Raw genomic sequence first — 57,671 nt, forward strand, 5'->3', positions numbered from 1 at the left:
TCCTGAGCGCCGCGTCAAAAACGATTGAGCACGCTACCGATGATCGTGGCGCGAGTGGACTCCAATCGGCGAATCATGTCCCGTGCTTGCGCGATCATCGTGTGGTTCAGTCTGGACACGATCAGCACACGCTGTGCGTGCGTGGCCACTGCCAGGGCATCCGAATAAAGCGATACGGCCGGCGTATCAAGAATGAGATGGCGGTAACGCCGCTTCCACCCGGACAGCATTTCGCCGAACGTGGGATCGGACAGCAGTTCCAGCGGCGTCGACGGGCGCCGGCCCGCCGTCAGCAACGAAAGGCTCGCCAGCCCCAGGACACCCTGCACTTTCGGCGCCCGCCCCTCCATCAGGGCCTGCGACAAGCCCTCATCGTGATCTGCCGAGAAAAGATCATGCAGCGTGGAGCGGCGAAGATCGGCATCGACGAGCAACGTCGCCTGGCCCAATTGAGCAAAGGAAATCGCAAGCTCCGATGCCAATCGCGATCGCCCTTCACCTCTGCCAGGACTCACGATCACGATGACATTTGCATCGTCGGCCGGCGCACGCATCAAGAGCTCGGTGCGCAGCGCCCGGACATTTTCACTGAACGGGTCGAAGGGATCGTGCGCACTGATCAGATGAGAAGATGGGCGTGCGACGGCCTTTGGATGTTCGGCTTCCGCACGCTCTCCGGCGAGCACCTCGTCCAGATCGGACTGCGTGACCAGACCCAGTCGCATCGCAGCCTCGATAAATCCCAGGCCGAGCTGTTCCTGGACAGCACTCACACGATGAAGATCACTTTCGCTCAGGCCGCTTCGACGGGCCAAAGCCTGCGAAAGCCGCTGAGACCCCACGAGATCAGGCTCGCGTCGGACGCGTGATTCCGAATCGGCGTTGAGCTGAGTCAAATTCGATTTCTCTCGTTGTGAAAACAGGTCTTCCGTTTCAGCGAAAAGCTCATGACGCAGACCGCAGCTCGACAAGAACCGGCGTACGCAGATCGTTCTCAAGATCTTCGCGGCAGCGCACGCGCCGATTCAGCAATTCGTACATCAATGAGCCGCCGGCACCGATGATGAAACCCAGGCCGACAATCAGGATGAACTTCTTCTTGCGTCCCGCCTTGGGCAGGGACGGAGGCGCCGCACGATTGGCGATGCTGACGGCACTGGCGGCGGTCTGCGTGCCGAGTTGCGCGCTCTCCAACGCGTCCAGCGCTCCCTGGTAGACCTTGGTGGCCGACTCCAGCTCCTGAAGAAGACTGGCCCCCTCGTCCTGCTGTGTACGGGTGGACATCACCTTTGCACGTTGCTGACTGACTTCCTGGCGTAGCCGTTCTTCGACGGTGCGGGCGGCGGCCAGCTCGGCCCGGGCACTTTCGGTATGAATGCCGATCTCTCGCTTGAGCTGGCTGTCCAACTGCGCCAGCTCGCCTTGCAGCGAAACGATCTGCGGATGCCGCGCACCGAGCGAGCCGCGCAAGTCCGACAGCAGCGCCTCCTTCTGCTGAAGCTGGGCCTTGAGCGTCTGCACCAGCGGAGAGCTGAGCACTTCGGAATCGCCCTGTCCGGCGCGTGCCAGGCGCATTTCGGCCTGCTGGCGTGCGGCCGATGCTTCCGTCGCGCGACTGTCGAGATCCGTCAGCCGCGTCGAATCCTGGTCGGTCTTGCCGGTCAGGTCGATCAACCCGGTCTTGCGCCGGAATGCAGAGACCTTGGCCTGTGCGTCATCCACGTTCTTGCGCAGATTCTCGAGCTGCTTGCCGTAGCGCTGAATGCGGTCCTTCGCCGGTTCGATGAACTGGCGCATCTGTTCTTCGAGATAGACGTCGGCAACGGTGTTGGCCAGCTTGGCCGCCATGACCGGATCCGGGTCATCGGCCGAAACGTAGATGAATCGGCTGGCCTGCCCGGGAGTGATGGTCAGCCGTTTGAACAGGATGGTCATCGCGTACTGGCGCACGCTCTCCTTGGTTCCGTCGCCGACATAGCCTGCGATGTATTCCTTCTTCTCGATCAGGCCCAGCTGATCGATCACCGGCAACAGGGTGGACTCGCTCTTCAGCAATTCGAGCTGCGTGCCGAGATAGCTGTAATTGTTCAACTCGGAGTAATTGCCGCCCGACATCGGGTCGTCGGCCTTGTAGGCGACCAGCAATGTCGCCGTCGCCTGATACACGCGCGGAAGCAGATACTTCAGTGTGAGGGCACCTGCGATACCGAACAGGATCGGCACGATGATGATGACGTAGCGGTAGGCCCACGCGATTGCCCACAGCTGTTTCAGGCCAAGCGCCGGCCCACCCATGTCATAGGTCGTCGATCCGAACGAATCGCTGTCGCTGGTACGCGCCATCAGAACAAGCGTTCCTTCACGTTGATGACGTCTTCGGCCATCACCTCGTCGTCGATCTCGGCGTCGGAGCGCTGGCTCTTGCCGTCCTTGAGCCGGCGCTTGATCTCGATGCGACGGCTGGAGCCGCGCGGCGTCAGGCCACCGGCGATGGAGATGGCCTCGATGACCGTGATCTTCGAACGCAGCGGGAAAGCGCCGGGCCGGGAGACCTCACCGTAGATATAGAAAAGCGGCGCCTTGGGTATCACGATCGTGTCCCCGGCGCGGATCTGCACCACCTGCCCGGAGCCGGCGGACAGCAGGTCCTGCAGGTCCACTTCGAAGCGCTCGACCCCGTCCATCGATCTACGCAGGATGAAGGCCCGTTCGGCGCCCAGCGGCGAAATACCGCCAGCCTGTGCCAGCGCATCCAGAATCGTGGTTCGCGTATCCATCGGAAAACGGCCCGGCCGCACCACCTCGCCCACCACGCTGATCTGCTGGCTGCGAATGGCAGCGAGCACGATGTTGACCTGCGGATCGATCAGGTACTCGCCTTCGCGATATGCCGTGGCAACGCGCTCTGCGGCCTGTGTAGGCGACAGCCCCGCCACCGGGATGCTGCCCGCGAGCGGCACATCGATCGTTCCCGAATCCGAGACGTAACCGGTCAGCGTCAGTTCCGGACGGCCGAACACCGTCATCGTCACCGAGTCGCCCGGAGCGAGCGTCACCGTTGCCTGATCGAGAATGGCCGGTGGCGTGACCGACAGCGCATTCGGCGGCGTTGCATTCGGAACCAGCGGATCCACGGGATAGCCAACCGGTGCGACCGATGGTTCTGCGGCAACGACTCCGCACGTCAACGCGAAGACCGCCGCGACAAATGTCCGCGCGAGTCGGGGGCTGAACCGGCCAGCTGCTCGTACTCGCATGACTTCCATCGAAAATATGCTCCTGAACCTGCAGGCTTGGCAGAATATCAGAAGCTCACCGTCGGCTTTGACCGCACCCTGCGTCCGGCGCGACTCACGACTCGCAGCGTCGTCGCATCTTGAACCGATTTCCATGGCCTCCATGTTTCCCGCAAGAAAACAGGAGGTTTGAAATGCGAGCCGACAAGTTGACCAGCCGCTTCCAGGAAGCCCTGGCCACCGCCCAAAGCCTGGCCCTGGGCCGGGATCACGCGGCCCTCGAGCCGGTCCACGTGCTGTCCGCGCTGCTCGGTCAGGACGGTGGAACCCTCGCCCCGTTGTTCCAGGCCGCCGGGGTCAATCCGGACCTGCTGCGCAGCCGCGTGACCCAGGCCTTGGAGAAGCTGCCCCGCCTGGGCAAGACCACCGGCGACCTGCAGGTGTCGTCCGACCTGACCCGCCTGCTGAACCTGACGGACAAGCTCGCGCAGCAGCGCGGCGACCAGTTCATCTCGTCGGAGCTGTTCGCGCTGGCGCTGGCCGATGACAAGGGCCCTGCTGGCGAGGCGCTGCGTGCCGCTGGCGGCCGCAAGGAGATGCTCGAGCAGGCCATCGAGCGCGTGCGCGGTGGCCAGAAGATGGATTCGGCCGGCGCCGAAGACCAGCGCCAGTCGCTCGAGAAGTACACCATCGACCTGACCGAGCGCGCCCGCAAGAGCAAGCTCGATCCGGTGATCGGCCGCGACGAGGAGATCCGCCGCGTCATCCAGGTACTGTCGCGCCGTACGAAGAACAACCCGGCGCTGATCGGCGAACCCGGCGTCGGCAAGACCGCGATCGCCGAAGGTCTTGCCCAGCGCATCGTCAACGGCGAAGTGCCCGAGTCGCTGAAGAACAAGCGCCTGCTGACGCTGGATCTCGGCTCCCTGATCGCCGGCGCCAAGTACCGCGGTGAATTCGAGGAGCGCCTGAAGGGCGTGCTCAACGACCTGGCCAAGTGCGAAGGCCAAGTGATCCTGTTCATCGACGAGATCCACACGCTGGTCGGCGCCGGCAAGGCCGAGGGCGCGATGGACGCCGGCAACATGCTCAAGCCGGCGCTCGCGCGCGGAGAGCTGCACTGCATCGGCGCCACGACGCTCGACGAGTACCGCAAGTACATCGAGAAGGACGCTGCGCTCGAACGCCGCTTCCAGAAGGTGTTCGTCGGCGAACCGAGCGTCGAGGACACCATCGCGATCCTGCGCGGCCTGAAGGAGCGCTACGAGGTTCACCACGGCGTCGACATCACGGACGGCGCGCTGATCGCGGCTGCCAAGCTCAGCCACCGCTACATCACCGACCGCAACCTGCCGGACAAGGCCATCGACCTGATGGACGAGGCGGCATCGCGCATCCGCATCGAGATCGACTCGAAGCCGGAGGCGCTCGATCGCCTCGATCGCCGGCTGATCCAGCTCAAGATCCAGCGCGAGGCGCTGAAGAAGGAGGAGGACGACGGCGCCAAGCGCTCGCTCGCCGAACTCGAGAAGGACATCGCCAAGCTCGAGCGCGAGTCCAGCGATCTCGAAGAGCGCTGGAAGGCCGAGAAGGCCAGCGTCGCCGGCTCGGCGTCCGTGAAGGAAGAACTGGAGCGCGCACGCGCGGACATGGAAGCGGCGCGCCGCGCCGGCGATCTGTCGCGCATGGCCGAGCTGCAGTACGGAAGGATTCCCGAACTCGAGCGTCGTCTCGCTGCGACGCCGGCGGATGCGCCGAAGACCGAAACCCCGGTCGGGCAGCAGAAGCTGCTGCGCACCAGCGTCAGCGAAGAAGAGATCGCCGAGATCGTGGCGCGCTGGACCGGCATCCCGGTCGACAAGCTGATGGAAGGCGAGCGCGACAAGCTGCTGCGCATGGAAGAAGCGCTGCACCAGCGCGTGGTCGGGCAGGACGAGGCGGTGTCTGCCGTCTCCAACGCGATCCGCCGTTCGCGTGCCGGCCTGTCCGATCCCAATCGCCCGATCGGCTCGTTCCTGTTCCTGGGCCCGACCGGCGTGGGCAAGACCGAACTGTGCAAGGCGCTCGCGGCGTTCCTGTTCGACACCGACGAAGCGATGGTGCGGATCGACATGTCCGAGTACGGCGAACGACACAGCGTCGCGCGACTGATCGGCGCGCCGCCGGGATACGTCGGCTACGAAGAAGGTGGACAGCTCACCGAAGCCGTGCGACGCCGGCCCTACTCCGTCGTGCTGCTCGACGAGGTCGAGAAGGCGCATCCCGAGGTGTTCAACGTGCTGCTGCAGGTGCTGGATGACGGTCGCCTCACGGATGGCCAGGGCCGCACCGTGGACTTTCGCAACGTCGTCATCGTCATGACGTCGAACCTCGGCTCGCAGCTGCTGCAGGACATGCTCGGCAAGGACAAGGCGAAGATCGACTACGCGGCGATCAAGGAAGGCGTGATGGCCGTGGTCGGGACGCACTTCCGGCCGGAGTTCATCAACCGCATCGACGAGGCTGTCGTGTTCAGCCCGCTGGGTTCGACGCAGATCCGCAGCATCGCGCGCGTGCAGGCCGACCGCGTCGTGCGCCGGCTCGCCGATCGCAACATCACGCTGTCGTTCTCCGACGGGGCGCTCGACCTGCTGGCGCAGGCCGGCTACGACCCGGTGTACGGCGCGCGACCGCTCAAGCGCGCTATCCAGTCGCTGGTGGAGAACCCGCTTGCGCGCTCGGTGCTCGACGGCCGCTTCGCCGGAGGCGATCGCGTCGACGTGCAGGAGAAGAACGGCGCGCTGACGTTCGAGCGCGCCTGATTCATCGCCTACGCTGCGCCAGGCCGGTATTCCTGGTGCACGCGCACAACGCGGGCGGCCGTGATGCAGACCATCAGCCATGTGCCGCCCGACACCAGCGCTGCGAGCACGTCGCTGAGGTAGTGCACCTGCAGCACGATGCGGCTGTAGCCCACGAGCAGCACCACCAGCAGCGCCGATAGCGTGATCGGCAGGTGCCAGGCGGGCGGCGCGGCCCGCATGCCCAGGTACGCCAGCATTCCGTAGATCACGACCGCGCCCGAGGTGTGTCCGCTGGGAAAACTCCAGCCGTGCTCCAGGGTCAGGCCGTGCTCGTGCAGCGGACGCGTACGCTCGAACAAGGCCTTGAGCACGCGGTTCATCACGCCGTTTCCGGCAACCGCCACGAGCCAGCTCGCAGCGAGCAGCCGGCGCCCGCGTACGATCAGCACCAGCGCGACGACCACGCCCAGCCCCCACTGCACGATGGCGTCGCCGAGGTGGGTCACCGTGGCGAAGAACGTCAGCGTCTGGCGAGACAAGGCGCGTGACAGTTCCGCGGCCAGCGCCACGTCGAAACGGCCCAGGCCTTCGTCGAGCCCGATCTCGTCGGCGATCCCGAAAAACAGTGCCACCGCCGCCAGCACGACGACGAAACCGAGCAGCAGATCCAGCAGCAAGGGCCCGCCCTGCCAAGCAGCCGGCGTGCGCAGACGCGACAGCGGCACCCATCGCCCCGTCGCGCGTTGCCAGGTCGTCCGAAGAACGTTCCACAGCGGTTCGCGCAGACGGCGCAGCAGCAGCCAGACCGAGACCGCCGTCGTCACCGCCACCAGAGCGAAGACGAGGAAGACCTCGACGGGGTGCAGCGCGATCAGGCGCGGAAGCGAATCCATCCGCGGATCGTGCGCAGCAGCGGGTTCGGGTTCAAGCGCGGGGCCTCGAGTTCCTCACAGTGACGCATCGCGCTGCAGGTCGAGCTCCCACACCTCGGCCAGTTCGAAGCGGCCGCCGCTCGCCACGAAATCCCAGCGCTCCACCGTGCAGCGAAGCGCGCGCCCGGGCAGGCCGTAGCGCATCAGGTTCACCGAATTCGGCGCATCCGGTCGAACGCGCCATGACGTCGCCGTGCCGGCCTGGACGCACCAGGAACGCCGCTGCAGATCGGGAAAACGCATCGTCAGCGGGCGCACGTACGGCAGGTGGATGTGCCCGCCCATGAACACGTCGGCGCCCGCATCGGTCCACGCGCGAGCGGCACGCGCGTGTCCATGCAGCAGGTCGTGCTCGTCGCGACGATGCGGCACGTCGACCGGCTGATGCGTGACGACGACGCGCAACTGATCCGGCGCCGCGGCGCGCAGGCGCGCGCTCACCCGTTCGATCTGCGCGCGAGAGACCTGGCCGTCGATGTGACGCCAGCGCCGCGTCGTGTTCACGCACATGACGAGCAGGCCGGGGATATCGAGCATCGGCTCGAGATCGTCACCGAACACGCGCCGGTGCCGTGCGTACGGCTGGAACGCGCGGGTGAAGAAATCCATCAGCGGGATGTCGTGATTGCCGGGCGTCACCAAGGTCTGCGCGATGCCGAGCCGATCGAGGAAGCGCTTGGCCGCCGTGAACTGCCAGGGACGCGCGCGCTGCGTGATGTCGCCGGAGAGCACCAGCACGTCCGGCTTCTGCGCGGCCGAAAGTGCCGCGAGCGCCTCGACCACCCGCGGCAGCGTCGCGCCGAAATGTGGATCCGATATCTGGAGCAGAACGCTCACTTCACTTCGACCCGGTCTTCGGGCGCCGGCACCATCAGCAACAGGGGTTCGGGTGCGACACGGAACACCAGCGGTGCCCGCAGGTGATTCACCTCGCCGTCGGTTGCGACCTTGATCATCCGGTGACGATGGGGGTGCACCGTCAGCCGGTGCATCGGGAAGCGGATGAGGTTGTCCGCGTCACCGAGGCGGCCCAGCGCGCCGCGTAGCGCCAGACCCAGCATGGCCAGCGCACGCGTCGGCTTGACGACGATGGCCGCCAACTGGCCATGCTCCAGCGCCTCGCCTTCCGGAAGGCCCAGGCGATCGAACTGAAGGCGGTTGTTGCCGACGAAGACGCTCGGCGTGCGAATGCTGCGGCTCTGGCCGCGCGCCTCCAGCGTCAGGCGCAACTGCCGACGCTCGCGCATCAGCGTCATCAGACCTGCGCCCATCGCGACCAGCCGGCTGCGACCGAGCTGCGCCTTGGCGGTTTCGCGATCCTCCAGCAGCTTCGTGTACAGCCCGAGACTGGCGTTCACGAGAAACACCTTCTCGTTGACCAGTCCGACCTGCACCGGCGTCGGGATCGCACGCAGCAGGGCCTTGGCCGCGACCTCCGTCTCCTGCGAGATGCCGTGCACGCGACCGAAGTAGTTGAAGGTGCCCTGCGGCAGCACGCCGAAAGCGCAGGGATGGCCGAGCACGTGCTGGGCGACGCCATTGATGGTGCCGTCGCCGCCGGCCGCGACGACGATGCCGCCCTGCTCGCAGGCGAGCCGTACCGCCTGCTTCGCCCTGGACTCGATGTCGGTGGCGCTGTCGAGCAGCAGGAACTCGTGACGTCGACCCGCTGCGTCGAATATCCCGGCCAGCGTCTGTTGCGTATCGCCCGCGTCGTGCTTCCCCGAACCTGCATTCAGCACGATGAAGAGCGGAGCATCGGCCTTCATCGCCAGCTGCGCGGAAGAAGAGACGGCGGAGAGATCATTCATCGGACGAAGGATAAGGGGAGGCAAGCGTCATCTGCGCTTAACGAAACCGTCACGGGTGGGTCAATCCGGCGCTTCATGCTTCGGTCACACATGGAAAACAAGACAGGGGCCTAGACCGTGGCCAGGAAAGACGAAACCAAGACCGCCAGGTACCGCACGCTGTGGATCTCCGACGTGCATCTCGGCACGCCGGGATGCAAGGCGGAGCATCTCGTGGACTTCCTCAAGCACACCGAGTGCGAGAACCTCTACCTGGTCGGCGACATCATCGACGGCTGGAAGCTGCGCAGCTCGTGGTTCTGGCCACAGGAACACACCAACGTCGTCCGCAAGATCCTGACCAAGTCCAAGCGCGGGACCAAGGTGTACTACGTCACCGGCAACCACGACGAATTCCTGCGCAAGTTCGTCGGCTTCGGTCTTGCCATCGGCAACATCCGCATCGTCAACGAGCACGTGCACACCACGGCCGACGGACGCCGCCTGCTGATCACCCACGGCGACGCCTTCGACGTGATCACGCGCTATCACCGCTGGATCGCCCTGGTCGGCGACTTCGCGTACGAACTCACGATGCAGGCCAACGATCATCTGAATCGCCTGCGCCGCGTGTTCGGCATGCGCTACTGGTCGTTGTCGGCGTTCGCGAAGAAGAGCGTGAAGAACGCGGTCAACATCGTTTCCGAGTTCGAGCAGAGCGTGGCGCACGAGTGCCGCCGCCGGGGCCTGGATGGCGTGGTCTGCGGCCACATCCACCACGCCGAGATCCGCGACATCGACGGCGTGCAGTACCTCAACAGCGGCGACTGGGTCGAGAGCTGCACCGCGCTGGCGGAAGACTTCAACGGCCGCATCGAGGTGCTGCGCTGGGTGCAGATCGATCACCTGCACGAATCGCCGAAGGTCACGCCGCTGAAACGGCCTGCCGCCAAGAAGGCCGCGTAGCCCGGGTGCAACCCGGGATCTTTCTCTTGGGCTCGCAAGAGTCCCGGGTTTCACCCGGACAACAAAAAAGGCGGCCCGAAGGCCGCCTTTTTCGTTACGCGACGAGGCTTACTTCGCGACGTTCACGACTTGGCTCTGCGTGAACTCGGACAGGCCTTCTTCCGAGAACTCCACACCCATGCCGGACTGCTTGGCGCCACCGAACGGGATACCGGGCGCAAGGTCGAGATGCTTGTTGACCCAGGCCGTGCCGCTCTCGAGGCGTGCCGCGATGCCCGAGGCGCGCTTGGTGTCCTTGCCCCAGACCGAACCACCCAGGCCGAACGGCGAGGCGTTGGCGCGCTTGAGCGCATCTTCCGAGTCCGAGAACTTGATGATCGGCAGGACCGGCCCGAACTGCTCTTCGTCGACGATGCGATCGCCGTCGGTCACGTCGCGCACGATCGTCGGGCGGATGAAGTAACCGCCGCCGTCGTCGGACTGCCCGCCGGTCACGACCTTGCCGTTCTTCTTGGCTTCGGCGATCAGATCCTTGACCTTCTCGAACTGCATCTTGTTCTGCAGGGGGCCGAGCGTCGTTCCCTTCTCGAGGCCGTCACCGACCACGGCTGCGTTGGCGAGCTTGGCCAGCTCGTCGACCATGCCGTCGTAGATCTTCTCGTGCACGTAGAGGCGCTTGATCGCGACGCAGACCTGGCCGTTGTTGGCGAAGGCGGCGCCGAAGATCTTGGCAGCCGCTTCCTTCGGGTCGACGTCGTCGAGCACGATGGCCGCATCGTTGCCGCCCAGTTCGAGCGTGACGCGCTTGACCGTGTCGGCGGCGCTGGCCATGACCTTCTTGCCGGTCGCGGTGGAACCCGTGAACGACACCTTGCGCACGTCGGGGTGCTGGGTCAGCACGTGGCCCAGATCGTTGGCGTCGGTGACGACGTTGAACACGCCGGCCGGGAAGATCTTGGAGGCGACTTCACCGAGCAGCAGCGTGGTCAGCGGCGTGGTCGGCGCAGGCTTGGCCACCAGCGTGTTGCCGGACAGCAGCGCCGGCGACAGCTTGCCGATCAGCAGCAGCACCGGGAAGTTCCAGGGAATGATCGCGGCGACGACGCCCAGCGGCTTGCGATGCTGTTCGACGCGACGGATCTCGCTGTCTTCGATGACCTTCGGCTCGACCTTGAGGCCGGCGAAGTAGCGGATGAAGGCGAGCGTGCCGCCGATCTCCCACTGCGCGTCGGCGGTCGGCTTGCCCTGTTCCTGCGTCAGCAGCGTGGTGAATTCCTCGAAGCGGGCTTCGATGGCGTCGGCGAACTTGGCGAGCACGGCGCTGCGCTCGGGATAGCTCAGCGCAGCCCAGGCCGGGAAGGCCTTGTTGGCGGCCGCAACAGCCTGGTTGGCCTGGTCGACCGACGCGCGCGGACTCTTGGTCAGCAGCTTGCCGGTGGCGGGATTGATGACGTCCATCGTCGAATCGCCATCGACGAGTTTGCCACCGATGAGAAGCTTGAATTCCTGCATGGGACTTCCTCCTGATGAATGCGGGGTCACGCCGCGGCACTGGGGCGGGACGAGACCGAACGGTACCACCGCTGTACGTTCGGGTGTGAATCCGTCGGGGTCACTTTGAGCCAGCCCATGAAATCCACGACGCACAGGGCGGTGATGTCGGCCAAGCTGAAGCTGGTACCTGCGACGAATTCCGACTTGCCGAGCATGCCGTCGAGCGTGTCGATGAAGCGCCGGCTGCCGGCCATGCCGCGCTCGGCGAGCGCGGGAATCGCGGTGATTCCGCCCAATCCGGGAATACCCCGGTCGCCGAATCCCGGTGCCGAATTGCGGAAGGCCTCGGAGGCTCGCAGGAAGCCGTCCCATTCCATCGCCAGCGTCCTGGACGTGATCACGGCGCGGCTTTTTGCGTCGGTGCCGAGCATCGGCTTCTCCGGATGGAGTGCCTCGAGGTACTGGCAGATCGCCAGGGTCTCGTCGATGAGCGTGCCGTCGTCGAGCTGCAGCGCCGGCACGATGCCACGCGGATTGATCTTCAGGTACGCCGGCTGGATGTTCTCAGCGGTCATCAGGTCGACCTGCACGGTGTCGATCTTGATGCCCTTCTCGGCCAGAAAGATGCGGACGCGGCGGGGGCTGGGCGCCATGGCGCAGTCGTAGAACTTCATTTTTATGTTCTCCTCGGTGGTCAGCGCGCTGCCTCAGTGGACAGGGCGTCTCGACCCTCAGTTTGCCATGCAGTGCCCGCCGGTTCAGCCTATTAGGCGCCCAAAACAGGACGCCTGCCCCCACCAGAAGTTGGGGCCGTCAGCCCACTCGCAGGGCTCAGTCTTCGGCTTCGGCCGCTTCCTCGCGACCGCGCTGCCTGCGTTCGGCCTCGCGGCGCGCTTCCTCGATCTGCAGCATCACGTCGTCGACGTCGACCGACGTTCCGTCGTCGACCCAGACTCCCGTCAGCACGGTGTCCGGCTTGAGTTCGGCGTGCTGGTAGAGCTGCCAGATCTCGCGCGCGTACTGGGTTTCCAGCAGTTCGGGAGCGTACTGACCGAAGTAGGCCGCCATGTTGCCGACGTCGCGCGCGAGCATCGCGAACGCGCTGTTGTTCACCGAAGCTTCCACCGCCTGCGGAAGATCGATGACCACCGGGCCACCGGTATCGAGCAGCACGTTGTACTCGGAAAGATCGCCGTGGATCAGGCCGGCGCAGAGCATCAGCACGATCTGCCGGATCATGAATTCATGGTACTGGCGCGCCAATTCCGGGCTCAGCGACACTTCGTTCAGGCGTGGCGCCGGGTTGCCGTTCTCGTCGGCGATCATTTCCATCACCAGCACGCCGACGAAATAGCCGTAGGGGCGTGGGACTCGCACGCCGGCGGCGGCCAGGCGATACAGGGCATCGACCTCGGCGTTCTTCCACTCCTCTTCCTGCTGCTTGCGGCCGTGCCGCGAGCGCTTGCCCATCGCCCGCTCGTCACGGCTACCGCGCGCCTTGCGGCCTTCCTGGTACTGCGCAAGCTTCTGGAACCCGCGGTGGTTGGCGTCCTTGTAGACCTTCGCGCACCGCAGCGAGTCGCCACTGGCCACCAGGAAAACCGCGGCTTCCTTGCCGCTCTTCAGGGGGCGTACGACCTCGTCGATGATGCCGTCGTCGATCAGCGGCTGGAGGCCGCGGGGAATTTTCATGGAGTCTGCGCGCACCGCGAGTCAGGCCGCGCGGGAGGCCCGACGCCGGCAACGAATGTTGTCGCACGCCCCGAAGCGCGTGCGGTAACGAGCAGTCTAACGGGCGGCCGACCTATCCACCCGCTGCGTGCCAGTGTATGAAGGCGCAGCGTCGCTCATCGTCCGACGTGGAAGACCCATCCGGCGATGCTCACGCAGGAGAAATTCGTATGGCCAAGGGAATGAACGCGAAGAAGAACGAGAAGAAGAAGCCGCAGAAGACGCCGGCTGAAAAGAAGGCGGCGAAGGCAGAGAAGAAGAAGGGCCGGTAGTCGCGCGATTCGATCTTCAAGAGCGAACGCTGTGCTCCCTCTCCCCACGCGGCTTCATCGCATGGGGAGAGGGTTGGGATGAGGGGCGGTTCGGGAGTTCTCGAATGGCGACTTGCATCGGGCCTTTTGAAAAAGCGGCCCCTCACCCCGGTTCAGGAACTGGAGCGACTCAATGCACTCCAGTTCCTGAGGGCGCATCACGCCAAGCGCTATTCCTTCCCGGCCAGCTGCGCCACGATCCCGGGATTCTCCAAGGTCGAGATGTCCTGCGTGATCTCTTCGCCCTTGGCGATGGACCGCAGCAGGCGGCGCATGATCTTGCCGCTGCGCGTCTTCGGAAGATTGTCGGCGAAGCGGATGTCGTCGGGCTTGGCCAGCGCGCCGATCTCCTTGCCGACGTGCTCGCGCAGTTCCTTGATCAGCTTGGCGGCCTCGTCCCCGTGCGGACGGGCGCCTTTGCAGGTCACGAACGCGAACACGCTCTCGCCCTTGACCTCGTGCGGACGCCCGACGACGGCGGCCTCCGCCACGCGCGTATGCGACACCAGGGCGCTCTCGATCTCCATCGTGCCCAGGCGATGTCCCGAGACGTTCAGCACGTCGTCGATGCGGCCCATGATCCAGTAGTAGCCGTCCTTGTCGCGGTGCGTCGAGTCGCCGGCGACGTAGAGGTTCTTGCCCGGGAACTGCCCGTAGTAGGTCTTGACGTAGCGCTCGTTGTCGCCCCAGATCGTGCTGAGCATCGAGGGCCAGGGCTTGGTGATGACGAGATATCCGCCGGCTTCGAGCCCCTTCACCGGCTCGCCGGCCTCGTCCACCACGTCGGCGAAGATGCCGGGCAGCGGCTGCGTGCAGGAGCCGGGCTTGGTCGCCGTCGCGCCGGGAATCGGGCTCATCATGATGGCGCCCGTTTCGGTCTGCCACCACGTATCCACGATCGGCAGCTTCTCCTTGCCGATCACGCGGTGGTACCACATCCAGGCCTCGGGATTGATCGGCTCGCCGACCGAACCCAGCAGACGCAGCTTCGACAGGTCGTACTTGTTGGGCCATTCCTCGCCGAGCTTCATCAGCGCGCGGATAGCGGTGGGCGCCGTGTAGAAGATCGTGACGCCGTGGTCCTGCGCGATCTTCCAGAAGCGGCCTGCGTCCGGGAACGTCGGCACACCCTCGTACATCAGGATCGTCGCGCCGTTGCTCAGCGGTCCGTAGCAGACATAGCTGTGGCCGGTGATCCAGCCCACGTCCGCGGTGCACCAGAACACGTCCGATTCCTTGAGATCGAACACCCACTGGCTGGTCATGTGCGCACCCACCATGTACCCGCCGGTGCTGTGCTGGATGCCCTTGGGCTTGCCGGTGGAGCCGGAGGTGTAGAGCAGGAACAGCGGATGGTCGGCCTCGACCCACTCGGGGTCGCAGCTTGCCGACTGCTGCGCGACGAGGTCGTGCCACCACACGTCGCGCGGCGCGTCGAACCCGACGTCGTGACCGGTGCGCTTGAGCACGATCACCTTCTCGATGGTCTTGCAGCCGGACGACAGCGCCTCGTTGACCGCCTTCTTGAGCTCGATCAGATTTCCGCCGCGCGTGTTGCCGTCGGCCGTGATGACGACCTTGGCGCCTGCGTCCTCGATGCGGTCACGCAGCGAGCCCGACGAGAAGCCGCCGAAGACGATCGAGTGGATCGCACCGATGCGGGCACAGGCCTGCATCGCGATCACCGCTTCCGGCGTGTGCGGCATGTACAGCACCACGCGGTCGCCCTTGGTCACGCCCAGCGACTTGAGGCCGTTGGCGAGCTTGCTGACGTCCGCGTGGAGCTGGCGGTAGGTCCAGTTCTTCGTGTCGCCCTTGTCGCCCTCGAACCGGATCGCGATCTTGTCGGCCTTGGTCGCGAGGTGGCGATCCAGGCAGTTGGCCGAGGCGTTGGTCTTGCCCCCGACGAACCAGCGGTAATTCGGCGCCTTCGAGTCGTCGAGGGCCTTCGTGAAGGGCGTCTGCCACGCGATGTTCTTGCGTGCGAGCTCGGCCCAGAATTCCACCGGATCCTTCTCGGCCTCGGCGCACAGGGCGGCGAGCTTCTCCTTGTTCAGGCGCGCCGCGGCTGCGAAGGCCGCTGACGGCGGAAACAGGCGCGCTTCGGTGAGCACCGACTGGATGTCGCTCATCTCTTCTCTCTCCTGATTCGCTCTCTATAAGTCGACGATCATAGGCCGCGCGAAAATCGGGGCAAACCGTCCCGATGGGTAGGTCGTCGGGGGGTGGTCGCCGCGGCGGCGGCCCGGCGCGTGCGCAAGGGCCGGCCGCAGCGGCGCCCGCTCAGCTGTCCAGCGAGCGGCGGTCCTTTCCGCGAAGAAACAGCACGCCCACGACCACGCTCATCAGCGCCACGCCGATCGGGTACCACAGGCCGTAGTAGATGTTGCCGGACGCGGCGACCATCGCCGTGGCCAGCAGCGGCAGCATGCCGCCGAACCAGCCGTTCCCGATGTGGTACGGCAGGCTCATCGAGGTGTACCGGATCCGGGTCGGGAACAGTTCCACGAGCCATGCCGCGATCGGTCCATACACCATCGTCACGTAGATCATCAGGATGAAGAGCAGCAGCAGGGTCAGCGGGTAGTTGACCTGCGCGGTATCGGCCTCGGTCGGATACCCGGCCGTCGCCAGTGCCGCCTTGTAGGCGGCCTCGTCCCAGCCCGTCAGCACGACATCGCCGATCCGCGTGGTCACGCTGGCGCCGCCCTCGACCGGCAGCGACTCGAACGACAGCCCCGACTTGGTCAGGAAATCCTTCGCCTTGTCGCAGTCGGTGAAGTTCGTGCCGGGCAGCACGAAGATGTGGAAGTTGCAGTCGGTCGCCGCCACGCTCAGCGTCGTGCGCTGCTGGAATGCCTCGAGCGCGGGGTTCACCGCATGCGTGAGCCCCTTGAAGATCGGCACGAACGTGAGCGCACCGAGCAGGCAGCCCGCGAGGATGATCTTCAGGCGGCCGATGCGATCCGACAGCGCCCCGAAGACCACGAAGAACGGCGTGCCGACCAGCAGCGCCACGGCGAGCAGCGAATAGGCCGTGAAGTAGTCGAGCTTGAGCGTGATCGTCAGGAAGAACAGCGCGTAGAACTGGCCCGTGTACCAGACCACGCCCTGCCCCGCGACCGCGCCGAACAGCGCGAGCGCGACGTACTTGTTGTTGGGGTAGCGCAGGAAGCTGTCCGTCAGCGGCGACTTCGAGGTCTTGCCCTCGGCCTTCATCTTCTGGAACAGCGGCGACTCGTTGAGCTTGAGACGGATGTAGATCGAGAAGAGCAGCAGGACGATCGACACCAGGAACGGCACGCGCCAGCCCCACTCGGCGAACGCGGCCTTGTCCATCGACACGCGGCAGCAGCCGATGATCAGCAGCGACAGGAAGAACCCGATCGTCGCCGTCGCCTGGATCCAGCTCGTCGCGTAGCCGCGCCGGTTGTCGGGCGCGTGCTCCGCCACGTAGGTCGCAGCGCCGCCGTACTCACCGCCCAGCGCCAGGCCCTGCAGCAGTCGCAGCATCACGAGGATGATCGGCGCCGCGACGCCGATGGTCTCGTAGGTCGGCAGGAAGCCGACGGCGGCCGTCGCGCTGCCCATGACCACGATCGTGACCAGGAAGGTGTACTTGCGCCCCACGATATCGCCGAGCCGTCCGAACACCAGCGCGCCGAACGGACGCACCAGAAAACCCGCGGCGTAAGTGGCAAAGGCCGACAGCAGCGCGGCGGTCTCGTTGCCCTTGGGGAAGAACAGGGCAGCGAAGAACGGCGCCAGGGTCGCGTAGAGGAAGAAGTCGTACCACTCGAACACCGTGCCCAGGGACGACGCGAAGATCACGCGCCGCTGTTCGGCGGGACTCACCTTCGTGTCGGCCGCACCCGTATTCACCGCTGCACCCATCCCCACATCTCCCGTTTCCAACTCGGCGCGAGCATTGCTCACGTTCGTTTCCCCCGGCATTGCGCGCGACGGGAACGCCGCGCACGCCACCAGCGCCATTTTTCCCAAGGCTACGCGTGCGACCGGTGCTTGCCCACTTCGGGCGGCCCCGGTTGGCGAGAGAAGAGGTCGGGGCTGACGCCCCTCCTACAAAAGCACGCGACTGTAGGAGGGGCGTCAGCCCCGACAACCTTCCGAAGCGCGTTCGCCACGCAGAACGAATGATCCGCCTCGAATGGACCGTTGCGCTCGGCAGTCGCGTTGACCCCACCCCGGCCGCCCCCGATAATCCTCGGCCACCCGGATTCCGGTGGCTCGTGTCGGGGTATAGCGCAGTCTGGTAGCGCGCCTGCTTTGGGTGCAGGATGTCGGGAGTTCGAATCTCTCTACCCCGACCATTAATTCCGCGGTCGCGGAGGCGTCTCCTTCCTTCGCAAATGCCCGGGCGCAAACGCACGGCCTCTGCACATGCCGGCGCCTTCGGATGCAGCGAAGCTAGAAATTCGGGCCTGCCATCTGGAATGACTCGCGTCGAGCCGGTAGACTCCGCCGCCCAATGGTGGCCGTAGCTCAGTTGGTAGAGTCCCAGGTTGTGATCCTGGTTGTCGCGGGTTCGAGCCCCGTCGGTCACCCCATTTTTTAATGCGTCGCTCCGTGTGGATTTCGCGGATGGAGCGGCTACAATGCGCGCCCCTCACGGGGCGCATCAGATTTTCGGAACGGGTTGCTAGCTCAATGGTAGAGCAGCTGACTCTTAATCAGTAGGTTCGGGGTTCGAGTCCCTGGCAGCCCACCACTCCTTCCGATCACGCGCTGAAAACAGCGCTGCCGTTCCTTCGGGGACGCGCCTCACACGTCGTTACTCCTACCGTATTGCCCAACCGGGACACCAGACCTCGGCACCTCGCCGCGCGCGCGGGACTCGGGATCGTGACTCGACGACCGGCCGCGCTGACCGGTCGCTGAACTTGCCGGACCTTCACCGCGCCGTCCCCGCCGTTCAGCTTTTTTTCATGCCGCAGCTGCAGCATTTCTCACAGGACGACATCGAACGGAGCGCGGGCCATCCGGCCCTCCCGTATCGAATGCCGTGACGGAAGGTGACTCATTCCGAGAGGCCGCGCATTTTTTGGGGTGCTGCATCCCGTTGCCGGCCAAAACCCATGATCAGACTCGGGAGGTATGCCCATGAAGCTCTGCGATCCATGCGCCCGGCTGCTCCTGGCGCCGACCCGGAACGACATTCCGACGCATCTCCACCTGTTTGATCCATCCACCGGGAAAATGGCGGCCGCGCCGAAGGCGCGCCTGTTCGACTGCGAGACTTGCGATTCGCGCTGGGGATGGAAGGAGGTGACCGGTTGGCATCTGAAAACGCCCAACCGCTCGGCACGGGACGCCGAGGATGCTGCCGCGCCGTCCTGATATGGGACGGCGCGGCCATACAGCGGATCAACCGATCCAGCCCCACTTGGCGAGCTGCATCTTGATCATCACGACGATGAAGTGGAATGCGGTCTTGACCTGTTCCCAGGTGCTCGGCTCGTAGCGCGCACGTTCGCGCAGGTAATGGCGCACCGCCTCGAGATCTTCGTCCTTGAGTTCGGCGAACGGCGGCATGCCGCGACTCTGCAGCGCGCCGTCGCGAACGATGGCCGCGAACGGCTCGGCCGTGAGGGGCACCGGCGACGCGCGCAGGTCCGGGGCATAGCCGCCAGCGACCGCGGCCACGCCATGGCAGATCGTGCAGTTCTGCCCGTAGACGCGGCGGCCGTACTCGACCTTCTGCGGGTCCACGATGAAGGCCGGATCGTCGACGATCTTCGCCTCGCCGGAGGGCGCCGCGGAGGGCGGCAGAGCAGTCTTGCCGTCGAGTGCGAACACCAGCAGGCGGCGCGAATGTTCGCGCCCGACCCAGCCGTGCTGCGCCGACAGCGTGCCCATCAGCATCTGGCCGCCGGCCCACCCGGCAAGGACCGCGACGTACTGCTTGCCGTCGAGCTCGTACGTGATCGGCGGCGCCTGCGTGCCGACGCCGAGGTCATGGCTCCAGAGTTCGGCGCCGGTGCTGGCGTCGTGCGCCACGAAGCGGCCATCGGCCTGCCCCTGGAACACCAGTCCCCCATGCGTCGAGAGCACACCGCCGCCGGTCGCACCCGGCGTGGGTACTCGCCAGATTTCCTTCTGCGTCGCCGGATTCCAGGCCAGCAGCGAACTGCTGCCAGCACTCTTCGGGATGTCGTCGAAGAACGCATGCACGCCCAGCGGACCCTCGCGCAGCGGGTCCCACGTGGCGGGCGTGATGCCGCGCGCGTCGTAGTAGCCGGCCATCTCGCGCGCCGGGATGTACGCCAGGCCGGTATCCGGGCTGTACGACATCGGCTGCCAGTTGTGTGCGCCGCCCGGCCCCGGCCAGATCATCGATTCGGTGCCGTCGTAGCGCGCGCCCTTCACTTCGACCGGCCGCCCGGTCGTCAGGTCCACCTTCTCGGCCCAGGTGACCTTCGCGATCTTCTCGGCCGAGATCAGCTTCCCGTTCTCGCGGTCGATGACGTAGAAGAACCCGTTCTTCGGGGCGTGCAGCACGACCTTGCGCGGCTCGCCCTCGACCTCGACGTCCGCGAGCACCATGTCCATCGAGGAATTGAAGTCCCAGGTCTCGCCGGGCGTGGTCTGGTAGTGCCAGACGTATTCGCCGGTGTCGGCGTCGAGCGCGACCACCGAGCACAGGAACAGGTTGTCGCCGCCACCGGGACTGCGCAGCGACTGGTTCCACGGCGAGCCATTGCCGGTGCCCAGGTAGATGCGGTTGAAGACCGGGTCGTAGGTCATCGCATTCCAGACCGTGCCGCCACCACCCTGCTTCCACAGCTCGCCGTTCCAGGTCTTGGCCGCCATCTCCATCGCCGGATTCTCGAAGCCCTTCGCCGGGTCGCCGGGCACCGTGTACCAGCGCCATGCCTGCGCGCCGGTCTCGGCGTCGTAGGCTGTGACATAGCCGCGCACGCGCCCGAAGTCGGCGCCGCCATGGCCGATCAGCACCTTGCCGTTGAACACGCGCGGGGCGCCGGTGATGTAGCGGTTGTCGCCCGGCTCGCCGGTCTGCGTCTCCCAGGCGAGTTGGCCGGTCTTGGCATCGACGGCCACCAGTCGTCCGTCCTGCACGCCGACGTACACCTTGCCCTTCCAGAACGCGATGCCGCGGCTGCCCCAGGCCATGCGCATCTTCTTCGGGTCGCACTTCGGGTCGTACTTCCACAGCAACTGGCCGGTGCGCGCGTCGACCGCGTGCACGACGCTGTAGCCCGCCGCGAAATAGATGACGCCGTCGACCGCCACTGGCGCCGTCGAGACGTTCCACATGTCCGGGAGTTCGAGCGTCCACGCCAGGCCCAGGCGCTTCACCGATTCGCGATCGATCTGGGCCAGCGGGCTGAAACGCTGCTCGCTGAAGGTGCGGCCCCAGGCCAGCCAGTTGCGCCCGTCGGCTTCGTCGGCGAGCGCGGCCTGGTCGACCTCGGCATGCGCGGTGGCAGCCGAGAGCAGCGAAGCACCGAGCGCGACTGCGGCGGCAAACACGCGCAGGCTCGCGGAACGGACGAAGGAAAACATCATCGGCACACCCCAGGACGGCGACTCCGCAAAACGGGAGTCTTGGTGTCGTCCAGTATTGCGCCGGGCTTCCGCGCCGCCCTACCCCGTTCGGCTGAACGGACCGGCAACCGGGATTTCCCGTCCATTCCGTAGCCCGGGTGAAACCCGGGGCTGTTGCTCTTGATCCGGGGAAAGCTCCCGGCGATTGCGCCCGGGCTACCGCAAGCGCGAAAGACAACGGCTAACGCGAAGGCGCAAAGGAATAAAGCAAGGACGCGAAGAAAACATCCTTTGCATCCGTGCTCCGCTTTTCTCTGCGCCTCCGCGTTCGCCCTTCCAAACCGCCCGTAGGCCCCGGTACTTGCAGGTTGCGCGGATACCGCCCGCCCACGTCGAACCGCGTCTGCGTGATCGGTCCGAGCGAGCAGCAGCGATGTCGCCCGGGTGAAACGCGAGGGCCTCCTTGAGGACGAAGCGCAACCCCGGGTTTCACCCAGGCTACGGATCAGCCGGGCTGGATGTTCTCGGCCACCATGCGCTGCGCGCCGGCGACGATCATGCGCAGCATCACGACGGTCTGCTCGAGGATCGCCGCGTGGTGTTCTCGCGGCAGATCGATCGCCGCGGCGCCCATCGCGAACACCAGCCGCGTGATCGCCTTGGCGGCGAGCGCCGGCTCCGCGATCGGGGCGTTGTTGACCTTCGCCAGGCGGATCAGGTCGACGCACAACTCGTCTTCGAAGAAGCGCAGTTCGCGCTCCACCGCGCGCTTGAAGGCCTCCGAACCGGTGTTGCCTTCGCGCAGCAGGATGTGCAGGAATTTTTCTTCCGCGCCGAGCTGCTCCATGAAGGCCTCGACCGAACTGCGGATCACGCTGCGGTCGACGGAGGCGCGGTGGCGGGCCTCGCCGATGATCTTGCGCAGCGCGCGGCCGGCGAGGTCGATCAGCGCAATGGCCAGCTCGTCGGTATCGCGAAAGTGCCGGTAGAAGCTGTTTGGCGCGATGGCCGCTTCGCGCGCGATCTCGCGCAGGCTCAAGGTCGAGATGCTGCGGTTGGGACCCACCAGGCCCAGCGCCGCGGCGATCAGGTCGTCCCGCGAGATCGAGGGCCTGCGACCGGCTGCGCCCGCGGCGGGCGGACGCGCATCCCGGGCTGAAGAAACACGTTTTCGGACAGGGGACTTCGTGGCCATGGGGCCATGATAGTGCGGCCAATAATATACATCTGTATAGACAAATGTACTCACGCCCGTATACTGGCGCTGTCCACTCCCGGACGGCCGTAGGCGTTCTTCGTCCCATGACCTCGTTGCGGCGCTATCTCCAGCCGCTGGTGTCTCCGCCGGTGTTCGACTTCTGGGCCAGCCGCTTCAGCCCGGCAGCGTCCTGGGATCGCGTGCTCGCCAAGGTCGTGGCCCGGCGCGTCGAATCGCGCGACGCGGTCACGCTCGAACTGCGCGCCAACCGCCACTTCAAGGGTCTGCGTCCGGGTCAGCACGTCAATGTCACGGCCGAAGTCGGGGGCGCCCGCCTCACGCGCAGCTACAGCCCTTCGCTGCTCAGTGCCGACGGACGTCGCCTCTCGATCACCGTCCGCCAGGTCGACGGCGGCAAGCTGAGCACGCAGCTCTGCCAGAACGCGCAGGTCGGTGATGTCGTCGAACTCGGCGCCGCTTTCGGCGACATGACGTGGACGGACACGGCGCCGGGCTCGCGTCTTTTGCTCGCGGCCGGTTCCGGCATCACGCCGATGATCAGCCTGATCCGCAGCGCGGTGACCACCGGCACCGCACTGGATGTCGATCTCGTCTACTGGGCGCGGCGTCGTGACGAACTGTGCTTCGTCGACGAACTGCGCGATCTGGCGACCCGCATGCCGGGCCTGCGCTGCCACTTCGTGCTGACGCGCGAAACCGAATTGCGCGACGGCGAACACGCAGGCCGCCCGAACCAGGAGTTGCTGCTGCGCCTCGTGCCGGACCTCGCACACCGACAGGTATTCGCCTGCGGCCCCGACGGCTTCGTCGAGACCGTGCGCGAGCTGCTGGCGACGCGCGTCGCGCAGTTCCACAGCGAGTCCTTCACGCCCAGGACCGTGCTTGCCGCGGCCACCGGAACCGTGCGCGTGGAACTGACGCGCTCGCGCCGGACATTTGAAATCCCCGCCGGCATGCCACTGCTGGCCGCACTCGAATCGCAGGGCCTGCGCCCGGCGTACGGCTGCCGCATGGGCCTGTGCAACACCTGCGCCTGCGGAAAATCCGCGGGCAGCACGCAGAACGTCGTCGATGGCTCCACCGACGCCGAACCCACTTCCGCGCTGCGCATCTGCGTGAACCGCGCCGCGTCCGATCTGATTCTCGATCTCTGAACGAAGACCACCTCAATGGCCTGCGCAACGAAATCCCTGTCTCCCGCCACGCTCGAAGCCTTCGGCGCCGAACTCGACGCACTGCGCGCGCGCACCGTCGCCAAGATCGGCTCCGAGGACGCGCGCTACATCCGGCGCGTCGTGAAAGTGCAGCGCTACTTCGAAGTGGCCGGTCGCGTGCTGCTGTTCGCCAGCATCTTTCCGCCGGCGTGGTTGCTCGGCACCTTGCTGCTGGGCCTGGCCAAGATCCTCGACAACATGGAGATCGGCCACAACGTCATGCACGGCCAGTACGACTGGATGCGTGACCCCCACCTCAACGGCAAGACCTACGAGTGGGACATCGCCGGCACCGGCGACAACTGGCGCAAGACGCACAACTTCAAGCACCACACGTACACCAACGTGCGCGGCATGGACGACGACATCGGCTACGGCCTGCTGCGCCTGTTCCCGGAGCAGCGCTGGCGTCCGTTCTATCTCGCCCAGCCGCTGGTCGCGATCATCTTCGCGCTGGCGTTCGAGTGGGGCGTGGCGATCCAGGACCTGGAGTTGGGCAAGTACTTCGCGGGCCGCAAGTCCAAGGCGCAGATGCGCGCCGAATGGCAGCCGGTGGCGCGCAAGATGCGCCGCCAGATCGTCAAGGACTACGTGATCTTTCCGCTGCTGGCCGGCCCGTTCTTCCTGCCGGTGCTGGCGGGCAACTTCGTCGCCAACATCATCCGGAATCTCTGGACGTACACGGTGATCTTCTGCGGCCACTTCACCGCCGACGTGCACCTGTTCCCCAAGAGCGTCGTCGACAACGAATCGCGCGGGCACTGGTACTGGCGGCAGATCCTGGGCTCGTCGAACCTGCGCGGCGGCAAGTTGTTCCACGTGATGACCGGCAACCTGAGCCACCAGATCGAACACCATCTGTTCCCGGACATCCCGGCGTGGCGCTACGAGGCCATCGCGCGCGAGGTTCGAGAGATCTGCGGCCGTTACGGCATCCCGTACAACACCGGCCGCATGTCGGTGCAGTTCAGCCAGGTGGTGTGGCGCATCCTGCGGCACTCGCTGCCGAGCCGCCCGGCACGACTGCCGTCAGTGACGCCCCTCGCAGCCTGAAGCCCCGTAGCCCGGACGCAGTCCGGGATCCCGCTCCGTCGATCGGCAAAAACCCCGGACTGCGTCCGGGCTACGGTGGACGTGGCGGCCTCCCCGTCCCCGGCGTATAACTCTCCCAGCCGCATCGACGGCAGGTCCACGCAGACCCTGGAGAGAGAACACGATGAGCGCCACGAACATCGCCACGGTGGAAGCCCCGCCCAAGGCACCCTGGATCCAGCTCGCGCTGGCCTTGTTCGTCATCGGATCGGTGTTCGCGATCTATCGCGTCTACCAGCACAGCACGGCCTTCACGCTGGGCCTCGACTACTTCTCCGAGGACTTCCAGACCTACTGGATGACGCTGCTCTACGCGCAGCTCCCTATCCTGACGCTGCTCGGCGCCGGCATCGTCGGCCGCCTGTGGTTCACGCGCGAACGTTATCCGGCCCAGGTCAGCGCGCGCGAGGAACTGCGCCGTCATTACGTGGTGCTGTCGCAGATCCTCGTGTTCGCGATCGTCGCGTATCTCACCGCTTCGATCTTCACCGAGGCCGACGCGGCCTGGCACCAGGTCACCGTGCGCGACACCGATTTCACGCCGACGCACATCGGGCTGTTCTACTTAGGCATCCCCTGTTTCATCATGGCCGGCATCGTGGCCTTCACGTATGCGCACACGCGGCTGCCGAAGTTCATCGAGCGCGTGTCGCTGCCGTTCGCGCTGGTCGTCGCCGGCCCGATCATGATCATGCCCAACCTCGGCCTCAACGAATGGGGCCACACGTTCTTCTACGCCGAGGAACTGTTCGCCGCGCCGATCCACTGGGGCTTCGTGCTGCTGGGCTGGGCGACGTTCGCGGCCGGTGGGCTGGTCGTGCAGCTGTTGACGCGCATCGTCGAACTGACGCGCGTGATGGACAAACCCGCGGGCTGAGCGGCGGGTCACTCGCGGACTTTCGCCACTCCACGAGCGAAGGCCGCACAGGGAGAAGCACCATATGGCGCAAGACGCCCCCGCAGCACCGGCGCCCACGCGAACCGCGGTGGCGACGAGCGCCGAACAGCGCCGCGCCTACATCCAGTTCGACCTGCTGATCATTCCGCTGATCGTGCTGCTGTTCATGGGCATCTTCAGCTTCCACTTCGCGCTGCTCGTCGGCGACTGGGATTACTGGGTCGACTGGCGTGATCGCCGCTGGTGGCCCCTGGTCACGCCGCTGGCGCTGTCCGTGCTGCCCGGCGTATTCGGTTACCTGCTGTGGGACCGCCTGCGACTGCCGGTGGCGGGCACCCTGACCATCCTGTGCCTGACGTTCGCGTCCTGGGTCAGCCGCTACCTGAACTTCCACCTGTTCGCGGATTTCCCGATGAACATGGTGTGGCCCTCCACCTACATCGCGCTGGGCCTGATCTTCGACTGCATCCTGCTGCTGTCGCGCAGCTTCTTCGTCACCGGGCTCTTCGGCGGCTTCCTGTTCGGGCTGCTGGTGTACCCGCTGAACTGGCCGCTGCTCGCACCGTTCCAGGTGCCGGTCGAACTGCACGGCACGATGCTCACCGTGGCCGACCTGCTCGGCTACGAGTACGTGCGCACGGCGATTCCGGAATACGTGCGCAAGATCGAGCAGTCCACGTTGCGCACTTTCGGCGAGGCGGTGACGCCGCTCACCGCGGTCTTCGCCGGGTTTCTGAACATCCTGAACACCTGGTTCTGGATGTGGATCGGATACCTCGGCGCCAAGTCCGTGTGGCTGAGGAAGATCACGTGATCGACGCCGCCGGAACACCCACCGCGGCGAAGCTGCGTTCGCGACGCGAGCGCCTGCGCCGCCGCACGCTGCGGATGCTCGCGCTCTTCTACGTGCTGATGCTGCTGCCGCTGGTGGCGGACGCGCACGGCGAACGCGCGCAGATGCCGCAGCTGCGCATGAGCACCGTGCACTGGTTCGACATCGAAGTGTCGACGACCAGGCTCGACGTCAACGACGAGATCGTCGTGAAGGGCAGCTTCATGCCCTCGCGCTTCTGGCCGGAGCACGTGGAATCCATCGAGGGAACGGCGTTCCTCAACATCGGCGTGCCGGGCCCATCGTTCGTGCGTCTCGACTCGCGGGTCAACGGCGTGCCGATGATCCGCTCCACGCGCTTCATGCGTGGCGAGCTCTACCACTTCGAGATGCGCCTGAAGGCACGCAAGCCCGGCCGCTACCACGTGCACCCGCTGATCAACGTCAAGGGCACCGGCCCGATCATCGGGCCCGGGCGCTGGGTCGAAGTCGGCGGCAACGCAGCGGACTTCCGGCTCGAGGCCACCACCCTGCTCGGCCAGAAGATCGATCTCGAACACTACGGGTTCGCCAATGCGGCCTGGTGGTCGCTGTTCTGGTTCGTCTTCGGGCTGTCGTGGTTCGTCTACTGGCTGCTCGAGTGCCCGATCGTGATTCCGCGCTTCAAGCGGCGCGACGAACTGGGCGTGGATGCCGACCAGATGATCACGAAGGCCGACCGCCGCTTCGCCTTCATCTATCTGACGCTGACCCTGTCGTTCATCGTCGGTGGCTACCAGTACGCCCAGGCGAGTTATCCGATCACGACGCCGCTGCAGACCGGCCGCGTCAACGTGCCGCCCGCGGAACGTCCCGCACCCACGGTGAAGGTGGAGATGGTCGAGGCGCGCTATCGCATTCCCGGCCGCAGCTTCCGCATCGAACTCAAGGTGACCAACAGCGGCAACAGCGCGGTCACCGTCGGCGAACTCGCGGCGGGCAACCTGCGCTTCGTCAACGCGGCGGTCTCGAAGGTCGTGCCTGCCGATGAAGACGATCTCGTGGCCGCCGACTCGCTGCGCGTGGAGAATGGACCGGTGCAACCGAGCGAAACCAGGAACATCGTGATCTATGCCGACGACGCCATGTGGGAGACGCAGCGCATGACCACGATGATCAAGTCGCCCGACGCCAACGTGGCCGCGATGCTGTTCTTCTACGGCGCCGACGGCGAGCGCCACATCGTCGAGATCGGCGGCCCGATGATCCCGGTGTTCGGCTGATGCGGGCACTGCTGGCGGTCCTGCTGCTCGCGTCGAGCACCGCGCTGCAGGCGCATGGTGGCGTCTCGATGGAAGACGACCACTGCATCATGCGCATCGGCCCGTACCGCGCCCACTTCACCGGCTACCAGCCGGAGACGCGCGCCACGCAGGAGTTCTGCGAAGACATTCCGGAGCTGGGCAAGGCGATCATCGTCGTCGACTTCGTCGATAAGGTCCTGCGCGAACAGAAGGTCGAGTTCCGCGTGCTGCGCGACACCCGGCAGCTCGGCAGGAAGGCGCGCCACGAAGATCTGGGAACACCTGCCGAGATCGATGCCGCGACCCTGTTCAAGGCCGACGCGCAGGCCTACCCGAAGGGCACGCTGACGTTCGAGCAGCGCTACGAACAGCCCGGCTGGTTCATCGGCATGCTCAGCGCCACCGATGCGGACGGCAAGACGCTGCACTCGGTGTTTCCGTTCCAGGTCGGCGTCTCGCACCCCTGGCGCTATGTGCCGGCCTTCGTCCTGGTCGTCGTCTTGAGCCTGTTGATCTACCGGCTGACGGGGCGCAACCTGCCCTCGCCCACTCCCGGAAAGAGCGACACCTGAGCCTCATGCATCGCCGAACGTCTGCTTTGCTTCGCCTCCTCGCGACCGTCGCGTTGTTCGCCGCGAGTCTCGGTACCGCCTGGGCCCACGCGGCGCTGACCAAGTCGAGCCCGGGCAACCGCGAAGTGCTGGCCAAGTCGCCGGCGAATATCCACCTGCAGTTCAACGAGAAGGTGGAAGCCAAGTTCTCGACGGTTTCGATCGAGGACGCCAAGGGCCAGAAGCTCGCGCTGCCGGCGCCCACCGCGTCGCCCGACGACGCCTACGGTCTCGACGTGGCCGTGCCGGCGATCCTCGCCGACGGTCGCTACACGGTGAAGTACCGGGTGCTGTCGCAGGACGGTCACGTCATCGAGCGCTCGTTCGCGTTCACGTTGAAGACCGCAACGAGCGAGTCCGCAGCGCCGACGACGCCGTGATCGAGGCCTATGCCGCGGGCGCTCGCGCGCTCGCCGTACTGGCCTCGGCTCACCTGATCGGCGTCACGCTGTTCCTGCTGCGGGCGGGTCCGCTTCCCGCAGGCGAAGAGCCTCGGGCCTGGGACCGCGGCCTGCGTCGCACCCTGCCCATCGCCGCGTTGCTGCTGTGCCTGGCATTGCTCGCGGTGCTGCACGCGCAAGCCTGCGGTGTCGCGGGTGGATGGGCGTCGCCCGACCTGATGGCGCAACTGGCGCGCGATACGGCGTATGGGCATTGGTGGTGCCTGCGTGCCCTGGGCGCCATGGCCGTCCTGTTCATCGCCTGCGTGGCCACCGCCACGCCCGCTCCCTTGCTGCGCGCTGCTGCATTGGTTGGCACCAGCTTCGCCGCGGCCACCACCATCGCGCTCGCACCGCTGACGGGACACGCGGCAGGCACGGAGCAGGCCGCCTGGCTGGTGCCCTTGCACATGGCGCATCTGCTCGCGCTCAGCGCATGGCTGGGCGCGTTGCCGGCGTGGATCGGTCTGGCTAGACGTGCCGCGCATGAACCGGATGCGCGCATTCGCGATTTCGTCGCGCGTGCGCTCGAGCGCTTCTCGCGCCTGGCGATGGCGTGCATGGCCGTCATCGTCGGCACTGGCGTCGTGCTCGCGTTCCAGTTCATCGACGACCAGGGCGACCTGCTGGGGACGCGCTACGGCCTGCTGTTGTGCGCCAAGCTGGTCGTGCTCGTCTTCGTGCTGCGCATCGCCGACGCCGTGCGTCGCCGCGTGCTGCCGCGACTGCGCACGGCCGAGGCGTCCGATGCGTTCGCTGCGGGCGCGACGTCCGTCCGCCTGGAATGGTGGCTCGCGCTCGGCCTGCTCGGCCTGGGTGCCACCCTTGCCCAGACCGTCCCGGCGATCCACGACCAGCCGTCGTGGTGGATGCCGGTGCGCCTGTCGTTCGAAGCGGGCTGGGCCGATCCCGCCACGCGCGTCGCGATCTGGCTCGGCGCTGCATTGATCGTCTTCGCCGCGGCGCTGATCGCCCCGATGAGACGCTCGCGCCCCTTGCGCATGGCCGTCTCGGTCATCGGCGTCGCCGGTGTCGCGACCGCGCTGTGGGGCCTGTCGGTCAGCGCGTTCCCCGACACCTTCCTGCGTCCACCGGTGCCCTATCTGAGCTTGTCGATCGACCAGGGGCGCCGCGCCTTCGAAGCCAACTGCACGGCCTGCCACGGCAGCGGCGGTCTCGGCGACGGCGCGCTGGGGAAGACGATGCGCAAGCCGCCGGCGAATCTCAGCGAACCGCACACCGCGCTGCACACGCCCGGCGACATGTACTGGTGGTTCACGCACGGCATGCCGGCGGGCCCGATGCCGGGATTCGCCGGCGTGCTCGACGACGAGCAGCGCTGGGACCTGGTGAATTTCCTGCGCGTGTTCTCGCAAGGCTTCCAGGCGCGGGTGCTCGGTCCCCGGGTCGTGCCCGGAAAACCCTGGCTGGGCGCGCCGGATTTCTACTACCAGACCGGCGACGGCAGCAGCGCGCAGTTCAAGGACCTGCGTGGCCGTTCGCCCGCGCTGGTGGTCTTCGACGTCGCGGAAGATCCGCTCTCCGTCGCCCGGCTCGAGGCGCTGCGTAACGCAGCAGATGCTTCGTTCACGCTAATCGTGCCGCGGAGCGAGGACGTCTGGCAGGCCTACCAGTTCCTGACGCGGACCCTGGCGGATCGCGGCGCCAGCGATAGGGTCGGTATGCCGCGCCGTCATGTGGAATTCCTGATCGACCGCTTCGGCTATATCCGCGCGCGCTGGATTCCGTCGGACGAGGCGGTGCCGTGGACCGCGTCGTTCGACGTGAAGGCCGAGGTTGCACGACTCGCGAGCGAGCCGCAGATCCTGCCGCCACCGGATCTGCACCTGCATTAATCCCGTAGCCCGGACGAAGTCCGGGATCCCGGCTTGAAAATGGGAAAAGCCCTGGGTGTAAACCTTATCTGCCAACAGGCACCCGAGCTGCACCAGCACGATCATCACCGTAGCCCGGGTGCAACCCGGGATCCCGCTCGCGAGAGGAGAAAAGCCTCGGGTTGCACCCGGGCTACGGTTGCTCCATGCGCAGACAGTCAGCCGCATCCAGGGCGATGTGGATGACGAGTCCCAGCCCCAGCAGCCGCGTCTGCGGCAGCACCAGCATCGCGCCGTACAACGCGATCGCCGGCGCGCGGTGCAGCGGATGAAAACCGATGCTGCAACGATTCGGCGCGTAGACCGGATCTGCCACCAGGTGATCGACGTCGATCATCCAGCCGCACAGCATCACGATCAGCGCACGCCGCCATCTCACGCGAAAGAACAGCAGCGCCACGGTCAAGGGCACGAAGAAATGCAGCAGCACGTGGACGGTCGGCCCGATGCTCATCGCAAGGCTCTCAGCACCTGATCGACACGCGAGGCCAGCGATCCTTCGACGCGCAACAGCTTCGCGTCGTGCTCCGACAATCGCTCCAGATACCAGGCGTGCTGCTCGGCCCTGAACGCCGCGTCGCGGCGCGTGCCGTCCTGCACGAACGGGAAATCGGGTTCGCACAGGACGTTCAGCGTGTAACGGCGCCGCGAAAGTTCGAGCAGCCGCGACGACGCGGCGCCGTGATCCTTCAGGCTGTAGAACAACGTCGTCAGCGGTGTCGTGTCGCAGACGATCGCAGCACCTGCGGGCGCGAGGGCAGCGGCACGGTACTCGCGCTCGACCTGCACCTCGGCCACGCGCTGCAGATCCTCATACGACAGCACGGCGCCGCCCTGCTCCACCCACAACTCGCGTCCGTATTCCTCGACCGTGACCGTGCCGAGCGCCTGCGCGACGGCATGTGCGAGGACGGTCTTCCCGCTCGACTCGCCACCCATCAGCGCGATACGCGGAACCAGGCTCGCGTAAACCTCCGGCGCCATCAGCGACCGCCCGGCGCGCGGGTCACGGCGCAAGGCCGTGCCCGACGCCGGCACCTGCGCTCGTGCCGGATCGACAGCGACATGGTCGACCGGATGCCCGAACTGCCGGGCCAGCGATGCCGCGAAACCTTCGCCGTACGCCTCGCTGGTGAACACCGCGTCCACACTCCCGCCGAAAAGCTCGCGGCAGATCCAGCCACAGAACTCGCGATGGTGTTCCTCAGGATCGTCGTTGCACGGCATCGCGGGCGCCGGCACCGATACACCCCGGCGTGCGCATTCGGATGGCACCTCGTCGGCACCCAGGATCAGCACATGAAGGTTCGCTGCACGCGACGCCGGATAGCGAAGACCAAACCAGCGCCGTCGCTCGGCCGGTTCGCAGCCGTCGAACTCGGGCCGCGTGTAGCCGAGCACGAACAACTCGTCGCAAACGTCCAGTGCCGTGTCGATGACGTGCTCGTGGCCGTAGTGCAGCGGACAGAATTTCCCGACGACCAGGCCCCGCGCATATCGCTTCACGTCGTGGGTCCCTGCGCCTGCATCAGCTTCCACCAGTGCCGCCACGACACCAGCGCGTTGACCCAGTACACCGCGTACAGCGCGGCCGTGACGTACAGGCCGCGGCTGGCGAACAGCGGCACGGCGACGGTGTTCACCAGCAACCAGATGGGCCAGTTCTCCAGACGCCGCTGCATCAGCAGAACCTGCGCGAGCACACTGAAACTCAGGACCATCGAATCCAGGAACGGTGCGTACGCGTCAGTCCAGACGTGCAGCAGCGCGCCGTAACCTGCCGCGGCGACGCCGCCGATCGCCGCCGACAGCAGGAACGCGGATCGCGAGATGCGCCGTATCGGCAAGGGCTGGCGATCGCGACCACCATGCAGCCAATGCCACCAGCCCACGATGCTGGCGGCGACGAAGAAGATCTGCAGGCTCGCATCCGCGTAAAGCTGAGCCTGCCCGAACACGACGACGAACAAGGCGCAGCCGACGATGCCGGTCCACCAGGTGTGCACGCTGTTGCGGCCGGCGAGCAGGATCGAAATCGTCGTCACGCCGTTCGCAGCGATCTCCAGCGGTCCCGTCACGTCGCCTCCGCGCCGACCAGCGCCGAGCTGTACTGCAGCACCTTGTCCTGCGCCTGCAGCACGGCGACGGCGATCGGCTGCGCGCCGAACAAGGGTTGCAGCGCCGCGCATGCATCGTCCGCAAGATCGAGTTCGCCGGGCGCGAGGCTCAGTTGCAGCTCTCCATCGGCGGCTTGGTGGAACGCGTAGCGCGACATCGGCACGCGCGCCAGCGCGTGACTGATGTCGATGTTGTTGAACCACGCGCCCTGGACGTTGCGATATCGCAACGGCCTGCGGCCGGACAAGCCGCGGATCACCGGCACTTCGCCTTCGAACGACAGCGCGCCGAAATCACCGGTGCGATAGCGCAGCAGCGGCAGGCAGAAATTGAAGCCGCCGCTGACGACGATCTCGCCACGCTCGCCGGGCGGCAGCGCCCGCCCCTGCGGATCCAGGATCTCGACGTGCAGCCGCGGCTGCAGCAACACATGCCCGCCGGCACGCGCGTCGAACACCGCGATCGGACCGACCTCGTTCATCGAGTAGATGTCGAGAACCGGGCAACGGAACCGATGCTCGAGACGCTCGCGCAAGGCCGGCGACAAGGCCATCGATACCGACACCAGGGCGCGCGGCCGCAGGGTCACCGGCAGATCGAGCAAGGTCGTGAACGAGATCGGATCTCCGGCGACCACCTCCGGTTCGAGCGCGTCCAAGTAGCGCGCGCGATCCGCCGGATCGCGCCAGTCGTCCGGGTGCAGGTTGATCTTGGCCAGGCCCGACTCGTCCATCTGCGGCGTCACCGAGACGTAGGTGAAGCAGCGCTGCTGCATGCCCAGCAACACCACGCCCACCTGGTCGCGACCATGTCGTAGTTCGATGCCGAAGCGCTTCAGGGCGCGCTTGTGGAACACCAGGTAGCGCGCCGCCACCTGCGGATGCGAGGCGATCAGCAGCGGGTGGCCGGTGGTGCCGGTGGTGCGGAAGTTGATCAGGCGGTCGATCGGCACCGCGTCCGGCACGAAGCGCGCGATGTCGGCGGCAAGGTCCGCGCGCGACGTGGTCGGCAACTCTTCGAAGCTCGGCGGCGGTGGACCGAGCGCGCGGAAGTGCGGCACTTCGGAAAAGGTTTGCTCGACGAAGGCCTGCAGCCACTCGGGCTCGCCGTCCGGAGTCGACCGGACCGGCGCGGACAGCGTCGCTTGCTCGAACTTGCGCAGCGCATCGAGATCCGCGGCCGTGAGCCGGTTGCCGCTCTGGTTGCGATAGATCGGCGCGGCCGGGTGCTCGCGCAGGCGCTGCAGCATGCGGCGCCCCGCCTCCGTCAACGTCGGGTAGCGTGCATCGTCGTCCAGGCCGTCGCCGTCCGGCGCGAGCGCTGCGCTCACTCGCGCGACCACTTGTCCGCGGACTCCTCGGCGGCCTTCTTCGCCAGCGCTTCGCGAATGGCACGGGCACGCGCTTCCGCGGCGCGGCTGGCTTCGAGCAACCGACGCCGCTCGACCACACTCAAGCTCGCCAGGCGATCCGTCGCCTGCGCCAGGGTTTCGCCTTCCGGCCGGCGATCGAGCCGGGCCAGCACGACTCTCGCGAGTTCCTCGCGACGGTCCGGATCCGTCTGGAAGCGCGCCACGGGCGTCGACTTCGCGAGCTCTTCGGCGCTGCCGTCGAGCACCGTCAGCAGCGCCGGCAACTCCAGCTTCACCGACGTGAACCATTCGTCCGACATCAGCCAGCACAGCATCGCGACCAGTTGCAGGCGATTGCCGTCGGCCTTGGCGTCGCGCGACGTGAAGCGCGACAGCACGGATTCCGATGCGCGATGACCGAGCCGCGTCAGCAGATCATTCACCAGCGCCGCAACATGGACGCGCCCGCTCGCCCCGATATGCGGCGCCTCGAGGAACTCGGGCGGCGTGTCGAGCAGGCGACGGTTCAGTGATTCGATGGGGGGGCCGATCTGCTGCATGTCAGGCGCTCGCGAATTTCGCAAAGACGTGATTCGAAGGGCAGTCACCGCAGGCTGCGGCCGCCGCACGGGCTCGCGAGGCGCGGAACCGTCCGCGCAGCGCGACGAGATCGTCCACCGTCCCGAGCTCGTCCACCGGCACGCCGTACTCGGCGGAGCTGAAACTGCAGGGCGCGATGCGACCCGACTCGTCGACGAACAGGAACTGCTCGCCCGGCGCGCAATCGGCAACCGGCAGTGCCTGCTGTCGCGCGCTGGCCTCCAGACGCTCCAGGTACGTCGCGCTGCCGCAGAGCTTCACGCCGCGTGCCGCCAGGCGTTCGCGCAGCGGCGCCAGCAGCTGGCGCAGCGATGCGACATCGGCCAGCCGCAGACCGTGATCGGGAAAGAACTCCGGACGATCGCGCCCACCGAGCTGATTGAACGTGATCTCGTCGATACCCCAACCCGCGAGTTCGTCGCACAGATCGGAAAAGAGCGGCAGGTTGTCGCGCATCAGCACGACGTTGGCGCGCAGCTTCAGCGACGCGTTGCCCTCGCGACGACGCCGATCCAGCGACACGACGCCCTCGCGCAGCCGTTGCCACAGACCCGCCCGACCCCGCATCCGGTCGTGGAACGCGGCGGGTCCGTCCACGCTCACCGTGAATTCCGAGAACGTCTGCACGATCTGCTCGATGACCGGCGCCCGGTGTAGTGCGCTGCCGTTGCTGGTCGCGCTCAGCTCGATTGCGTGGACGTCGCGCAGTTCCTGCGACAGCGCGAACAACGACGGCCACAGCAGCGGCTCGCCGCCCAGCCAGCTCAGCATCACGCGCTCGCCGGTCCGGCGGTGGCACAGGCCGAGCAGACGGGCGAAGCGGCGCACCTGCTCCGGATCCGCGGCGTTGCGGCTGCGCTCGACGCGCCGGTCATAGGCGCAGAAGCCGCAGGCCAGATTGCAGACTTCGGTGACGCGCCACAGGACGATCACGACACGTCCCGGTAGTGACGTCGCGAGAAGCGCTTCGCGAAGCCGAGCAGGTCCGGCCAGTCCTTGATGGTCTCGATGACCCAGCCCTGCTCGTTCTGCGCGCGCTGCAGCGCGGCGTCCGGACGTCCGAACAGGTTGAGCACCATCGTGCCGCCGCCACGGGCGCGGGCCAGCGCCTGCGCCGAGACATCCCAGCCGCTGTTGCCGCGCTCGTCGCGGTCGAACATCGTCGTGATGCCGTCGTCCGAGATCATCAGGATGTGCGCAGGACGATCGCGCTCGGTGCGCCGCGCGAACGCGTCGCGAAGCTGGTGGATCGGAAACGCCGTGGCGCCGCCGTAGAAGCCGGTGAGCACGCGCAGGATCGCGTCTTCGCTGCGCACGAAACCGTCGGTGTGCATGAACTGGTTGGCGCCGCTCCACAACGTGGCCTGCACGCGCGCGCCGGCACGCAGCGCCGACAGCACGATCACGGTGCCGGCCAAGGTCAGCCACGAGGTCTGCTGCTGCGGGTTGGGCATCGAGCCGGAGCTGTCGACGTACAGATCCAGATCCAGCGGCACCGGATCGCGCTGGATGTCGGGCGCCACGCCATAGACGCGCCGGACCGTGCTCAGGCCTGGAATCAGGCGCGGCGACTGCATCACGCTCTGCATCGCGTCGAGCGTGTCGAGCGCATCGCCGATGTCCCAGGGTTCGAGACCCTCCATCTGCGGCTCGAGACTCTGCGGAGCGGGACGGCTCGGAAACGGAATGCGATGCGGCAGCGCGCGCTCGCGGTAGTAGCGCACGGCGATGTCGTGATCATCGAGTTTCAGTCCGGCGGCACGCAGGATCTCGCCGTACTCGAAAGGTTCGCGGCACTGGCCTGGCGCGTTGGACGTGCGCGTGGACGCAGCGGGCCCTGGCCTGTCGCCCTTCGAAGCCACCGGCTCGGATTCCTCCTCGCCGGTGATGCGCGGATCGTTGGCGGGATGCACCACGCCGTCGATCTCGTCCTCGTCGATATCGAGACCGCCCTGCGGCTGCGTGCCCTGCGCCGCGTTCTGCATGTCGTGCCACTGCGCCATCGCCTTGCGCGCCTCGTCGTCCTCCACGAGGTAGGGCAGCACCAGCGAGGCGAAGCGCCCGGCGCCAGCGAGCCAGTCCCGCGCGTAGACGCGCACGACGCGCGAACCGAGCCAGGCGTCGGCATCGATCGTCGCGTCGCGTTCGGTGACGCCGCCGAGTTCACCGCGATCCAGCTTCCACAGCAGTTCGTAGATCCGCAGGTACAGCGTCCACAGGCGGCCGGGACGCGACTTCTCGCCGCCTTTTTCGATCGCCTCGTGCAGGCGCCGATACACCTCGCCCATGCGCAGCCGCGATTGCCGTTGCAGGCGATCGTTGATGTGCAGGTCGGTGTAGAGGTTGGCGATCATCGGCGCATGCCGCTCCAGCGTCGGCAGCGCGCGACGGATGCGCGCCAGCAGGCGGAAGTGATCGGTGCCGTTGGCAGGCGCGTAGACGTGATGGCCGATCTCGTGCGCGAGGATTTCCAGCGCATAGTTCTCGAGACCCAGCTTCTTCACCGATTGCAGGTCCACGACGACGCTCTGGTCGACGAACCGGATCATCGCGAAGCTTCCGCTCAGGCCTTCGGCTTTGGCCTGCGCCGTCGTGGCGCACAGCAGCGGCGCGTGCAGGCGCGTGAAGCGGCTCCACGTCGCCAGCGCAGCCGGCCACGCGGCGAGCCATGCCTGTGCCAGCGTCGGCGGCGAAGGCGCGGTTTCGGGCACGTCGGGGTTCACGCCGACGCAGGCATCACGCGCGGACGAACCCGCAACGCGTAGCTGTACGGCGAACTCACGGCGATCGAATCCTCGGTCGCCGCCACCTCGAGTCCGGCCTCGGGCAGATCCAGGGCCCAGGTCGATCCGCCGACGCGCAGCGCTCCCTTCACGATGCTCGCGGGCGGCGCGTAAGGCGCGGGCCGATCACGCGGCGCGCTCTCGAATTCCGAGACGCCGGCGGGATGCAGCGACCAGCCGTAGACGTCGAGCCGCAACAGGAAGCAGCGCTCGCCGCTGCGCAGCAGGAAGCCGTCGCGACCCGCGCGGACCTGCGGCGGCTCGGTGAACGCCCCGCCGTAACCGGTGAACGCGCCGACGTGGAAGCCTTCCCACCGGCGTTCGGCCACGGCCGGATCGGGCGACCACCAACGTTCCTGCGCGAGCCGAGTGCGCATCGCCGGCCAACTCGAATCCGCCGGAGCATTCAGGGCTGCCACGGCGAGATGTGGGGGCAGCCGGTCCAGCGCCAGCAGCGCGCCTTCGCGGTAATGCGCCAGGCCCGCCGTCCAGGCCAGTACCTGGCCCAGCGCCAGCAGTTCGTCGTGCGATGCCGCGAGCGCGCCGAACCGGCACATGCGCTCGACCCATTCGCCGCCTCGCGCATCCGGTGTGCGTTCGAGATTGATCGCGGCATTCGACAGCGCCGCGATCAGCGGGCCCGGTGCAGCGGCCACGCGCGCCGGCACTGCCGGCAGGATTTCGCGCCAGGTGCGGTCGAGCAGCACGTTGCGCCGATCCGGCCCGACCAGGCCCTGCGAGACCAGCGCCAGTGCCGCGTCGAAGGCCGCGACTGCGACGGCCGTGATCGCGTCGGGCGCCCGTGCTGCAACGGCCTCGACCAGCGGCCCCACCCGTTCGCGCAGAAAGCTGGAGAAGACCTCGGCGTCGAAACGCGGCGAGCGCGAACGAGCCTGCGCGACGCGCGCGTTGAACGCAGGACGCCCTTCGGCGAGAACCCTGGCGAAGGCGGGCGCGCTCGCCATCACTGCGCGCGCAGCCAGTGCAGGTAGTTGGTGTAGCGCTGGTGCAGGTACTTGAGCTTCAGCAGATCGTCGTACAAATGTCCGTAGAGTTTCTTGCCGCGCACGCGCTCGGCGACGAGCTGCTCGATGCGCACCAGCCGCGCGCGTGTCTCGCGCTCCGACAGGTCGTCGAGTCCGCGATCGAACTCCGCGCCGAGATTTCCGACGGGATCGTCGCGATCCAGGTCGAGCCGGTCGTATTCCTCGCAGGACAGGTCGAACAGGCGACGCAGCCAGCCCAGGCGATCGGTCTTGTACGCGCCGTTCTCCGGCAGCGCGAAGAACGGCGCCTCGAGATCCGGGTGCAGCTTGTCCTGCAGCACGAAGGGCAGCACCTGACGCAGGTCTTCGAGATCCACCGACGGATTGCCGCGGAAGAAGGCCAGGCCCTTCGAATAGATCATCAAGGTCATCAGGTTTCGCACCGACAGGCCGTTGCGGGTCTGGCAGCCGAGATCCTTCAGGCGATCGCGGCCGTCGTCGCCGGCCGTGATCTCGCTCCACTCCACGCCGGACAACCGCGCGACGTCCTTGGTCATCGTCTCGAACTGCGCGCCCGCGCCTTCCATCAGCTCGAACTGGCTGGCGAAGAATTCCAGCCGTCGCCGCACCGGCACCGGCAGCTCGACGGCGCGGATCTGGCTGCCCAGGCGATCCACCTCGGCCTCGGTGAACACGATCTCCTGTGGCACCAGTTCCTCGGGCTTCAGGTTCTGCTCGATGCGCGACAACAGCTGCTCGAGGAAACGCGGGTTGAACGCGAGCGCTGGCACGACGACGTCGATGCGATCACGCAAGGCCTCGATGACCTGGTACGTGCCGCCGCCGCGATCGTCGTTGGCGGTGAGGTACCAGGCCGATTCGGGGCATTCGAAGATGTGGTTCAGGACCTCGGCGTAGTTGTCGCCCATCACCGTGAGCAGCGCGCTCTGCGTGCGCGTCGGGATGCGGTTGTACTCGTCGATGATCTTCACGCGCATCGACAGCCAGTTGCGCCAGGCGATGCGGATGGCGTCCATCGACTGCGCGTTGACCAGGTCCGCCGGCAGCGGGTTGCCGAGCAGGTCCGCGATCGTCATCTGCGGATGGCCGTGCTGCATGGCGCGGCGCACGTCACGCAAGGGATAGCCGGCGAGCACGCCCATCAGGATCGCGCTGGCGGTCTTGCCGCGGCCGGGGCCACCGACCAGCAGGCATTTGCGGCGCGTGGCGAACGTGAGCAGCGGCAGCAGCACGTAGCTCGAATAGCTCTGCGCCGAAGGCAGGGTCAGCGGCCGTTTGCGGTCACCGACGACGTAACTCTGCGGCGGGCCCTCGTTGTACTCGACGTCGTAATGCGGGCTGATGATCGCGCTGTTGACGATCCAGAAGTAGGCCTGGCGCAGCTTCTCGTCCAGCGGCGTGGCGTCAGTCGGGGCGGCCGCGCCCGTCTCAAGAGGTCCCTCGTACAACGAGGCCACATCGAACGCGCGGGGCGCCGGCTCCGCCGGCCTCGGATTGGTCGGCGCGCGCGACACGCGCTGGAACGGTTTGAACGGATTCACGGACGGGCTCCCTTTGCGGCTGGAAGTGTAAGCGAGCGTAGGGCGCGCCCCGCGCATGCACGCTTGCCGGCCCACGCCGCCCCCGTAGGCTGGGTTGAAGCGCAGCGAATCCCAGCGGTGACGTCGTAAGCCACCAGCAATGCTGGGTTTCGCTTCGCTTCAACCCAGCCTACTTGGAGACCGGGGAATGCGGACGTACACACGGGCGCAGGTCGCCGGGGGAAGCTACTTCTTCACCGTAAACCTCACGCAACGGGGCTGTAACGATCTGCTGGTTCGCCACGTCGCCCATCTGCGCGAGGCGATTCGCCTGACCCGCCGCGATCGCCCGTTCGAGATCGAGGCGATGGTGGTGTTGCCCGACCATCTCCACAGCCTTTGGCGTCTGCCGGAACACGACGCGGATTTCTCCACGCGCTGGCGTCTGATCAAGGCCCGCTTTTCGCGATTCATCGCACCTGGCGAATGGACTTCGGCCAGCCGGCAGCGGCGTGGAGAACGCGGTATCTGGCAGCGGCGCGACTGGGAACATCTGATCCGCGACGAACGCGACTGGCGCAACCACGTCGATTACATCCACATCAACCCGGTGAAGCACGGACTGGTGGCACGCGCCATCGACTGGCCGCATTCGAGCCTGCATCGCTTCGTGCGCGATGGGCGCTGCGATCCAACCTGGGCTGCCGAGCCGTTCATCCTCGATATGGACCGCGAATAACGAGCTTACGTAGGCTGGGATGAAGCGAAGCGAATCCCAGCGGCAGGCCTATAGATCGCAAAGATGCTGGGTTTCGCTGCGCTTCAACCCAGCCTACCTCCCCTATTTGGCGTTACCGCTCCCAAATACCTTCTTCAACACCTCGCTCGTACGCGCCGCCGGATTGGTGCGGATCGCCTTCTCCTCGTCGGCCACGCGTAAAAACAGACCATCGAGCGCCTTGCCGGTGACGTACTCGTTGACGTCGGCCTTGGCGCCGGCGAGCTGGGCGAACGGCCCGGCCTTGGCCATCATCTTGTCGTACTGCTGGATCAGCCCGGCCTTGGCCGTGACCTGGGTCACCAGCGGCTTGAACTGGATGCGCAGCGTCTCGCCGGTGGTCTTGCGGAAATACTGCGTCGCAGCGTCCGGCGGACCCGACAGGATGTTGCGGGCATCGGTGATCGTCAGCTTCTGCACCGCCTGCGAGAACACGTCGGCCGCCACCGGCACCGACTTCTCGGCAGCCCGGTTGAACGCCAGGTGCAGCTCATCGATGTTCGGGCCGTAACCGCCCGCCCGCAGCAGGGTGTCGGCCTGCACGATGGTCTTGGGCAGCGGGATGCGGAACCGCGTGTCGGCCCAGAAGCCGTCCGCCTTGCCCAGCTGCAGCACGGCGTTCTTGGTGCCCTTGGCCAGGGCCTCGCGCAGGCCCTGCACGATCTCGGAGTCCGCGAGCGCCGCGGCCTGCGGATTCTTCGACATTGCGTCCGCGGCCTGCTTGGCCATCTCCTTCCATCCCGCCGCCCAGGCCGTGCCGCCCAGTCCCAGCGCAAGTGTGGCGGCCGCGAGGAACATCGAGGTCTGGCGCTTCATCGGCAAAGTTTCCGGGCGTGGTCGACCCCACTTTATGCCGTCGTCGGGCGGCGCGCCCGGTGTCGGCGTCAGGTGCATGAGATAATTCGCGCCCGCCTCGAGCTGCCGCCGCGATGTCCCGCCAGATCCTCGTCACCAACGCCCTTCCCTACGCCAACGGCCCCCTTCACCTGGGCCACATGGTGGGTTACGTCCAGGCCGACATCTGGGTGCGTTTCCAGCGCATGTGCGGACACGGGGTGACCTACGTCTGCGCCGACGACGCGCATGGCACGCCGATCATGCTGGCCGCCGAGAAGGCCGGCGTGACGCCGGAGCAGTTCATTGCCGGCGTGCAGGTGGAGCACGCGCGCGACTTCCACGACTTCGGCGTGCATTTCGACAACTACCACTCCACGCATACCGAGGAGAACCGCTATTTCAGCGAGCTGATCTACTCGCGGCTCAAGGAGGGCGGCTCGATTGCGCGGCGCTCCATCCAGCAGCTCTACGACCCGGTCAAGGAGATGTTCCTGCCGGATCGTTACATCAAGGGCGAGTGTCCGAAGTGCGGCACCGCCGACCAGTACGGCGACAACTGCGAGAACTGCGGCGCGGCGTATTCGCCGACCGACCTGAAGAACCCGCGCTCGGTGGTCTCCGGCGCACCGCCGGTGATGCGCGACTCGGAGCACTTCTTCTTCGAGCTGAGCAAGTTCCAGACGTTCCTGCAGCAGTGGCTCGAAGGCTCGGTCGCGCATTCCTCGGTGAAGGCCAAGCTGCGCGAGTGGTTCGACGCCGGCCTCAAGGACTGGGACATCTCGCGCGACGCGCCCTATTTCGGGTTCGCGATTCCCAGCGAGCCGGGCAAGTTCTTCTACGTCTGGCTCGACGCGCCGATCGGCTACATGGCCAGCCACAAGGCGCTGTGCAAGAAGACCGGACAGGACTTCGACGCGTACTGGAACGCGGGCTCGTCGGCCGAGCTGCACCATTTCATCGGCAAGGACATCGTGAATTTCCACGGTCTTTTCTGGCCGGCGATGCTCTACGGCTCGCAGCACCGCACGCCGACCAAGCTGCACGTCAACGGCTACCTGACGATCAACGGCGCCAAGATGAGCAAGAGCCGCGGCACGTTCGTGCGCGCGCGGACCTGGCTCGACAACCTCGATCCCGAATACCTGCGCTACTACTTCGCCGCCAAGCTCGGCAGCGGCGTGGACGATCTGGACCTGGACATGAAGGACTTCCAGGCGCGCGTGAACAGCGATCTCGTCGGCAAGTTCGTCAACATCGCCAGCCGCTGTGCAGGCTTCATCGAGAAGCAGTTCGGCGGGCGCCTCGCGGCGCAGATGCACGACCGCGTGCTGTTCGACGACATCGCGTCGGAGGCCGATTCGATCCACGCGATGTACGAGGCTGGTGAATTCTCCGCGGCGCTGCGCGAGATCATGCTGATGGCGGACGACGCCAACGCCGAGATCCAGAAGATCGCGCCGTGGACGCTGGCCAAGGACCCCGAGAAGCGCGAGCACCTGCACCAGGTCTGCACCACGTTCCTCAACGTGTTCCGCCAGATCTCGCTGTACCTGAAGCCGGTGCTGCCGAACATCGCCGCCAAGGTCGAGCGTTTCCTCGACGTGACGCCGCTGGAATGGGCTCACGTCGGTGTGCCGCTGCTCGACCATCCGATCCGTTCGTACGAAGCCCTGATCGTGCGCGTCGAGCCCAAGGCCGTCGACGCGATGATGGCGGCCGAAGCGGGCGAGATCGTGGCCGCGGCACCCGCCGCTCCGGCGAAGAAGCCCGCCGCGCCTGCAGCCGAAGCGGCGAAGCCCGCTGCTGCTGCAGGTGACGGCGCGATCTCCATTGATGACTTCGGCAAGGTCGACCTGCGCATCGCGCGCATCGCGTCGGCCGAGCACATCGAGGGCGCGGAAAAGCTGCTGCGGCTCAAGCTCGACCTGGGCCCGCTCGGCGAGCGCCAGGTCTTCGCCGGCATCAAGGCCGCGTACAAGCCCGAGGACCTCGTCGGACGGCTGACGATGTGCGTCGCGAATCTTGCGCCGCGCAAGATGAAGTTCGGCATGAGCGAGGGCATGGTGCTGGCCGCGAGCGACGATCGCGGCGGCCCCTTCCTGCTGGCGCCCGATGCCGGTGCGCAGCCCGGCATGCGCGTGAAGTAGGCCGGCACGCCCGCGCGTGCCCTTGTCCCTTCAAGCGAAGCGCATGGCGGGCCTGGCCGACGTTCTCGATGCGCTGCTCCCGCAAACGCAGTGCACGCGCTGCGGCTATCCCGCCTGCCGTCCGTACGCGGAAGCCATCGCCGCCGGCGAGGCCGGCATCAATCGCTGCCCGCCCGGCGGCGTGGCCGGCATCGAACGGCTCGCACACGCCACGGGGCGGACGCCGATGCCGCTCGATGCGGATTGCGGCGCCGAGAAGACCATCGAGACCGTCGCGCGCATCGTCGAGGCCGACTGCATCGGCTGCACGAAATGCATCCAGGCCTGCCCGGTCGATGCGATCGTCGGCGCGATGAACCTGATGCACACGGTGATCCGCGACGAGTGCAACGGCTGCGACCTGTGCCTGCCGGTCTGCCCGGTCGACTGCATCGTCATGGAGCCGGTGCCGGGCGTAGCGCCGGCCTTCGAACGTGCTGCGCAGTTTCGCGATCGGCACGTCGCGCGTGCCCGGCGTCTCGAGCATCGCGCCGCGGAAGACGAGTTGCGACGCCGGCAACGCAAGTCCGCCGCACCCGCGATCGATCCCGTGGCCGCCGCACTCGCACGGCTCGGTGCATCGTCGCCGCAGGCCGCGCCGCTCAAGGACCGATAGCGCGATGAACCCGGCGAAGCGACGCGAGATCTACACGCGCCTGCGCGACACCAACCCGGCGCCGACGACCGAGCTGTTGTTCGATTCGCCGTTCGAGCTGCTGGTGGCGGTGGTGCTGTCGGCGCAGGCCACCGACGTGTCGGTGAACAAGGCCACGCGCAAGCTCTACCCGGTGGCCAACACGCCGACCGCGATCCTGGCGCTCGGCGAAGCCGGCCTGCGCGATTACATCAAGACGATCGGCCTGTTCAACACGAAAGCGAAGAACGTCATTGCGCTGTGCCAGATCCTGCTGCGCGAGCACGACGGCGAAGTGCCGCGTGATCGCGAGGCGCTGGAGAACCTGCCGGGCGTCGGCCGCAAGACCGCCAACGTCGTGCTCAACACCGCGTTCGGCGAGCCCACGATCGCGGTCGACACCCACATCTTCCGTGTCGCCAACCGTACCGGCCTGGGGCCCGGGAAGAACGTGCGCGAGGTCGAGGACCGGCTCGTGAAATTCACGCCGGCCGAGTTCGCGCGCGACGCGCATCACTGGCTGATCCTGCATGGGCGCTACGTCTGCAAAGCGCGGGCTCCGGAATGCCCGACCTGCGTGATCCACGATCTGTGCGAGTACCGGCAGAAGACGCCTCCACCGTAGCCCGGACGAAGTCCGGGATCTCCCTTCGCAGGAGAGAGACCTGCCCACGCGTATCCGGCCTTGCATTCGCGTGCGCAAACGATGAATCCGTTTGCACACCCTACGAAGGAGTCCGCGTAGCCCGGGTGAAACCCGGGGTTTCCTTTCGCAGGAGAGAGACCTTCCCGGACTTCGTCCGGGCTACGGGGGACCGCCATTCGCGGCCTATCGGAACAAGATCGCCCCGGCGCGGTGAACCACAGTGTCCTGCTGATCTTTCGGGCGGTTCCTCCGAACCGCCGCTGACCCGATAATCTCCACCCTTTCCTCTTCACCTTTTTCCGAGCCCATGGACAACAGCGACCTCGAACTCTTCCGCGACAACGTTCGCCGCTTCTTCGCCGAACAGGTCGAGCCGCACTACGAGGAATGGGAGAAGGCCGGGCGCGTGCCGCCCGAGCTGTACCTGAAGATGGGCGAGCAGGGCCTGCTGTGCGTCGATCAGCCGGAGGAATACGGCGGCATGGGCGCGCCCTTCGAGTATTCCGTGCTCGTGCTCGAGGAATGCTCGCGCATGGGCTTCATGTCGCTGGCCTCGAACCTGTCCGTGCACTCGGACATCGCCGCGCCGTACATCCTGCACCTGGGCAACGAAGAGCAGAAGCAGCGCATCCTGCCGCGGATGGCGCGCGGCGAATGCATCGGCGCGATCGCGATGAGCGAGCCGGGCGCCGGTTCCGACCTGCAGGGCATCAAGACCTCGGCCACGCGCGATGGGGACGGTTACCTCATCAACGGGTCGAAGACCTTCATCTCCAACGGCCAGAACGCGGGCATCGTCGTCACGGCGACCAAGACCGACCCGAAGCTCGGCGCGCGCGGCACGACGCTGATCCTGGTGGACACCTCGCTGCCCGGTTTCAAGCGCGGCCGCAACCTCGACAAGGTCGGCCAGTACGCGGCCGACACTTCGGAGCTGTTCTTCGACAACGTGCGAGTGAGCGAGAACGATGTGCTCGGCCGCGTCGGCGGCGGCTTCGGCCACTTGGTCGACGAATTGCCGCGTGAACGCCTGGTGCTGGGCGCGATGGCCGTGGCACATGCGCAGGGCGCGATGGAAAAGACCATCGAGTACGTCCAGCAGCGCAAGGCCTTCGGCCAGGCGATCGCCTCGTTCCAGAACACGCGCTTCGAACTGGCCAAGATCAAGACCGAGATCGAAGTGCATCGCGCGTTCGTCGAGAAGTGCGCCGTGCTTTATTCGCAGAAGAAGCTCGACGCGCCGACGGCGGCGATGGTCAAGCTGTCGACGTCCGAGATGGAAGGCCGCGTCACCGACGCCTGCCTGCAGCTCTTCGGCGGCTACGGCTACATGAGCGAGTACCCGATCTCGCGCTTCTGGGCCGACGCGCGCATCCAGCGCATCTACGGCGGCACGTCGGAAATCATGAAAGAGGTCATCGGCCGCAGCCTCGTCGGACGCGGCTGAGCCGAAGGCGGAACCCGGAACGCAGCCGGCCGGCAACGGGCGGCGTTCCGGGCGCCCCGCCCGCTCCAGCATTCAGTTGAGGCTCAGTCGCACGATCCAGCCTATGCTCCACAAACCGTATCTGGGAGCTTCTTCGAATGCGCCGTCTACCCGCCTTGGCTGCCGTGGTCCTTTGCGCGTCACTGGGTACCTCCCACGCCCAGGACAATATTCCCCAGCCGCCCCCTCAGCCGCCTGAGGCAGCGCTGGCGCAGGCCGCCGAGAGCAAGCCGATCCCGCAGGACGGCTACACGGCCCAAGAGATCGTCAACGTCGCGGGCAACTTCTTCGGCGGCGCATCAGAAGGCCTGGCCAAGGTCATCGAGCGCGTCTTCAAGCAGCAGGGCAAGCCGGTGGCGTACATCACCGGTGAAGAAGCCAGCGGCGCCATCGGTGTGGGCCTGCGTTATGGCCGCGGCACGCTGACCTATCCGGACGGCGGCAACATGCCGGTGTTCTGGCAGGGTCCGTCGATCGGCTGGGACTTCGGCGGCAACGCCTCGAAAGTCTTCACGCTGGTCTACAAGATCCAGAACACGCACGACCTCTTCCAGCGCTATCCCGGCGTCGACGGCAGCCTGTACCTGGTCGCCGGCGTCGGCGTGAACTATCAGCGCGCCGGCGAAATCACGCTGGCGCCGATCCGGACCGGCGTGGGCCTGCGTGCCGGTGCCAGCGTCGGCTACCTGCACTACACGATGAAGGAGTCGTGGATCCCGTTCTGATCTTCGCGATCCAGCGATACCCGGCGCAAACGAAAACGCCCGCTTCGGAATCCGAAGCGGGCGTTTTCTTGTTGCAGGCCTTGCGACCCGGCGGACCTCAGAACTTCATCGCGACGCGGAAGAACATGTTGGCGTCCGAATCGTGGAGCACGTCCTTCTCGACCTTCTTCTCGTGGAACGACTCGGCGTACGACACCGCCGCTTCGAACGGTCCACGGGTCATCGACAGGCCCACGCCGCCGTCGGCCAGCGACTGCTTCGCGCCGCTCTGGCCGTCCAACGGGTTCTCGTACTTGGTGTATCCGTATTCCACGAACAGCGTCGGCGAGAACTTCACCGAGGCGACGTCGTAGCTCTTGAACTCGAGCTGGAAGCGTCCCAGGCCGCCGGAATCACCGGAAGCCACACCCGGCAGGTAGGACTCGATGTTGCCGATGCCGCCGACGACCCACTGCTGCTGCTCGGGCAGCCTGTCGTCGGTGATCTGCGCGATGGCCATCAGCCGCAGCGCCACCCAATCGGTCACGTTGGCCTTGGCGCTGACCGTCGGACGGAACAGCAGGTAGCCCAGGTCCGCGGCGACGAGGGCTTCGTCGGTCTTGTTGTCGCCCAGGCCCGAGCGGACCGCGACGCCGGCGCTGAGCTCGGTCGGGATGTCGAGCGGGTTGAAGATGCGCGAGAACTGCGTGGACAGTTCGGCTGACGCGTACTCCTGCCGCTGCAGCGTCTGATCGGACACCGTGACGGCGAAATCCTTGTACGTGTAGTCGACCTTCGCGCCCACGCCCCAACGGCTGTAGAAGCTCGAGTGCAGCAGGCCGGTCCAGCCGATCTCGCCTTCGCGGATGTTGCCGGAGAACTTCACGGGGTCCGGGACGCCGACAACGGGCAGGACCTGCTGGTAGCCGACGTAACGACCCTGCACCGCGATCAGGCCCCAGGGCGTGACCTTTCCCCAGCCGAGCGTGTGTTCGTTGTAGCCGTCGCTGGTGGGCTGGTCGTTGTCCAGACCTTCCATGCCGTAGCGGCCGCTGGCGCGGAACTCGTCACCGGTGGTGAACGAGGTCTTCGCGAACCAGTCCAGGAAGTGGCGTCCGACGAAACGGTTGCCCGGATTGCCGAAGCCCAGGCCCATCGAGCTGCGGCCCGGGCCGTTGTCGTCCGGCTCGATCCGCAGGACCGATCCATCGCCATCGGGGATGAACTTCGGATTCGCGCTCTGGCCCGCGCGGTCGGCGTGCAAGGAGGCGAATGTGCGGCCGGGTTCGAGCGCTTCGTCGGTCAGCGGATCCGCACCGGTGAGGCCGTCGAAGTAGGCCGCGTAAGGTGCCGGTGCCTCGACCTTGGTCACCTTGCCGAGCGAAACCGAAACGTACAGGTCCGGTTCGGCGAGTGCGTATACGACGCGAACCGCAGGATAGCCGGCGAGGTAATACACGGCCTGGATGCGGCGAACCGCGTCGGAAAGATTTTCCGCGCCGGTGATCGCCTGCTCGACCGTCTCCTTGGAGACGACGTCAGGTCCGAACACATGGACCTGATTCTGCTGGACAGCGGCACTTGCGTACTCGCTCCCCTGCGCGCGGACGATTTCAACGGTGCCGAGTTCGGGCGTGGCTGGTGCTGGCAAAGCAATAGGCATCTTCTCTTCCCACCTGATCAATTCTGATTTATTCACGCCACGCGGCATCGAGGCCGCGTGGCGTGGTCTTGCTTATCCGCCTTATATAGGCGGATACCGCTTTGAGTCTATTTATTTTTTGAGCGCGACCGTGGTTTCCTGGCGGCACGGCACTCGGCGCTTCACCGGCTTGCCCTGCGCGTTCTTTTCCACCACGACGCACGCCGCGGCATCTTCGGCGATACCGCTGTCGTTGCTACGACCGCCCTTGTCTTCCGGGTTGCCGCCATTGGAGCCGTCACCGCCGTCACCGTTGCCACCGCCAGAGCCGCCGCCGTTGAGGATTCCCGCCCCCGCGCCGCCGCTGCCGCTCGTGCCGCTGGCCGCGGTGCTGCCCTTGCCGGAATTCAGCGCGCCCGCGCCGATGACGCCACCGTTGCCGGAGCCGCCGCCGTTCAGAACACCGGCGCCCACCGTGCCGCCGTTGCCGGAGCTGGCGCCGTTGAGAATGCCCGCGCCGGCCGTGCCGCCGTTGCCGGAGTCGGCCCCGTTCAGCACGCCTGCACCGACGGTGCCGCCGTTGCCGGCGTTCGAGCCGTTCAGGACACCCGCACCGGCGAATGCGCCGTTGCCCGCGTTGCTGCCGTTGAGCACGCCCGCGCCGATGCCGTTGGCCGAGTTGCCGGCGTTGGATGCATTCAGCACGCCGGCTCCCACTGCGCCGCCGTTGCCGGCGTTGTTGCCGTTGAGGACGCCCGCACCGATGCCTTCGGCGGAGTTGCCCGCGTTGTTGCCGTTGAGTGCGCCAATGCCCGCGACCGCGCCGTTGCCGGCGTTGTTGCCGTTGAGCACGCCGGCGCCGATGCCGTTGGCCGAGTTGCCGGCATTCGAGCCATTGAGTGCGCCGATGCCCGCGAGACCGCCGTTGCCGGCGTTCGAGCCGTTGAGGACACCTGCACCGATGCCGCCGGCGGAGTTGCCCGAATTGTTGCCGTTGAGGACGCCGACACCGGCCAGGCCGTCAGCCGTCGAATTGCCCGCGTTGTTGCCGGACAGCAGCGCGACGCCGACCGGACCGTTGCCCGAGTCGCCGCCGCAGAGCACGCAGATGCCGGCCAGCGAGCCGGTGCCGCTGTTGCTGCCTGCGAGCACGCCAACGCCGACGACGCCGCCGGTTCCCGCGTGGTCGCCCGTCAGCGCACCGACGTTCGCCAGGCCGTTGCTGCTGGTCATCGTCGCGCCGGATCCGCCGCCGATCCCGACGCCGAGCGTGTCGACGACCGGAATGGAGCCCGCGATCGAATTGAGCGGCTGCGCTGCGAGACGGCCCAGGCCACTGATCTGGCCGGTCAGGTTTCCGAGCGATGCGACCTCGGTCCCCTGGGCGGTAATCGACAGCGGCTGGCCCTGGTTCAACAGGCTCACGCCGAGCTGTCCGCCGTTGCCGCTGTTGGTGCCCGACAACGCGCCGATGCCGATCAGGCTGCCGTTGCCGCTGCTGTTGCCATTGAGGATGCCGACGCCGATCGGGCCGTTCCCCGCATTGTTGCCCGACAGCGCGCCGATACCGGCCAGCGTGGCGGAATTGCCCGAATTGTTCCCGTTGAGGATGCCCACTCCGACCGGGCCGTTGCCGGCGTTGTTGCCCGACAGCGCCGCGATGCCGGCGAGCGTCGTCGTGTTGCCGGTGTTGTTCCCGTTGAGGACGCCCAGCGCGGCCAGACCCCCGTTGCCGGTATTGTTCGCCGAAATCAGGCCGATCGCGCCGAGGCCGCCCGGGCCGACGTTCGCGGTGCCGTTACCGTCGAGCAGCGCGATGTCGAGCAGACCCCCGTTGCCATCGAGACCCAGCAGCGGCGTGCCGACGTTGTCGAGCTGATCTCCGACGACACTGGCGCCACCGAGCTGCAGCACGTCGGAGATGCGCGTGCCCGTAGGGTTCTCCTGCAACACCGTCGCGCCCAGAGGACCGAAGGCCGAGTTGCCGCCAATACCCGGCAGACCACTCGTGAGGGCACCTACCGTCGTACCAAGGAAGCCGAGGGCGCGACCCAGTCCATTGAGTCCACCGGTCTGGGCAGAGGCAACGACGGGCGATACGGCGAAGACCGCGCCAGCGATGCCGATGGCGCAGGATTGTCTGAATTTCATTGTGATGCCTCCCTAGATAGCGGTGAATGCAGATGGACGTCCACACGCGTCGTCCCTCATTCGCGAACTCTCCACCGGCTCGCAAGTGCCGAGCTGCCTGGGTGATCCATTTTCCGAGCTCTGGTGAAGGCGGTTTCTCACGTCGCCTTGGCTGGATGAAACAGATCCCCGTTAGTGGCAACCGTGCCCGATTAACGTGTAAGGGGGATGACATTACAGGGCATCTCCCCCTCAAACAACGCTAGTCGTCGTTCGTTTACAAATTCATCTGCCGAATCTCGCGCGAAACGAAAGGACCGCACGAAAGATCCGCGATCAGGGGAACCTTGAACGCTCCCGAAGCGTCTCCATTAGGCAGGTGATGGTGCGTTTCCGTACTATCGAAGACTCAACAATCAATTGGAGAACTCTATGAACCAGCGCCAGTATCCGGCGGCCGTCGTCCACGGCGGCCGAACATTCGAGCACGGTGCGCTCGAAGGCAGCGCCAAGGTCCTGAGGCAGACCTACATGCTGCTGTCGGCAACGCTGCTGTTCAGCGCGCTGATGGCGGGCGTGTCGATGGCGCTGAACGTGCCCTTGGGCATCAGCATGATCTGCTCGGTGATCTCGATCGGCATGCTCTGGTTCGTCGTGCCCCGTACCGCCAACTCCGAAGCCGGCATCTGGGTCGTGTTCGCGGTGACCGGCCTGCTGGGCTTCGGTCTGGGACCGGTGATCAACAGCTACATCGGTCGTTACGCCAATGGCGGGCAGATCGTGATGCTGGCCTTCGGTCTCACCGGCGCCATCTTCGTGGGCCTGTCGGCCTACGCGGTGAAGACCCGCAAGGACTTCAGCTTCATGCGTGGCTTCCTGGTCAGCGGCGTGATGCTGGCGTTCGTGCTCAGCATCGGCCTGCTCGTGGCTTCGATGTTCGGCTTTTACTTCCAGCCGCTGGCTCTGGGCATCTCGGCGATGTTCGCCCTGCTGATGGTCGGCATGATCCTCTGGCAGACCGGCGACATCGTGAATGGCAACGAGACCAACTACGTGCTCGCCACCATCGGCCTGTACGTCTCGATCTACAACCTGTTCACCAGCCTGCTGCACCTGCTCGGATTCGCGCAGGGCGAAGAATGATCCTTCGCTGACACGCAGTCGCTTCACACGAGGCCCCGCACTGCGGGGCCTCGTCGTATGTGGGGCCAATCGGTCGACAAGGACAGCATCCGCCACGCGGCGCGTCGATAATCCGGTCTTCGCGATCGCCCGAAGAGAACCCGCATGAACTGGAGCGTGCTCGGCCAGACCACCGGCCTGCTGATCCTGTCCAACGTCTTCATGACGGTGGCCTGGTATGCCCACCTGAAGGAACTGAAGGGCAAGCCCTGGATCATCGCGGCGCTGATCAGCTGGGGCATCGCGCTGTTCGAATACCTGCTGCAGGTTCCGGCCAACCGCATCGGCTACACGACGCTCTCGCTGCCGCAGCTCAAGATCCTGCAGGAGGTCATCACGCTCGCGGTCTTCGTGCCCTTCGTGCTGCTGTACATGAAGGAGCCACTCAAGCTCGACTACCTGTGGGCTGCGTTGTGCATGGTCGGGGCGGTGTACTTCATCTTCCGCTCCTGAGGATCTGCAGGGCTGGATTTTCCCTTATCGCGGGACGGTCTCAGCGGCTAGGCTCCCCGATCCTCCAACGCACGCAAACCGAATGACCTTCGACGAATACCGGCAGCTCGATGCCCTGGGGCTGGCTGCCCTCGTAGCACGCAAGGACGTCACTGCCGGCGAACTCCTCGACATCGCCATCGCGCGGGCCGAGGCCATCAATCCGAAGATCAACGCCCTCGTGCGCCGCTTCGACGAGCGCGGACGCCGGCAGATCGCCGAGGGTCCACAGGGGCTCTTCGCAGGCGTGCCGTTCCTGCTGAAGGATCTTTCGTCCGACTACGCCGGAGAACCGACCAGCAGCGGCAGCCGATTTCTTGCCGACTACGTCCCGGCGCACGACTCCGAACTGGTACGCCGCTACAAGGCAGCGGGCCTGGTCATCTTCGGCAAGACCAACACGCCGGAATTCGGGCTGACGCCGTTCACCGAGTCGCGGCTGTTCGGACCCGCGCGCAATCCCTGGAACCTCGGCCGCACGCCCGGTGGATCCAGCGGCGGCGCCGGTGCCGCCATCGCCGCCGGCATCGTGCCGATGGCCAATGGCGGCGACGGCGGCGGCTCGATTCGCATCCCGGCCTCGTGCAACGGCCTGGTCGGCCTCAAGCCCTCGAGAGGCCTGATCCCGTTCGGCCCGCATCGCGGAGAATCCTGGTGGGGTTTTGCGACCGAGCACGTGTTGTCGCGCAGCGTCCGTGATACCGCCGCGGCGCTCGACGCCACGGCGGGCCCCGACGCCGGATGCCCCTACTTCACGACGCCGGACGCCAGCTATCTCGAAGCACTCCGGATGCCGCCCCCGAAACGCCTGCGCATCGCGTTCACCGCCAAGCCGCTGGCCGGCCGCACGATGGATGCGGAATGCATCGCCGGACTGATGCGCACCGTGTCCTTGCTCCAATCGCTCGGGCATGACGTCGTGGAAGCCGCGCCACAGGTGTCGCGTGACGAGTTCCTGCAAGCCTTCGCCACGATGCTCGCCGGCGAGACCGCGTCCACGCTGACATCGGCATCGAGGGATCTGAAGCGCGTGCTCGATCCCAGGAAGTTCGAACCGGCGACGCTCGCCCTCGCCCGCATCGGGCGCGTCATCAACGCCGAATCCGTCTCGCTCGCACGTCAGTATTTCGGACGCCTGACGCGGATGATCGGGCACTGGTTTGCCGACTACGACGTTCTGCTGACGCCGACGCTCGGTCGCCCGCCGTTTCCGATCGGCAGCCTGCAGGCGACGCGCGCTGAGGCGGCCCAGCTCGCACTGGTCAACAACCTGCCGATCGCGGGGCTCCTGAAGTCCGGCCCACTGCTGGCCCAGTTCGCCGAGAAGACCTTCGACTGGATTCCCAACACGCCGGTGTTCAATGCCACCGGCCAGCCATCGATCTCGCTGCCGCTGCACTGGAGCGCGGACGGCCTGCCGGTCGGGATGATGTTCACGGCGCGGTTCGGGGAAGACGCGCGACTGCTGCAGCTCTCCGCGCAGCTCGAACAGGCGCAGCCGTGGTTCGGAAAGCTGGCGCCCCTCTGACAGTAGCCCGGACGGAGTCCGGGGCTTTTCTCTTTTGATCGAGCAGGAACCCCGGACTGCGTCCGGGCTACGGAGACGATGGGGGAACGCGGCCGGCACCTTGAAGTGCGCGAGCCAGCGTAGCCCGGGCGAAGCCCGGGGTTTCTCTCGCAGACCGACCCGCAACCCCGGACTTCGTCCGGGCTACGAAAAGGCTACTGCGCCGTGATCCCCGCGCGGCTGCCGCGCAGCACGAACTTCTGGATCTTGCCGGTGGCCGTCTTGGGCAGCTCGTTCACGAAGTGGAACGCAGTCGGCACCTTGAAGTGCGCGAGGTTCTCGCGGCAGAACGCCTTGAGTTCCTCCGGCGTGGCGGTCTTGCCCGCATGCGCCACGATGAACGCGTTCGGCGACTCGCCCCACTTCTCGTGCGGCATGCCCACCACGGCGACCTCGAGCACGGCCGGATGGCGCAGCAGCGCGCCCTCGACCTCGATCGACGAGATGTTCTCGCCTCCCGAGATGATCACGTCCTTGAAGCGGTCGCGAATCTCGATGTAGCCGTCGGGATAGACGATGGCCGCGTCGCCGGAATGGAACCAGCCGCCGGCGAAGGCTTTGGCCGTCGCCTCGGGATCGTTGTAGTAACCCTTCATGACGACGTTGCCGCGCGCCACGATCTCGCCGAGCGTCGCGCCGTCGTGCGGCACCGGCTTCATCTCTTCGTCGACGACGTCGAGCTCGCCCGAGGTGATCAGCTCCACGCCCTGGCGCGACTTGATCTTCGCGCGCTCGCCAGCGCTCAGCTCGGCGTGAGCCGACAGCGGCTCGCAGATCGAGATGAACGGCGCGGTCTCCGTCAGGCCGTAGACCTGCGTGATGTCCCAGCCCAGCTCGCCTTCCATGCGCTCGATGGTGGCGGCGGCCGGCGGTGCACCGGCGGTGAACACCTTCACACCGCGGCGCACGGCCTTGCGCTTCTCCTCGGGGCCGTTGGCGATGGCGATCAGCACCGTGGGAGCGGCGCACAGATGCGTCACCTGCTCCTTGTTGATCGCCTCGTAGATCAGCGCCGCCTCGACCTTGGGCAGGCAGACGTGCGTGGCGCCAACGGCGGTGATCGTCCACGTGAACGTCCAGCCATTGGCGTGGAACATCGGCAGCGTCCACAGGTAACGGTCCGACGGCACCATGTTCCAGTGCACCAGCACGCCGACCGAATTGGTCCAGGCATTGCGGTGCGTGATCATCACGCCCTTGGGACGCGACGTCGTGCCGCTGGTGTAGTTGATCGTCAGCAGGTCGGTTTCGGCCAGCTCGTGCTTCGGGAAATCCGGTGAGGCGGCCGCCAGAAGCGCCTCGTAATCCAGCCAGCCTTCCTTCTTGCCGCCGATGCCGACGAAGTGCTCGACCGTCTTCATCTGGCTGCGCACGCTGTCGACCAGCCCGAAATAGTCCGGGTGTACGCACAGCACCTTGCAGCCGCTATGGCTGGCGAGATAGATGAAGTCGTCCGCCGTCAGGCGGTAGTTCATCGGCACCAGCACGGCGCCGAGCTGCGGCACCGCGTAGTACTGCTCGAGATGTTCGTGCGTGTTCGGCGCGATCGTGCCCACACGATCGCCCGGCTTCACGCCCAGCTTGGCCAGCGCCGACGACCAGCGGTCGCAACGGTCACCGAACTGCGTGTAGGTCAGGCGCAGCGCGCCGTCGACCACCGCCTCGCGCTGCGGATGCAGCTTGCGGGCACGGCGGAAGAAGTCCAGCGGGCTCAGGATCGTTTCCATCTTGCGGTCTCCTCCGCGATTTCATGTTCGTCCGTCTTCGACCGACGGCTCAGGTCAGCCTAGAGACGGGGCTCAGGCTTATCAACTACTCGGACGAGCAGGATTTTTTTTCTGTGCGCTCACTCGGTACCGCGCAGCAGGTGCTTGCGCACCTTGCCGGTCGGCGTACGCGGCAGATTGGCGACCCAGGTGAAGGTGCTGGGCACCTTGAACGGTGCGAGCTGCTCGCGCGCGAAGCTGCGCATCTCGTCCTCGCCGGGCTGCGCGCCGCCCTCTTCCTGCGACACCAGGAAGGCGTGCGCGGACTCGCCGAGCTGCGCGTGCGGCATGCCCACCACGGCGGCCTCGCGCACGGCCGGATGTCGCGACAACGCTTCCTCCACCTCGATCGTGGAGATCAGCTCGTCGCCGCTGATGATGATGTCCTTGAACCGGTCGCGGATCTCGACGGTGCCGTCCGGATGCATGACGGCCGCGTCACCGGTGTGGAACCAGCCGCCGGCGAAGGCGCGGGCGCTGGCCTCGGGCTCGCGGTAGTAACCCTGCATGACGATGCCGCCGCGTACGACGATCTCGCCCAGTGTCGCGCCGTCCCACGGCACTTCCTGGCCTTCCTCGTCCATCACGCGGATCTCGCCGGACGTGATCAGTTCGGTGCCCTGGCGCAGCTTCACGTGCGCGCGCTGCGCCAGCGGCAGGTTCACGTCGGCGGGCGACAGTTCGCGGACCGCGATGAAGGGAGAGGTCTCGGTCAGCCCGTAGGCGTGCGTCACTTCCCAGCCGAGCCGGTGTTCGATGCGCTCGATGGTGGCCGCGTTGGGCGATGCGCCGGCAGTGAGCACGCGCACGTTCTTCGGCAACTGCCGGCGCCGCGACTCCGGCACGTTGGCCATCGCGATCAGCGCGGTCTTGCCCGCGCACATCATCGTGACGTGCTCGCGGCGCGTCAGGTCGCACAGGTGGGCGGTACTGGTGTGGCGCGTGCAGACGTGCGTTGCACCTGCTGCGGTCACGGTCCAGACGAAGCCCCAGCCGTTGGCGTGGAACAGCGACATCAGCCAGAGGTAGCGGTCTTCGGCGCTCATCGGCCAGTGCAGCAGGCTGCCGACGCTGTTCAGCCAGATGTTGCGGTGCGTGAGCATCGCGCCACGCGGCTGCACCGTCGTACCGCTGGTGTAGTTGATCGAGATCAGGTCGTTCTCGCCGATCTCGACCGCCGGCACCGTGCCGTCGTTCTGCTGCAGCAGGGTTTCGTAGTCGAGCCATCCCGCCGGGGGCGCCTCGTCGAATGCGACGAAGTGCTGCACGTCGCCGAGCTGGCCGCGAACGCTCTCCACCAGTTCGACGTACTCGCGGCTCACGCACACGATCACGGCGCCGCAATGACGGATCAGCGATGCGAAATCGTCCGCGGTGAGACCCGCGTGGATCGGCACGATCACGGCGCCGATCTGCGGCACGGCGAAGAACTGCTCGATGTGCGCATGCGTGCTGGGCGCGACCGTCGCGATGCGATCGCCCCGCGTGACGCCCAGCGCCGCCCAGGCCGCCGAGGCCCTATCGCAGCGGTCGAAGAACTGCGCGTAGGTGAACCGGCGATCACCATCCACGACCGCCTCGCGCTGCGCATGGATCCGGCGCGTGCGGCGTGCGAAGGACAGCGGCGATTGCGCGATCTCGATGCGCGCGCGCTGCTCCTCGACTCGCGGCGCCGGGGCGGGCGCCGTCTCGGGCCGCCATTCGCCGGACAGCGCGACCGCGTGCGTCCGGCCGACGGCGCCGAGCTTCCCGTAGATGTTCTTGAGGTGGTACTTGACCGTCTGCTCGGAGATCGCGATGGCACGCGCGATCTGCTTGTTCGACAGGCCGGAGCGCAGCAATTCGAGGACGCGCGATTCGCGCGGGGTCAGCGGTTCGTTGGAAGTCTGCGCCATGTGGCCGTCAGCATGCAGCAGCGCTCTAAAAAGGACGAGCGTTCACCGGTCGAATCGAAGCTTCGCTTCCGCCGGCGTCGAAGGATCGGGGTC

Annotated in this window: 48 protein-coding genes and 3 tRNA genes (1 of these 51 cut by a window edge); 24 read left to right on the forward strand and 27 right to left on the reverse strand. The window is 66.5% G+C overall.

The window, feature by feature from the left end:
* Positions 1-6, forward strand: the final stretch of a protein-coding gene (locus tag DFR24_RS08300) for a serine aminopeptidase domain-containing protein (RefSeq protein ID WP_162851106.1). 1,797 nt of this gene lie to the left of the window's left edge; the window shows 6 of its 1,803 coding nt (coding positions 1,798-1,803); its start codon lies off the left edge, out of view; its stop codon occupies positions 4-6.
* Positions 7-14: 8 nt separating this feature from the next.
* Here the strand turns inward: DFR24_RS08300 and DFR24_RS08305 are convergent, their stop codons facing one another.
* The 3 genes from DFR24_RS08305 to DFR24_RS08315 are packed head-to-tail and all read right to left on the reverse strand — an operon-like array spanning position 15 to position 3,134.
* The gene (locus DFR24_RS08305) at positions 15-998 is read right to left on the reverse strand and encodes a CpsD/CapB family tyrosine-protein kinase (RefSeq protein WP_133880810.1); all 984 of its coding nucleotides are present in this window, start codon (positions 996-998) and stop codon (positions 15-17) included.
* Positions 946-2,343 (reverse strand): GumC family protein, encoded by a 1,398-nt coding sequence (locus DFR24_RS08310; RefSeq protein ID WP_133880811.1) that lies wholly within the window; start codon positions 2,341-2,343, stop codon positions 946-948. The genes DFR24_RS08305 and DFR24_RS08310 overlap by 53 nt, the downstream gene beginning before the upstream one ends.
* Positions 2,343-3,134 (reverse strand): SLBB domain-containing protein, encoded by a 792-nt coding sequence (locus tag DFR24_RS08315; protein WP_162851107.1) that lies wholly within the window; start codon positions 3,132-3,134, stop codon positions 2,343-2,345. Before DFR24_RS08315 ends, DFR24_RS08310 begins: the two co-directional genes overlap by 1 nt.
* Positions 3,135-3,430: 296 nt before the next feature.
* On the opposite strand from DFR24_RS08315, the gene clpB reads away from it, so the two are divergent.
* Complete coding sequence (clpB, locus tag DFR24_RS08320) at positions 3,431-6,037, forward strand: ATP-dependent chaperone ClpB (RefSeq protein ID WP_133880813.1); 2,607 nt, start codon at positions 3,431-3,433, stop codon at positions 6,035-6,037.
* Positions 6,038-6,045: 8 nt separating this feature from the next.
* Here the strand turns inward: clpB and DFR24_RS08325 are convergent, their stop codons facing one another.
* Genes DFR24_RS08325 through DFR24_RS08335 form a run of 3 tightly spaced genes read right to left on the reverse strand, consistent with a single transcriptional unit; the run spans position 6,046 to position 8,762 of the window.
* The gene (locus DFR24_RS08325) at positions 6,046-6,912 is read right to left on the reverse strand and encodes a phosphatase PAP2 family protein (protein WP_133880814.1); all 867 of its coding nucleotides are present in this window, start codon (positions 6,910-6,912) and stop codon (positions 6,046-6,048) included.
* 54 nt (positions 6,913-6,966) lie between these two features.
* Positions 6,967-7,788, reverse strand: a complete 822-nt coding sequence (locus DFR24_RS08330; RefSeq protein ID WP_133880815.1) for a metallophosphoesterase family protein — start codon at positions 7,786-7,788, stop codon at positions 6,967-6,969.
* Positions 7,785-8,762 (reverse strand): diacylglycerol/lipid kinase family protein, encoded by a 978-nt coding sequence (locus DFR24_RS08335; RefSeq protein ID WP_133880816.1) that lies wholly within the window; start codon positions 8,760-8,762, stop codon positions 7,785-7,787. Before DFR24_RS08335 ends, DFR24_RS08330 begins: the two co-directional genes overlap by 4 nt.
* 117 nt (positions 8,763-8,879) lie before the next feature.
* Between DFR24_RS08335 and DFR24_RS08340 the strand changes: the two genes are divergently transcribed.
* Positions 8,880-9,707, forward strand: a complete 828-nt coding sequence (locus DFR24_RS08340; RefSeq protein ID WP_133880817.1) for a UDP-2,3-diacylglucosamine diphosphatase — start codon at positions 8,880-8,882, stop codon at positions 9,705-9,707.
* Between the two features lie 108 nt (positions 9,708-9,815).
* On the opposite strand, the gene DFR24_RS08345 is transcribed toward DFR24_RS08340, so the two are convergent.
* The 5 genes from DFR24_RS08345 to DFR24_RS08365 all read right to left on the reverse strand — a co-directional run bounded on the left by DFR24_RS08345 (position 9,816) and on the right by DFR24_RS08365 (position 17,137).
* Complete coding sequence (locus DFR24_RS08345) at positions 9,816-11,219, reverse strand: aldehyde dehydrogenase family protein (protein ID WP_133880818.1); 1,404 nt, start codon at positions 11,217-11,219, stop codon at positions 9,816-9,818.
* A 26-nt stretch (positions 11,220-11,245) separates the two neighbouring features.
* Entirely contained in the window at positions 11,246-11,875 is a 630-nt protein-coding gene (locus tag DFR24_RS08350) for a glutathione S-transferase family protein (RefSeq protein WP_133880819.1), read from the reverse strand.
* Between the two features lie 157 nt (positions 11,876-12,032).
* A complete protein-coding gene (locus DFR24_RS08355) occupies positions 12,033-12,893 on the reverse strand; it encodes a PA4780 family RIO1-like protein kinase (protein ID WP_133880820.1) in 861 nt (286 codons plus the stop codon).
* Positions 12,894-13,413: 520 nt separating this feature from the next.
* Positions 13,414-15,375, reverse strand: a complete 1,962-nt coding sequence (gene acs, locus DFR24_RS08360) for an acetate--CoA ligase (protein WP_133880821.1) — start codon at positions 15,373-15,375, stop codon at positions 13,414-13,416.
* A 151-nt stretch (positions 15,376-15,526) separates the two neighbouring features.
* On the reverse strand, positions 15,527-17,137 hold the full coding sequence (locus tag DFR24_RS08365; protein WP_133880822.1) for an MFS transporter: 1,611 nt from the start codon (positions 17,135-17,137) through the stop codon (positions 15,527-15,529).
* Positions 17,138-17,497: 360 nt separating this feature from the next.
* Between DFR24_RS08365 and DFR24_RS08370 the strand changes: the two genes are divergently transcribed.
* The 4 genes from DFR24_RS08370 to DFR24_RS08385 all read left to right on the forward strand — a co-directional run bounded on the left by DFR24_RS08370 (position 17,498) and on the right by DFR24_RS08385 (position 18,601).
* A tRNA-Pro gene (locus DFR24_RS08370) sits at positions 17,498-17,574 on the forward strand.
* A gap of 161 nt (positions 17,575-17,735) precedes the next feature.
* Positions 17,736-17,811, forward strand: a tRNA-His gene (locus tag DFR24_RS08375).
* Positions 17,812-17,897: 86 nt separating this feature from the next.
* Positions 17,898-17,972 (forward strand) — tRNA-Lys (locus tag DFR24_RS08380).
* Between the two features lie 392 nt (positions 17,973-18,364).
* On the forward strand, positions 18,365-18,601 hold the full coding sequence (locus DFR24_RS08385) for a hypothetical protein (RefSeq protein WP_133880823.1): 237 nt from the start codon (positions 18,365-18,367) through the stop codon (positions 18,599-18,601).
* 27 nt (positions 18,602-18,628) lie between these two features.
* On the opposite strand, the gene DFR24_RS08390 is transcribed toward DFR24_RS08385, so the two are convergent.
* Positions 18,629-20,791 (reverse strand): PQQ-dependent dehydrogenase, methanol/ethanol family, encoded by a 2,163-nt coding sequence (locus tag DFR24_RS08390; RefSeq protein ID WP_246051558.1) that lies wholly within the window; start codon positions 20,789-20,791, stop codon positions 18,629-18,631.
* Positions 20,792-21,275: 484 nt separating this feature from the next.
* Positions 21,276-21,965: an HTH-type transcriptional repressor FabR gene (gene fabR, locus DFR24_RS08395; RefSeq protein ID WP_133880824.1), complete on the reverse strand. Its 690-nt coding sequence runs from the start codon at positions 21,963-21,965 to the stop codon at positions 21,276-21,278.
* 107 nt (positions 21,966-22,072) lie between these two features.
* On the opposite strand from fabR, the gene DFR24_RS08400 reads away from it, so the two are divergent.
* The 8 genes from DFR24_RS08400 to DFR24_RS08435 all read left to right on the forward strand — a co-directional run bounded on the left by DFR24_RS08400 (position 22,073) and on the right by DFR24_RS08435 (position 30,215).
* Positions 22,073-23,143, forward strand: coding sequence for a ferredoxin reductase (locus DFR24_RS08400; RefSeq protein WP_133880825.1), 1,071 nt, complete (start codon positions 22,073-22,075; stop codon positions 23,141-23,143).
* A 15-nt stretch (positions 23,144-23,158) separates the two neighbouring features.
* Positions 23,159-24,256 carry a fatty acid desaturase family protein gene (locus DFR24_RS08405; RefSeq protein WP_133880826.1) on the forward strand — a complete coding sequence of 366 codons (1,098 nt, stop codon included), beginning with the start codon at positions 23,159-23,161 and terminating at the stop codon, positions 24,254-24,256.
* Positions 24,257-24,419: 163 nt separating this feature from the next.
* Positions 24,420-25,172, forward strand: a complete 753-nt coding sequence (locus DFR24_RS08410) for a methane monooxygenase/ammonia monooxygenase subunit C (protein ID WP_133880827.1) — start codon at positions 24,420-24,422, stop codon at positions 25,170-25,172.
* A gap of 64 nt (positions 25,173-25,236) precedes the next feature.
* Positions 25,237-26,007, forward strand: a complete 771-nt coding sequence (locus tag DFR24_RS08415) for a methane monooxygenase/ammonia monooxygenase subunit A (RefSeq protein ID WP_133880828.1) — start codon at positions 25,237-25,239, stop codon at positions 26,005-26,007.
* Positions 26,004-27,287 carry a bacterial ammonia monooxygenase, subunit AmoB gene (gene amoB / locus DFR24_RS08420; RefSeq protein WP_133880829.1) on the forward strand — a complete coding sequence of 428 codons (1,284 nt, stop codon included), beginning with the start codon at positions 26,004-26,006 and terminating at the stop codon, positions 27,285-27,287. Before DFR24_RS08415 ends, amoB begins: the two co-directional genes overlap by 4 nt.
* The gene (locus tag DFR24_RS08425; RefSeq protein WP_133880830.1) at positions 27,287-27,880 is read left to right on the forward strand and encodes a hypothetical protein; all 594 of its coding nucleotides are present in this window, start codon (positions 27,287-27,289) and stop codon (positions 27,878-27,880) included. Before amoB ends, DFR24_RS08425 begins: the two co-directional genes overlap by 1 nt.
* 26 nt (positions 27,881-27,906) lie before the next feature.
* Positions 27,907-28,299, forward strand: a complete 393-nt coding sequence (locus tag DFR24_RS08430; protein WP_162851108.1) for a copper resistance CopC family protein — start codon at positions 27,907-27,909, stop codon at positions 28,297-28,299.
* Positions 28,296-30,215: a CopD family protein gene (locus DFR24_RS08435; RefSeq protein ID WP_133880832.1), complete on the forward strand. Its 1,920-nt coding sequence runs from the start codon at positions 28,296-28,298 to the stop codon at positions 30,213-30,215. The genes DFR24_RS08430 and DFR24_RS08435 overlap by 4 nt, the downstream gene beginning before the upstream one ends.
* A 172-nt stretch (positions 30,216-30,387) precedes the next feature.
* Here DFR24_RS08435 and DFR24_RS08440 read toward each other — a convergent pair whose 3' ends face one another.
* From DFR24_RS08440 to DFR24_RS08480, 9 genes are read right to left on the reverse strand one after another with little or no spacing between them, the layout of a single operon-like run.
* Positions 30,388-30,708 carry a DUF6122 family protein gene (locus tag DFR24_RS08440; protein ID WP_133880833.1) on the reverse strand — a complete coding sequence of 107 codons (321 nt, stop codon included), beginning with the start codon at positions 30,706-30,708 and terminating at the stop codon, positions 30,388-30,390.
* A complete protein-coding gene (locus DFR24_RS08445) occupies positions 30,705-31,760 on the reverse strand; it encodes an AAA family ATPase (RefSeq protein WP_133880834.1) in 1,056 nt (351 codons plus the stop codon). Before DFR24_RS08445 ends, DFR24_RS08440 begins: the two co-directional genes overlap by 4 nt.
* Positions 31,757-32,332: a nicotinamide riboside transporter PnuC gene (gene pnuC / locus DFR24_RS08450; RefSeq protein ID WP_246051559.1), complete on the reverse strand. Its 576-nt coding sequence runs from the start codon at positions 32,330-32,332 to the stop codon at positions 31,757-31,759. Before pnuC ends, DFR24_RS08445 begins: the two co-directional genes overlap by 4 nt.
* Complete coding sequence (locus tag DFR24_RS08455) at positions 32,329-33,702, reverse strand: AMP-binding protein (RefSeq protein WP_210772278.1); 1,374 nt, start codon at positions 33,700-33,702, stop codon at positions 32,329-32,331. Before DFR24_RS08455 ends, pnuC begins: the two co-directional genes overlap by 4 nt.
* Complete coding sequence (locus DFR24_RS08460; protein WP_133880836.1) at positions 33,699-34,283, reverse strand: hypothetical protein; 585 nt, start codon at positions 34,281-34,283, stop codon at positions 33,699-33,701. Before DFR24_RS08460 ends, DFR24_RS08455 begins: the two co-directional genes overlap by 4 nt.
* A 1-nt stretch (position 34,284) precedes the next feature.
* Positions 34,285-35,256: a radical SAM protein gene (locus tag DFR24_RS08465; RefSeq protein WP_162851109.1), complete on the reverse strand. Its 972-nt coding sequence runs from the start codon at positions 35,254-35,256 to the stop codon at positions 34,285-34,287.
* On the reverse strand, positions 35,253-37,034 hold the full coding sequence (locus DFR24_RS08470) for a hypothetical protein (RefSeq protein ID WP_211346592.1): 1,782 nt from the start codon (positions 37,032-37,034) through the stop codon (positions 35,253-35,255). Before DFR24_RS08470 ends, DFR24_RS08465 begins: the two co-directional genes overlap by 4 nt.
* Before the next feature lie 8 nt (positions 37,035-37,042).
* Positions 37,043-38,071, reverse strand: a complete 1,029-nt coding sequence (locus DFR24_RS08475) for a hypothetical protein (protein WP_133880838.1) — start codon at positions 38,069-38,071, stop codon at positions 37,043-37,045.
* Positions 38,071-39,654, reverse strand: a complete 1,584-nt coding sequence (locus tag DFR24_RS08480) for an AAA family ATPase (protein ID WP_133880839.1) — start codon at positions 39,652-39,654, stop codon at positions 38,071-38,073. Before DFR24_RS08480 ends, DFR24_RS08475 begins: the two co-directional genes overlap by 1 nt.
* Before the next feature lie 187 nt (positions 39,655-39,841).
* Between DFR24_RS08480 and DFR24_RS08485 the strand changes: the two genes are divergently transcribed.
* Positions 39,842-40,372 carry an REP-associated tyrosine transposase gene (locus DFR24_RS08485; RefSeq protein WP_133880840.1) on the forward strand — a complete coding sequence of 177 codons (531 nt, stop codon included), beginning with the start codon at positions 39,842-39,844 and terminating at the stop codon, positions 40,370-40,372.
* 102 nt (positions 40,373-40,474) lie between these two features.
* On the opposite strand, the gene DFR24_RS08490 is transcribed toward DFR24_RS08485, so the two are convergent.
* On the reverse strand, positions 40,475-41,227 hold the full coding sequence (locus DFR24_RS08490; RefSeq protein WP_162851110.1) for a DUF4197 domain-containing protein: 753 nt from the start codon (positions 41,225-41,227) through the stop codon (positions 40,475-40,477).
* A gap of 113 nt (positions 41,228-41,340) precedes the next feature.
* Between DFR24_RS08490 and metG the strand changes: the two genes are divergently transcribed.
* The 5 genes from metG (at position 41,341) to DFR24_RS08515 (ending at position 46,925) form a co-directional block, all read left to right on the forward strand.
* Entirely contained in the window at positions 41,341-43,395 is a 2,055-nt protein-coding gene (gene metG / locus DFR24_RS08495; protein WP_133880842.1) for a methionine--tRNA ligase, read from the forward strand.
* Positions 43,396-43,417: 22 nt separating this feature from the next.
* Positions 43,418-44,050, forward strand: coding sequence for an RnfABCDGE type electron transport complex subunit B (locus DFR24_RS08500; protein WP_246051560.1), 633 nt, complete (start codon positions 43,418-43,420; stop codon positions 44,048-44,050).
* A 4-nt stretch (positions 44,051-44,054) separates the two neighbouring features.
* Positions 44,055-44,693, forward strand: a complete 639-nt coding sequence (gene nth / locus DFR24_RS08505) for an endonuclease III (RefSeq protein WP_133880843.1) — start codon at positions 44,055-44,057, stop codon at positions 44,691-44,693.
* A 328-nt stretch (positions 44,694-45,021) separates the two neighbouring features.
* A complete protein-coding gene (locus DFR24_RS08510) occupies positions 45,022-46,161 on the forward strand; it encodes an acyl-CoA dehydrogenase family protein (RefSeq protein ID WP_133880844.1) in 1,140 nt (379 codons plus the stop codon).
* Between the two features lie 137 nt (positions 46,162-46,298).
* Entirely contained in the window at positions 46,299-46,925 is a 627-nt protein-coding gene (locus DFR24_RS08515) for a DUF1134 domain-containing protein (RefSeq protein ID WP_133880845.1), read from the forward strand.
* A 97-nt stretch (positions 46,926-47,022) separates the two neighbouring features.
* On the opposite strand, the gene DFR24_RS08520 is transcribed toward DFR24_RS08515, so the two are convergent.
* Positions 47,023-48,456 (reverse strand): ShlB/FhaC/HecB family hemolysin secretion/activation protein, encoded by a 1,434-nt coding sequence (locus tag DFR24_RS08520; RefSeq protein WP_133880846.1) that lies wholly within the window; start codon positions 48,454-48,456, stop codon positions 47,023-47,025.
* 222 nt (positions 48,457-48,678) lie between these two features.
* Positions 48,679-50,697: a beta strand repeat-containing protein gene (locus DFR24_RS08525; RefSeq protein WP_133880847.1), complete on the reverse strand. Its 2,019-nt coding sequence runs from the start codon at positions 50,695-50,697 to the stop codon at positions 48,679-48,681.
* 411 nt (positions 50,698-51,108) lie between these two features.
* On the opposite strand from DFR24_RS08525, the gene DFR24_RS08530 reads away from it, so the two are divergent.
* From DFR24_RS08530 to DFR24_RS08540, 3 genes are all read left to right on the forward strand, one after another.
* Positions 51,109-51,819 carry a Bax inhibitor-1 family protein gene (locus DFR24_RS08530; protein ID WP_133880848.1) on the forward strand — a complete coding sequence of 237 codons (711 nt, stop codon included), beginning with the start codon at positions 51,109-51,111 and terminating at the stop codon, positions 51,817-51,819.
* A gap of 144 nt (positions 51,820-51,963) precedes the next feature.
* A complete protein-coding gene (locus DFR24_RS08535) occupies positions 51,964-52,311 on the forward strand; it encodes a DMT family protein (protein WP_133880849.1) in 348 nt (115 codons plus the stop codon).
* An 82-nt stretch (positions 52,312-52,393) separates the two neighbouring features.
* Positions 52,394-53,878 (forward strand): amidase, encoded by a 1,485-nt coding sequence (locus tag DFR24_RS08540; RefSeq protein ID WP_133880850.1) that lies wholly within the window; start codon positions 52,394-52,396, stop codon positions 53,876-53,878.
* Positions 53,879-54,072: 194 nt separating this feature from the next.
* On the opposite strand, the gene DFR24_RS08545 is transcribed toward DFR24_RS08540, so the two are convergent.
* Together DFR24_RS08545 and DFR24_RS08550 are read right to left on the reverse strand one after the other, a co-directional pair.
* Positions 54,073-55,644 carry a long-chain-fatty-acid--CoA ligase gene (locus DFR24_RS08545; RefSeq protein WP_133880851.1) on the reverse strand — a complete coding sequence of 524 codons (1,572 nt, stop codon included), beginning with the start codon at positions 55,642-55,644 and terminating at the stop codon, positions 54,073-54,075.
* Between the two features lie 119 nt (positions 55,645-55,763).
* Positions 55,764-57,578, reverse strand: a complete 1,815-nt coding sequence (locus tag DFR24_RS08550; RefSeq protein WP_133880852.1) for an AMP-binding protein — start codon at positions 57,576-57,578, stop codon at positions 55,764-55,766.
* Positions 57,579-57,671 lie beyond the last annotated feature (93 nt).

The organism is Panacagrimonas perspica, assembly GCF_004364935.1.
In the GTDB taxonomy this organism is placed as follows: Bacteria; Pseudomonadota; Gammaproteobacteria; order Nevskiales; family Nevskiaceae; genus Panacagrimonas; species Panacagrimonas perspica.

Coding starts and splice junctions, on each gene's coding strand:
- DFR24_RS08415 (WP_133880828.1), top strand. CDS start 25,237: ATGGCGCAAGACGCCCCCGCAGCACCGGCGCCCACGCGAACCGCGGTG.
- metG (WP_133880842.1), top strand. CDS start 41,341: ATGTCCCGCCAGATCCTCGTCACCAACGCCCTTCCCTACGCCAACGGC.
- DFR24_RS08440 (WP_133880833.1), bottom strand. CDS start 30,708: ATGAGCATCGGGCCGACCGTCCACGTGCTGCTGCATTTCTTCGTGCCC.
- DFR24_RS08355 (WP_133880820.1), bottom strand. CDS start 12,893: ATGAAAATTCCCCGCGGCCTCCAGCCGCTGATCGACGACGGCATCATC.
- DFR24_RS08425 (WP_133880830.1), top strand. CDS start 27,287: ATGCGGGCACTGCTGGCGGTCCTGCTGCTCGCGTCGAGCACCGCGCTG.
- DFR24_RS08545 (WP_133880851.1), bottom strand. CDS start 55,644: ATGGAAACGATCCTGAGCCCGCTGGACTTCTTCCGCCGTGCCCGCAAG.
- DFR24_RS08345 (WP_133880818.1), bottom strand. CDS start 11,219: ATGCAGGAATTCAAGCTTCTCATCGGTGGCAAACTCGTCGATGGCGAT.
- DFR24_RS08525 (WP_133880847.1), bottom strand. CDS start 50,697: ATGAAATTCAGACAATCCTGCGCCATCGGCATCGCTGGCGCGGTCTTC.
- DFR24_RS08515 (WP_133880845.1), top strand. CDS start 46,299: ATGCGCCGTCTACCCGCCTTGGCTGCCGTGGTCCTTTGCGCGTCACTG.
- DFR24_RS08335 (WP_133880816.1), bottom strand. CDS start 8,762: ATGAATGATCTCTCCGCCGTCTCTTCTTCCGCGCAGCTGGCGATGAAG.
- DFR24_RS08490 (WP_162851110.1), bottom strand. CDS start 41,227: ATGAAGCGCCAGACCTCGATGTTCCTCGCGGCCGCCACACTTGCGCTG.
- DFR24_RS08390 (WP_246051558.1), bottom strand. CDS start 20,791: ATGATGTTTTCCTTCGTCCGTTCCGCGAGCCTGCGCGTGTTTGCCGCC.
- DFR24_RS08475 (WP_133880838.1), bottom strand. CDS start 38,071: ATGGCGAGCGCGCCCGCCTTCGCCAGGGTTCTCGCCGAAGGGCGTCCT.
- DFR24_RS08385 (WP_133880823.1), top strand. CDS start 18,365: ATGAAGCTCTGCGATCCATGCGCCCGGCTGCTCCTGGCGCCGACCCGG.
- DFR24_RS08540 (WP_133880850.1), top strand. CDS start 52,394: ATGACCTTCGACGAATACCGGCAGCTCGATGCCCTGGGGCTGGCTGCC.
- acs (WP_133880821.1), bottom strand. CDS start 15,375: ATGAGCGACATCCAGTCGGTGCTCACCGAAGCGCGCCTGTTTCCGCCG.
- DFR24_RS08350 (WP_133880819.1), bottom strand. CDS start 11,875: ATGAAGTTCTACGACTGCGCCATGGCGCCCAGCCCCCGCCGCGTCCGC.
- DFR24_RS08365 (WP_133880822.1), bottom strand. CDS start 17,137: ATGGGTGCAGCGGTGAATACGGGTGCGGCCGACACGAAGGTGAGTCCC.
- DFR24_RS08535 (WP_133880849.1), top strand. CDS start 51,964: ATGAACTGGAGCGTGCTCGGCCAGACCACCGGCCTGCTGATCCTGTCC.
- DFR24_RS08405 (WP_133880826.1), top strand. CDS start 23,159: ATGGCCTGCGCAACGAAATCCCTGTCTCCCGCCACGCTCGAAGCCTTC.
- DFR24_RS08485 (WP_133880840.1), top strand. CDS start 39,842: ATGCGGACGTACACACGGGCGCAGGTCGCCGGGGGAAGCTACTTCTTC.
- nth (WP_133880843.1), top strand. CDS start 44,055: ATGAACCCGGCGAAGCGACGCGAGATCTACACGCGCCTGCGCGACACC.
- DFR24_RS08460 (WP_133880836.1), bottom strand. CDS start 34,283: ATGCAGCAGATCGGCCCCCCCATCGAATCACTGAACCGTCGCCTGCTC.
- DFR24_RS08400 (WP_133880825.1), top strand. CDS start 22,073: ATGACCTCGTTGCGGCGCTATCTCCAGCCGCTGGTGTCTCCGCCGGTG.
- DFR24_RS08530 (WP_133880848.1), top strand. CDS start 51,109: ATGAACCAGCGCCAGTATCCGGCGGCCGTCGTCCACGGCGGCCGAACA.
- fabR (WP_133880824.1), bottom strand. CDS start 21,965: ATGGCCACGAAGTCCCCTGTCCGAAAACGTGTTTCTTCAGCCCGGGAT.
- DFR24_RS08550 (WP_133880852.1), bottom strand. CDS start 57,578: ATGGCGCAGACTTCCAACGAACCGCTGACCCCGCGCGAATCGCGCGTC.
- DFR24_RS08310 (WP_133880811.1), bottom strand. CDS start 2,343: ATGGCGCGTACCAGCGACAGCGATTCGTTCGGATCGACGACCTATGAC.
- clpB (WP_133880813.1), top strand. CDS start 3,431: ATGCGAGCCGACAAGTTGACCAGCCGCTTCCAGGAAGCCCTGGCCACC.
- DFR24_RS08510 (WP_133880844.1), top strand. CDS start 45,022: ATGGACAACAGCGACCTCGAACTCTTCCGCGACAACGTTCGCCGCTTC.
- DFR24_RS08410 (WP_133880827.1), top strand. CDS start 24,420: ATGAGCGCCACGAACATCGCCACGGTGGAAGCCCCGCCCAAGGCACCC.
- DFR24_RS08325 (WP_133880814.1), bottom strand. CDS start 6,912: ATGGATTCGCTTCCGCGCCTGATCGCGCTGCACCCCGTCGAGGTCTTC.